This window comes from Fictibacillus sp. S7 (assembly GCF_004127935.1).
Taxonomy (GTDB): Bacteria; Bacillota; Bacilli; order Bacillales; family Fictibacillaceae; genus Fictibacillus_C; species Fictibacillus_C enclensis.
This window is the reverse complement of sequence record NZ_QJKL01000001.1, coordinates 3,907,910-3,965,580: the sequence shown is the minus strand read 5'-3', so window position 1 is coordinate 3,965,580 and position 57,671 is coordinate 3,907,910. Positions and strand designations below refer to the sequence as shown.

Annotated in this window: 52 protein-coding genes and 1 riboswitch (2 of these 53 running past the window's edge); of the genes, 18 read left to right on the top strand and 34 right to left on the bottom strand. The window is 42.4% G+C overall.

The window, feature by feature from the left end:
• Together DMO16_RS20190 and DMO16_RS20185 are read left to right on the top strand one after the other, a co-directional pair.
• A protein-coding gene (locus DMO16_RS20190) for a WecB/TagA/CpsF family glycosyltransferase (RefSeq protein ID WP_061971827.1) crosses the window boundary here: on the top strand, positions 1–689 show its 3' portion. Its footprint begins 70 nt before the window's first position; only the last 689 of its 759 coding nucleotides appear in the window; the start codon falls outside the window, past its left edge; it ends in the stop codon at positions 687–689.
• Between the two features lie 172 nt (positions 690–861).
• Entirely contained in the window at positions 862–1,905 is a 1,044-nt protein-coding gene (locus tag DMO16_RS20185) for a glycosyltransferase family 4 protein (protein ID WP_129479761.1), read from the top strand.
• A 66-nt stretch (positions 1,906–1,971) separates the two neighbouring features.
• Here the strand turns inward: DMO16_RS20185 and DMO16_RS20180 are convergent, their stop codons facing one another.
• From DMO16_RS20180 to DMO16_RS20160, 5 genes are all read right to left on the bottom strand, one after another.
• A complete protein-coding gene (locus DMO16_RS20180) occupies positions 1,972–3,474 on the bottom strand; it encodes a glycosyltransferase (protein WP_129479759.1) in 1,503 nt (500 codons plus the stop codon).
• Between the two features lie 114 nt (positions 3,475–3,588).
• The gene (locus DMO16_RS20175; protein WP_241840612.1) at positions 3,589–5,475 is read right to left on the bottom strand and encodes a CDP-glycerol glycerophosphotransferase family protein; all 1,887 of its coding nucleotides are present in this window, start codon (positions 5,473–5,475) and stop codon (positions 3,589–3,591) included.
• 55 nt (positions 5,476–5,530) lie between these two features.
• Entirely contained in the window at positions 5,531–6,694 is a 1,164-nt protein-coding gene (locus DMO16_RS20170; protein WP_129479757.1) for a CDP-glycerol glycerophosphotransferase family protein, read from the bottom strand.
• A 47-nt stretch (positions 6,695–6,741) separates the two neighbouring features.
• A complete protein-coding gene (locus DMO16_RS20165; RefSeq protein ID WP_129479755.1) occupies positions 6,742–7,767 on the bottom strand; it encodes a ribitol-5-phosphate dehydrogenase in 1,026 nt (341 codons plus the stop codon).
• The gene (locus DMO16_RS20160) at positions 7,764–8,477 is read right to left on the bottom strand and encodes an IspD/TarI family cytidylyltransferase (RefSeq protein ID WP_129479753.1); all 714 of its coding nucleotides are present in this window, start codon (positions 8,475–8,477) and stop codon (positions 7,764–7,766) included. The genes DMO16_RS20165 and DMO16_RS20160 overlap by 4 nt, the downstream gene beginning before the upstream one ends.
• A 406-nt stretch (positions 8,478–8,883) precedes the next feature.
• Here DMO16_RS20160 and DMO16_RS20155 point away from each other — a divergent pair, with 406 nt between their 5' ends.
• The 3 genes from DMO16_RS20155 to wecB all read left to right on the top strand — a co-directional run bounded on the left by DMO16_RS20155 (position 8,884) and on the right by wecB (position 13,774).
• Positions 8,884–9,966 (top strand): acyltransferase family protein, encoded by a 1,083-nt coding sequence (locus DMO16_RS20155; RefSeq protein ID WP_129479751.1) that lies wholly within the window; start codon positions 8,884–8,886, stop codon positions 9,964–9,966.
• Between the two features lie 268 nt (positions 9,967–10,234).
• Entirely contained in the window at positions 10,235–12,607 is a 2,373-nt protein-coding gene (locus tag DMO16_RS20150) for a CDP-glycerol glycerophosphotransferase family protein (RefSeq protein ID WP_129479748.1), read from the top strand.
• Between the two features lie 21 nt (positions 12,608–12,628).
• On the top strand, positions 12,629–13,774 hold the full coding sequence (gene wecB / locus DMO16_RS20145) for a non-hydrolyzing UDP-N-acetylglucosamine 2-epimerase (protein ID WP_129479746.1): 1,146 nt from the start codon (positions 12,629–12,631) through the stop codon (positions 13,772–13,774).
• Positions 13,775–14,172: 398 nt separating this feature from the next.
• On the opposite strand, the gene DMO16_RS20140 is transcribed toward wecB, so the two are convergent.
• The 3 genes from DMO16_RS20140 to DMO16_RS20130 form a co-directional block, all read right to left on the bottom strand.
• Complete coding sequence (locus tag DMO16_RS20140) at positions 14,173–15,621, bottom strand: peptidoglycan-binding protein (RefSeq protein WP_129479744.1); 1,449 nt, start codon at positions 15,619–15,621, stop codon at positions 14,173–14,175.
• A 295-nt stretch (positions 15,622–15,916) separates the two neighbouring features.
• On the bottom strand, positions 15,917–19,429 hold the full coding sequence (locus DMO16_RS20135; protein ID WP_129479742.1) for a S8 family serine peptidase: 3,513 nt from the start codon (positions 19,427–19,429) through the stop codon (positions 15,917–15,919).
• A gap of 211 nt (positions 19,430–19,640) precedes the next feature.
• The gene (locus tag DMO16_RS20130; protein ID WP_129479740.1) at positions 19,641–21,266 is read right to left on the bottom strand and encodes a S8 family peptidase; all 1,626 of its coding nucleotides are present in this window, start codon (positions 21,264–21,266) and stop codon (positions 19,641–19,643) included.
• A 186-nt stretch (positions 21,267–21,452) separates the two neighbouring features.
• On the opposite strand from DMO16_RS20130, the gene DMO16_RS20125 reads away from it, so the two are divergent.
• Positions 21,453–21,749, top strand: coding sequence for a hypothetical protein (locus tag DMO16_RS20125; RefSeq protein WP_129479738.1), 297 nt, complete (start codon positions 21,453–21,455; stop codon positions 21,747–21,749).
• A gap of 58 nt (positions 21,750–21,807) precedes the next feature.
• Here DMO16_RS20125 and DMO16_RS20120 read toward each other — a convergent pair whose 3' ends face one another.
• Together DMO16_RS20120 and DMO16_RS20115 are read right to left on the bottom strand one after the other, a co-directional pair.
• Entirely contained in the window at positions 21,808–22,470 is a 663-nt protein-coding gene (locus DMO16_RS20120) for a DUF975 family protein (protein ID WP_129479736.1), read from the bottom strand.
• A 7-nt stretch (positions 22,471–22,477) separates the two neighbouring features.
• Positions 22,478–23,320 carry an alpha/beta fold hydrolase gene (locus DMO16_RS20115; protein WP_129479734.1) on the bottom strand — a complete coding sequence of 281 codons (843 nt, stop codon included), beginning with the start codon at positions 23,318–23,320 and terminating at the stop codon, positions 22,478–22,480.
• 171 nt (positions 23,321–23,491) lie between these two features.
• Between DMO16_RS20115 and DMO16_RS20110 the strand changes: the two genes are divergently transcribed.
• On the top strand, positions 23,492–24,370 hold the full coding sequence (locus DMO16_RS20110) for an AraC family transcriptional regulator (protein WP_129480444.1): 879 nt from the start codon (positions 23,492–23,494) through the stop codon (positions 24,368–24,370).
• A gap of 161 nt (positions 24,371–24,531) precedes the next feature.
• Entirely contained in the window at positions 24,532–25,563 is a 1,032-nt protein-coding gene (locus tag DMO16_RS20105; protein WP_164988973.1) for an acyltransferase family protein, read from the top strand.
• A gap of 40 nt (positions 25,564–25,603) precedes the next feature.
• On the opposite strand, the gene DMO16_RS20100 is transcribed toward DMO16_RS20105, so the two are convergent.
• From DMO16_RS20100 to DMO16_RS20080, 5 genes are all read right to left on the bottom strand, one after another.
• Entirely contained in the window at positions 25,604–27,616 is a 2,013-nt protein-coding gene (locus DMO16_RS20100) for an LTA synthase family protein (RefSeq protein ID WP_129479730.1), read from the bottom strand.
• Positions 27,617–27,816: 200 nt separating this feature from the next.
• Positions 27,817–29,178: a sensor histidine kinase gene (locus DMO16_RS20095; RefSeq protein WP_129479728.1), complete on the bottom strand. Its 1,362-nt coding sequence runs from the start codon at positions 29,176–29,178 to the stop codon at positions 27,817–27,819.
• Positions 29,168–29,839, bottom strand: coding sequence for a response regulator transcription factor (locus DMO16_RS20090; RefSeq protein WP_061971790.1), 672 nt, complete (start codon positions 29,837–29,839; stop codon positions 29,168–29,170). Before DMO16_RS20090 ends, DMO16_RS20095 begins: the two co-directional genes overlap by 11 nt.
• A gap of 244 nt (positions 29,840–30,083) precedes the next feature.
• Positions 30,084–30,365, bottom strand: coding sequence for a CDP-glycerol glycerophosphotransferase family protein (locus DMO16_RS20085; protein ID WP_241840611.1), 282 nt, complete (start codon positions 30,363–30,365; stop codon positions 30,084–30,086).
• 346 nt (positions 30,366–30,711) lie between these two features.
• Complete coding sequence (locus DMO16_RS20080; protein ID WP_129479726.1) at positions 30,712–31,686, bottom strand: bile acid:sodium symporter family protein; 975 nt, start codon at positions 31,684–31,686, stop codon at positions 30,712–30,714.
• Between the two features lie 210 nt (positions 31,687–31,896).
• Positions 31,897–32,003, top strand: a riboswitch (SAM riboswitch).
• A 126-nt stretch (positions 32,004–32,129) separates the two neighbouring features.
• Between DMO16_RS20080 and DMO16_RS20075 the strand changes: the two genes are divergently transcribed.
• Together DMO16_RS20075 and DMO16_RS20070 are read left to right on the top strand one after the other, a co-directional pair.
• Positions 32,130–32,939 carry an alpha/beta hydrolase family protein gene (locus DMO16_RS20075; protein WP_129479724.1) on the top strand — a complete coding sequence of 270 codons (810 nt, stop codon included), beginning with the start codon at positions 32,130–32,132 and terminating at the stop codon, positions 32,937–32,939.
• Between the two features lie 116 nt (positions 32,940–33,055).
• The gene (locus DMO16_RS20070) at positions 33,056–33,826 is read left to right on the top strand and encodes a thermonuclease family protein (RefSeq protein WP_241840610.1); all 771 of its coding nucleotides are present in this window, start codon (positions 33,056–33,058) and stop codon (positions 33,824–33,826) included.
• Positions 33,827–33,878: 52 nt separating this feature from the next.
• Here the strand turns inward: DMO16_RS20070 and DMO16_RS20065 are convergent, their stop codons facing one another.
• The 3 genes from DMO16_RS20065 to DMO16_RS20055 form a co-directional block, all read right to left on the bottom strand.
• Positions 33,879–34,652, bottom strand: a complete 774-nt coding sequence (locus tag DMO16_RS20065) for a putative protein N(5)-glutamine methyltransferase (protein WP_129479722.1) — start codon at positions 34,650–34,652, stop codon at positions 33,879–33,881.
• Positions 34,653–34,675: 23 nt separating this feature from the next.
• Positions 34,676–36,007: a TIGR00366 family protein gene (locus DMO16_RS20060; protein ID WP_129479720.1), complete on the bottom strand. Its 1,332-nt coding sequence runs from the start codon at positions 36,005–36,007 to the stop codon at positions 34,676–34,678.
• A gap of 162 nt (positions 36,008–36,169) precedes the next feature.
• On the bottom strand, positions 36,170–37,150 hold the full coding sequence (locus DMO16_RS20055) for a quinone oxidoreductase family protein (RefSeq protein ID WP_129479718.1): 981 nt from the start codon (positions 37,148–37,150) through the stop codon (positions 36,170–36,172).
• A 117-nt stretch (positions 37,151–37,267) separates the two neighbouring features.
• On the opposite strand from DMO16_RS20055, the gene DMO16_RS20050 reads away from it, so the two are divergent.
• Positions 37,268–38,233: a D-2-hydroxyacid dehydrogenase gene (locus DMO16_RS20050; protein ID WP_129479716.1), complete on the top strand. Its 966-nt coding sequence runs from the start codon at positions 37,268–37,270 to the stop codon at positions 38,231–38,233.
• 159 nt (positions 38,234–38,392) lie between these two features.
• Here the strand turns inward: DMO16_RS20050 and DMO16_RS20045 are convergent, their stop codons facing one another.
• Positions 38,393–38,737, bottom strand: a complete 345-nt coding sequence (locus DMO16_RS20045) for a YkgJ family cysteine cluster protein (protein ID WP_061971775.1) — start codon at positions 38,735–38,737, stop codon at positions 38,393–38,395.
• Between the two features lie 208 nt (positions 38,738–38,945).
• Here DMO16_RS20045 and DMO16_RS20040 point away from each other — a divergent pair, with 208 nt between their 5' ends.
• Positions 38,946–42,830 (top strand): bifunctional 2',3'-cyclic-nucleotide 2'-phosphodiesterase/3'-nucleotidase, encoded by a 3,885-nt coding sequence (locus tag DMO16_RS20040; RefSeq protein ID WP_129479714.1) that lies wholly within the window; start codon positions 38,946–38,948, stop codon positions 42,828–42,830.
• A 127-nt stretch (positions 42,831–42,957) separates the two neighbouring features.
• Here DMO16_RS20040 and DMO16_RS20035 read toward each other — a convergent pair whose 3' ends face one another.
• Complete coding sequence (locus DMO16_RS20035; protein WP_164988972.1) at positions 42,958–44,577, bottom strand: M14 family metallopeptidase; 1,620 nt, start codon at positions 44,575–44,577, stop codon at positions 42,958–42,960.
• Between the two features lie 280 nt (positions 44,578–44,857).
• Between DMO16_RS20035 and DMO16_RS20030 the strand changes: the two genes are divergently transcribed.
• Complete coding sequence (locus DMO16_RS20030; protein WP_241840609.1) at positions 44,858–45,571, top strand: L,D-transpeptidase family protein; 714 nt, start codon at positions 44,858–44,860, stop codon at positions 45,569–45,571.
• 66 nt (positions 45,572–45,637) lie between these two features.
• The gene (locus DMO16_RS20025; protein WP_129479710.1) at positions 45,638–46,069 is read left to right on the top strand and encodes a hypothetical protein; all 432 of its coding nucleotides are present in this window, start codon (positions 45,638–45,640) and stop codon (positions 46,067–46,069) included.
• Positions 46,070–46,097: 28 nt separating this feature from the next.
• Here the strand turns inward: DMO16_RS20025 and DMO16_RS25015 are convergent, their stop codons facing one another.
• The 3 genes from DMO16_RS25015 to DMO16_RS20015 all read right to left on the bottom strand — a co-directional run bounded on the left by DMO16_RS25015 (position 46,098) and on the right by DMO16_RS20015 (position 47,812).
• Positions 46,098–46,226 (bottom strand): DUF3789 domain-containing protein, encoded by a 129-nt coding sequence (locus DMO16_RS25015; protein ID WP_241840608.1) that lies wholly within the window; start codon positions 46,224–46,226, stop codon positions 46,098–46,100.
• A 233-nt stretch (positions 46,227–46,459) separates the two neighbouring features.
• The gene (locus tag DMO16_RS20020) at positions 46,460–47,257 is read right to left on the bottom strand and encodes an SGNH/GDSL hydrolase family protein (protein ID WP_129479708.1); all 798 of its coding nucleotides are present in this window, start codon (positions 47,255–47,257) and stop codon (positions 46,460–46,462) included.
• A 66-nt stretch (positions 47,258–47,323) separates the two neighbouring features.
• Positions 47,324–47,812, bottom strand: a complete 489-nt coding sequence (locus tag DMO16_RS20015; RefSeq protein ID WP_129479706.1) for a VanZ family protein — start codon at positions 47,810–47,812, stop codon at positions 47,324–47,326.
• A gap of 248 nt (positions 47,813–48,060) precedes the next feature.
• Between DMO16_RS20015 and DMO16_RS20010 the strand changes: the two genes are divergently transcribed.
• Entirely contained in the window at positions 48,061–48,585 is a 525-nt protein-coding gene (locus DMO16_RS20010) for a DUF2179 domain-containing protein (RefSeq protein ID WP_061971763.1), read from the top strand.
• A gap of 42 nt (positions 48,586–48,627) precedes the next feature.
• Here DMO16_RS20010 and DMO16_RS20005 read toward each other — a convergent pair whose 3' ends face one another.
• From DMO16_RS20005 to DMO16_RS24405, 3 genes are all read right to left on the bottom strand, one after another.
• Entirely contained in the window at positions 48,628–49,830 is a 1,203-nt protein-coding gene (locus DMO16_RS20005; RefSeq protein ID WP_074440542.1) for an FtsW/RodA/SpoVE family cell cycle protein, read from the bottom strand.
• 124 nt (positions 49,831–49,954) lie between these two features.
• Positions 49,955–50,140: a peptidoglycan-binding domain-containing protein gene (locus tag DMO16_RS20000; protein ID WP_129479703.1), complete on the bottom strand. Its 186-nt coding sequence runs from the start codon at positions 50,138–50,140 to the stop codon at positions 49,955–49,957.
• Positions 50,131–50,289, bottom strand: coding sequence for a hypothetical protein (locus tag DMO16_RS24405; protein WP_164988971.1), 159 nt, complete (start codon positions 50,287–50,289; stop codon positions 50,131–50,133). The genes DMO16_RS20000 and DMO16_RS24405 overlap by 10 nt, the downstream gene beginning before the upstream one ends.
• 275 nt (positions 50,290–50,564) lie before the next feature.
• Between DMO16_RS24405 and DMO16_RS19995 the strand changes: the two genes are divergently transcribed.
• A complete protein-coding gene (locus DMO16_RS19995; RefSeq protein WP_061971759.1) occupies positions 50,565–50,765 on the top strand; it encodes a hypothetical protein in 201 nt (66 codons plus the stop codon).
• 198 nt (positions 50,766–50,963) lie between these two features.
• Here the strand turns inward: DMO16_RS19995 and DMO16_RS25250 are convergent, their stop codons facing one another.
• The 5 genes from DMO16_RS25250 to DMO16_RS19975 all read right to left on the bottom strand — a co-directional run bounded on the left by DMO16_RS25250 (position 50,964) and on the right by DMO16_RS19975 (position 54,577).
• Positions 50,964–51,092 carry a hypothetical protein gene (locus DMO16_RS25250; protein WP_277873771.1) on the bottom strand — a complete coding sequence of 43 codons (129 nt, stop codon included), beginning with the start codon at positions 51,090–51,092 and terminating at the stop codon, positions 50,964–50,966.
• A 104-nt stretch (positions 51,093–51,196) separates the two neighbouring features.
• Positions 51,197–51,550 (bottom strand): hypothetical protein, encoded by a 354-nt coding sequence (locus DMO16_RS19990; RefSeq protein ID WP_061971757.1) that lies wholly within the window; start codon positions 51,548–51,550, stop codon positions 51,197–51,199.
• A 550-nt stretch (positions 51,551–52,100) separates the two neighbouring features.
• On the bottom strand, positions 52,101–53,471 hold the full coding sequence (locus tag DMO16_RS19985) for a dipeptidase (protein ID WP_129479701.1): 1,371 nt from the start codon (positions 53,469–53,471) through the stop codon (positions 52,101–52,103).
• A gap of 22 nt (positions 53,472–53,493) precedes the next feature.
• A complete protein-coding gene (locus tag DMO16_RS19980; RefSeq protein ID WP_129479699.1) occupies positions 53,494–53,877 on the bottom strand; it encodes an MmcQ/YjbR family DNA-binding protein in 384 nt (127 codons plus the stop codon).
• A 1-nt stretch (position 53,878) separates the two neighbouring features.
• Complete coding sequence (locus tag DMO16_RS19975) at positions 53,879–54,577, bottom strand: ArsR/SmtB family transcription factor (RefSeq protein ID WP_277873770.1); 699 nt, start codon at positions 54,575–54,577, stop codon at positions 53,879–53,881.
• A gap of 93 nt (positions 54,578–54,670) precedes the next feature.
• Between DMO16_RS19975 and DMO16_RS19970 the strand changes: the two genes are divergently transcribed.
• Positions 54,671–55,273, top strand: coding sequence for a flavin reductase family protein (locus tag DMO16_RS19970; RefSeq protein ID WP_129479697.1), 603 nt, complete (start codon positions 54,671–54,673; stop codon positions 55,271–55,273).
• A 1-nt stretch (position 55,274) separates the two neighbouring features.
• Here the strand turns inward: DMO16_RS19970 and DMO16_RS19965 are convergent, their stop codons facing one another.
• The 3 genes from DMO16_RS19965 to DMO16_RS19955 all read right to left on the bottom strand — a co-directional run bounded on the left by DMO16_RS19965 (position 55,275) and on the right by DMO16_RS19955 (position 57,370).
• Positions 55,275–55,625: a DUF3147 family protein gene (locus tag DMO16_RS19965; protein WP_129479695.1), complete on the bottom strand. Its 351-nt coding sequence runs from the start codon at positions 55,623–55,625 to the stop codon at positions 55,275–55,277.
• Positions 55,609–56,025, bottom strand: coding sequence for a MarR family winged helix-turn-helix transcriptional regulator (locus DMO16_RS19960; RefSeq protein WP_129479693.1), 417 nt, complete (start codon positions 56,023–56,025; stop codon positions 55,609–55,611). The genes DMO16_RS19965 and DMO16_RS19960 overlap by 17 nt, the downstream gene beginning before the upstream one ends.
• A gap of 76 nt (positions 56,026–56,101) precedes the next feature.
• The gene (locus DMO16_RS19955; RefSeq protein ID WP_129479691.1) at positions 56,102–57,370 is read right to left on the bottom strand and encodes an MDR family MFS transporter; all 1,269 of its coding nucleotides are present in this window, start codon (positions 57,368–57,370) and stop codon (positions 56,102–56,104) included.
• 114 nt (positions 57,371–57,484) lie between these two features.
• On the opposite strand from DMO16_RS19955, the gene DMO16_RS19950 reads away from it, so the two are divergent.
• Positions 57,485–57,671 carry the 5' end (the start) of an ABC transporter substrate-binding protein gene (locus tag DMO16_RS19950; protein WP_129479689.1) on the top strand. It continues 1,580 nt past the right edge of the window, so 187 of the gene's 1,767 nt are visible here — the first part of the coding sequence; its start codon is at positions 57,485–57,487; its stop codon lies off the right edge, out of view.

Sequence of the window (57,671 nt, the reverse complement as noted above, 5' to 3'; positions counted from 1 at the left end):
TGGGTTCCCACATCGAGAATCGTGAAAAGACATTTGTTGTCACTGCGAACCCCGAAATTGTCATGGATGCCCGCAAAAATGAGACGTTGATGAATATTATTCAGGGAGCAGATTATGTGACAGCCGATGGCATTGGAATTGTAAAATCGGCAGGTCTTCTCGGAGTTCCCCTTCCTGAACGGGTACCGGGATTTGATGTCACCATGAGACTGTTGAAGCTTGCGAATAAAAAGGGGCTCAGCGTCTACTTGCTTGGCGGCAAGGACCGCGTAGTGGAAAAGGCAGCCGACCGAATTAAAAGCGATTTTCCAAATGTGAAGATTGCCGGCTATCATCATGGTTATTTCGACTTGGCTGATGATCAGATCATGAAGACGGTGGAAAGCACAAAGCCCGATATTATACTTGTGGCATTGGGTGCTCCCCGCCAGGAACAATGGATTTCAAAGAGCATGCCATCGTTTGACCATGGGATCTTTATCGGTGTCGGCGGTACATTCGATGTTATTGCCGGTGAGGCAAAACGGGCACCCGAAATCTGGCAGAAGATGAACCTGGAATGGTTTTACCGCCTGGTTAGACAGCCTTCCCGCTGGAAACGCCAAATGGCGCTGCCGCAATTTGCGTTTAAAATTCTACAGCAAAAGCTTCAGAAAAATATTACACCAGCTGATAAGCCCTTCATGTAGGGGGCTTGTTTTTTTGTTGTACGATCTTAACAGCATTTACAAAATTTGTAGTTTTTATACGTTTATTTTTAATGATTATGATATAATCCATAAAGAGATAATCTTCAACAAATAATCAAATGAATCGACAATCCTTTTCGTAATGAATATGGTTTGATATGAGGTGTACCAAATGTTAATTTTGACATTGCTTATATGTTTTCTTGCCTCTTTTAGTCTAACTCCATTAATTAAAAAATTGGCACTTGCGGTGGGAGCCGTTGACCGGCCATCTGAGCGGAAGGTTCATGCGACAGTGATGGCCCGTCTTGGCGGACTGGCCATCTTTATCAGCTTCATTCTCGGCATCCTGATCGCTCACCCACCGAATAAAACCGTTTGGCCCATTGTACTTGGGGCATCAGTGATTATACTGACAGGCTTCCTGGATGATAAATTCGAGCTTTCTCCAAAACTTAAGCTCCTGGGACAAATCGCTGCCGCATTAATCATTGTTTTCATGGGGGATATTCAAGTAAATTTTATTAACCTTCCCTTTAATGGAAGGCTTGAACTGGAATGGCTGAGCGTCCCTGTCACGGTGATTTGGATTTTGGCCATCACGAACTCCATCAACTTGATTGATGGATTGGACGGGCTCGCTGCAGGTGTTTCCTCCATTGTATTGATTACCATCTCGATCATGGCGATGATCATGGGTGATGCATTTGTCCTGATGATTGCGTCTGTAACGTTATTCAGCACGCTCGGCTTTCTCTTTCATAATTTTTATCCGGCGAAGATTTTTATGGGAGACACAGGTGCCCTCTTCCTGGGCTTTATTATCGCCGTCGTTTCCCTTCTCGGATTTAAAAATGTAACCATGTTTTCCTTGGTTGTTCCGGTTATCATTTTGGGGGTTCCCATTTCCGATACGATTTTTGCTATCATTCGCCGGATCGTTCATAAACAGCCCATCTCATTGGCAGATAAATCACATCTTCATCATTGTTTACTTCGATTTGGGTTCTCACACCAAAAAACCGTTCTTATTATTTATGCCATGAGCTCGGTTTTCGGACTGGCTGCCATCATTTTTTCCACCTCCACGCTTTGGGGATCCATGATTATACTGGCGCTTCTGACCATCGGAATCGAACTGGTGGTGGAGAGCATAGGACTGGTCAGCCAAAATTACAAACCCGTTTTAAACGCGATCAAACGACCGCAAAAATAAAAACAAGCTGCATCCCTCTATGCAGCTTGTTCGGCTTTCAGACAACGTTCAGGTCTGAAAGCTTTTTTAATGGCTGATTTTTTCAAACAGTGTTTCCCAGTGCTGGAAATGAAGCTCTTCATTCCATCTTGCTTTTGCCTTTTTATACCCTTCCTCCCCCATTGTCTTGGCTTTCTCCGGGTTCTTTAGCAGCTCAAGCATATAGTGGGCCAATTCATCCTGACTGCGGTTTTGGACGAGATATCCATCAACGCCGTGGTCAATGAGATCAGAAGGGCCATATTTAATGTTGTAACTGATCACGGGAGTGTAGTTCGCCATCGATTCCATAATCACAAGGCTGAGCCCCTCATATTTGGAGGTAAGCACCGTAAAAAGGGATTGTTTGAAGACATGTCCCACTTGATCGCAGTACCCTTTTAACTGGACATGCTGCTGTAAATCCAATTCGGCAATCAGTTCCGCCAGTTCCTCCTCTGCCGGTCCCGACCCATGTATTTCAAGCCGGGTTTCCGGGAATTGGCCAACCACCTGTTTAAAGCTTCTGATCGCCTCATCCAGCCCTTTTTCTTCATGCAGCCTGGACACCATCGAAATCAAGTGAGGGTCCTTTCGGACAGAAGACGTATCCTCCATGGGTGTAACAAAGTGGGGAATAACATAAATGTTCCCCGGATCTCCGTATTGCTCCGCAATGTCCCGCTTCTGTTCTTCAGTTAGCAGCACAAGAGCGTCTGCCTCCTTGAAACGGTCCAACAGTTCTTTGTGATTCTTTTTAATGTCACTGCCCTTCTTATGGGGAAATGAAAAATGATTGGTATGCACTGCAAGAATCCGGTAAGCCCGGTCTTTATCGATATCCAAAACTTTGGCTGCGCTGCCAGGCCCGTCGCAAATGACATAAGGTTTCTCTTCCGACTGTTTGCACATTTCATTCAGCCAGCTGACGTGAAAATCCTCATTGGATGTATACATCTTACAGCTTCGGTCCTGGGCATTAAATAGAAAGAGTTTCTCAAGCTCACCTGTTTCTCCGTTATACCAGCGGCTTAAATAACAAAAACCGTGCTCCGTGCAATAATTTTTCACTGTTGCCTTTTGTGTTGACGGGTGATAATGAGTTGTTCTATACAATTGGCCCCTGTAAAAATCTTCTCTCCTCGACCTTAATCGGTTTTCATTAAAGTAATCAATATACTCAAGCTCTCCATGGTTATCACGTTTTTTATCTTTGATTAATACTCCATTTTTAAAATAGCGTTCATGACGCTTACCACGATGAACCACATAATCTTCTTCAGACTCTGAAATGGCTTCTTCTTTATAGCCTGACGTATTTTTCATTTTGTAAAAATCATGGATGTTCAGGATTTCTACGTCGGGATGCAGCCGCCCCACTCCCTTTAGGGCTGCTTCCACCTCTGGGTAGTTCTTCTTGAAATTCAATGTTAGAAGGGTAACACTGTATCCCCTCTCACACAGAAGCCAGGAGCGGTTCAGCATCACCCTTGTGATTCCTCCCTTATCAATATCAATGTTGCCTATGACCATATATACCTTTTTCTTCATGTCTGACAGACCTTTCTGTACGGATATTTCTTGTCCATTTCCCGTTCGGCTCTTCAATCAATCCTAAATGTAAAAAAAGGATGAAAGAGAGGGATTCTCATTCATCCTTAAAATTTATGATTGAAGTTCTTCTTCGTTCTCTTCCCCTATTCCGAGGAAAATACGGTCAACCACCCGTTCACTCGCCTTCCCGTCAATATCATCAAAGAAGTAGTTTACAAACGGCTGTACCTTTTCCATTTTAAAATCTTCCCTTTTGATGGTAGAAACCAGCTGGTCTGTTGTTTTGACAAGCGGGCCAGGGATGAAAGAATGGTAATCAAAATAGAAATCCCTTTTTTGAATGTATTCCTCTACATCATACGCAAAGAAAATCATCGGTTTGTTTAACAGCGCGTACTCAAAGCAAACGGAAGAATAATCCGTAATCAGAATATCCGTTACAAATAGCAGATCATTGATTTCCCGGTAAGACGAGAAGTCATAGAAAAATTCGCTGTATTGATAAGGAATGCTAAAATCATTTTTAACAAAAGGGTGAACTTTGAATAAGAAGACATACTCGTCTTTCAGTTCTTCATAAATCTTGTCAAGATTTAGCATTTCCATATTATAATGTGCAGATTGCTGACCGTTGCCCCTGAAGGTAGGCGCAAAGGTAATGACCTTTTTGTCCCTTAAGAATGGAAATTCCTCGTATAATCGATCTTTCACTTCTTTTTGGTAAGCTTCATCAAAGAAAACATCAGTTCTCGGTATTCCGGTAGGTACAACATACTCATCTGAAATACCGAAGCCTTCAGCATAATACTTACCAATATTATGGGAGCTGACGATGGCTTTTGTGTAATTTCGGTGGTTTAATGACTTCGGAGACGGTCCACCAGGTCTTCCCAAACGGCTGAATCCAAACGTCTTAAATGCCCCAACCGCATGCCAGAGCTGAACAAGCTCAGCCTTATCCCTGATTTTCAGCGGATAGACGAGCGGATAAAAATCATCCAGGACAATAAATTTGGATGTTGCCATATCAAACGCAAGCCTGATCAGTTCAGTGTAGCTCTTCTTGACCCCTACACCTTTTTTCAGCATGAAATGATAATCAAAATCGAGATCTCGCTTCAGCATTTCTTCATACACAAACTGAAAATTCCCGCTCATATCTTCACGGCTGTCAGAGGCAAACAACACCTTTTTCTCCTTGATCGGGAAGAGGCAGCAAAAGTTATAAATTTGCTTGAACACTTTGGAATAAAAGAATCGGTAAAATGGCGTTCTTCTGATCGCTTCATCCATATCAAGCTCTGCCGGATCAAAATCCTTCAATTTGGACGAAACCAATTTCAGTGTTTTTACTTCCCGGTCATACGTGGCCAAAAGGTTGTATTTCAAGTGCCTTCTTGCAGAGAAGTACTCCATTTTTGCAGAATAAAAACCATTCGGTAAAAAGGACTCGATATTTCCAAGCGGAAACCTTTTCCTTACCAAATCTTGTCCAGGGACATTCATTTCGATTTCGATATAAAACGTATATTCGGAATCAATCAGCGGCTTGTTCCCCAGCTCAATGCGGGAAAAATTAATTTCCCCCTGAAAGCCAGCCCATTTATAATCCTCACCGATCGTTTCATTCATGTGCAATCCGTCAATTTTTATATCCTGCAATGGAATATGGATGTCCGGCAGGTTCTTCTTATTGACCAGAATCAATCTTTTTTTTACATAATCATCTTCTTGAATAGGAATATCGTCCAGGTAATAATAACCTTTGATTTTCATTACCGGGCCCGTAAAGGATAGATGGGTAATCTTCCGTCTGGGCACTAAATTATCTCTGACACCCGCCATTTCCTTTATGAGCGGAAGGGTTGGCTGCAACTGGTCTTTTTTTATGATAACGTGCTTGTCATTAATTATTAAATCCTGGTCAGGAAGTTGCGGCTGCTGGTTATTATTCCTGCCCAGCATCTTTCTCAGTTTTCTTTTAACCCTCGTAATCATTTACTGAACTCCAATCTATTCCTCATTTCTGCTGTATCAAATTGAATGAATGCTTTTATTTCATAATCTCATTTACTAAGCGTTCAGCTGCTCTGCCATCCGCATAGTCAAAGAATCGGTCTCTGAATGCGTTGATTTTCTGATAGTCATACTCACCTTGCTTGACCCAATTCCCCAGCGTCACAGTTTGATTAAAGAACGGACCCGGGATAAAAGACTGGTAATCATAATAAAAGTTTCGTTCAGATTTATATTCTTCCAAATCCGTTGCAAAAAATGCGATAGGACGCCCCAGCAGGCTGTATTCAAAGATAACGGACGAATAATCTGTAATCAGGAGATCTGAAATAATCATTAATTCATTGATGGTAAAGTCCTGTTTGATTTCAAATACAAATTGCTCGACAGAAGGCTCAATCGTCACCGGGGTTTTAATATACGGATGCAAATGCACAAGCAGGGCATACTCGTCTCCCAGTACCTTTTGCATTGCTCCAAAATGGATCGGGCATTCAAATTGATCCTGGTAATGGCTCTTTCCCCGAAAGGTCGGCGCATAAAGGAGCAATTTCTTGTTCTTCAGCTGCGGGTATTTTTCATAAAAACGGTTCTTCACCTTCGCATGCTTATCTTTCATGAAGAAGTAATCCGTTCTCGGCACGCCCCATGGCTTGATTTTCTCTTCTTCCATATCAAACGCTTCCGCATAATATGGAATAACCTCTGATGAACTGACGGCCACCTTTGAATAGTTCGAATGGATCTTCACATGCTCCAAATACTTTCGGCTCGGGCCAAACGAGTTGTCAATCGTACTGTAACCAAACTTTTTAAACGCACCGGCCGCATGCCATAACTGTATGATTTCCGATCCTTTTCTTGGCTTGATGCAATAAACCGGAAAGTAATAGTCATCAATAAAAAAATATTTGGAAGTCGCCAGATGATAGCTGGCCTTAATCATGTGCAACACGTAATCCAGTTTTCCTGCAAATGAGAAATCGAACTTCTTTAATAAGAAAAAAGTATCATATTGCTGCTTCCTGGTTCGTTGAATCTCTTTATAAACGTAAGCAAGATTACCCGTAAGCTTATCGGATCGATAAGACGCAAAGGTAACCTTGTTCATTTTTAATGGAAAGAGGATGGAACAGAGGAAGAAGATCACACGGATAAATTGCTTGACTGCTATGGTGGGCAGCAATTTCAAGAATGACATTTTCCATCCTCCCCTTTCATTTTTTTATGGCAGGGAAAGATATTCAATTAGATTTTCCACTCCATAATTGTTTTTCCCCAAGATGTTGTCAAATCCTTCTCAAACGCATCGATGATATCCTGAATCGTACGTACTTCGTGAACGGAACCAACCAGCAATTCGAGGTACTCCACGACTTCCGGAATCTCTTTCATAAATTCAACGGTGTTGACAAAGTCGGCTTTGCCGCTTCGGCTGCTTCCAATAACCGTCAACCCTTTTTCCAGGATCATACGGGTATTGATTTCTACAGGATATTCGGAAACTCCGAGGATCGCAATGGAACCTTCCGGATGGATGTAGTCAATGATTTGATTAATCGCGTCCTGGCTCCCTTTGCCGCCTGCACATTCAAATGCATGGTCAATACGGACATCATCAGGAATTTCGTCAATATTATACGCTTCATCAATAAAGGAAAAGTGTTCCATCTTATATTTGGTTTTTCCAAACAGATAGACCTTGCTGTTCGGGTAACGCTTTTTGAGAATGAGAGCCGAAATAAATCCAAGGTTGCCGTCTCCCCATACGCCAAACGTTTCCCTTCTGCTGTGTGCCTTCTGTTCAAAACGTACGATCGCGTGCATGGTAATGGTAATCAACTCGATAAAAGCAGCCACATGAGGGCTCATGTCTTCCGGAAGCTGCACCAGCCTGTCTCTTTTAAGAAAAACATAGTCCTGCATAAAACCGTCATAACCGCTGGAACGAAACTTACTGGATCTTAAATAGTTCTCTGCAATAATGTCATCTTCTTCAGTCGGTATATTGGGAACCATAACAACCGGAGTTCCTGTTTTGAATTCCCCTTTTGCATCATACACGACCTTGCCGATCCCTTCGTGAATCAAAGCCATCGGTAATTTTTTGGCCATGGTCTGTTTTCCGCGGGTGCCTGTGTAATACCGCTGATCCGCTGCGCAAATGGATAAGTGTGTAGGGCGAACGACCACATAATCCGTCTGAAGAGACTCATCATTGTATGTCACTTCAAATTGGCGGGGAGAAACTAACCGATATACTTGATTAATCATCGGCCGATGCTCTCCTGGATAATGGCATTTGCGACTTTAAGATCATACGGTGTAGTTACTTTGATGTTGAACACTTCGCCCTTAACCAACTTCACATTCTCCCCTTTGAGCGCGCAAATTTTGCAGGCATCAGTCAGGATGTTTTTTTGTTCATCACTTAGGGAATGATAATGGTCCACAAGCATTTTAATATTAAAGCTTTGCGGTGTTTGTCCTTGATACATTGAGCTTCGGACAGGAATATTGGAGATGATTTCTCCGTCTGTGGATTCAATAATGGTATCAATCGCTTCAATTACTGTATCAACAGCTCTGTATTCCAAAGCGGAATCAATGTTTTCTTCAATAATCCGGTGAGTCAGAAACGGACGAACCGAATCATGTGTAACGATCACATCATCATCATTAAGGCCGAATGTTTTCTCAATATAGTTAATTCCGCTCATAATGGAATCATTTCGGTCCTTTCCGCCTTCAACCACAACAATGCGGTCATCACCAGCTATATATTTTTTGATGATGTCTTTTGTATGAATTATCCACTCTTTAGGTGAAACCACCAAAATTTTATCAAACCGGTCATTTAGAATAAACTTCTCAATGGTATGAATAATGATCGGTTTATTGTTCAATGTTAAAAATTGCTTGGGCATGTTGATATTCCCCATACGGGTTCCTTTTCCGCCCGCAAGAATTTCTGCATAGATCACAAATGTCAGCTCCTTTTTCAGTAATGCACCCTCTGATTTCTTTCTCTATTTAAAGTACCCTTACTTACATATTCGAAATCCAGTATATTTTTTGACGTTATTTATCACATCTTGTTGATTGATGTCAAAATGTCTAAATGTCTAAATTAAAATATAACACCAACCTATGTTCTTGACAATCAATAGACAATTATTGTCAAAAATTTGTAATAGGTCATAATACCTCGACAACAAATGGATCTTTTTGACGAAAAATGTGGAGATAAAGGTTTCAACTGCACAGAAAAAGGTTACTAACAGTGTGGCTGGTAAATTCATGCACGCAGTTGACGCATCTTATCGGCTTTCGTTAGAATAAATAATCGTATAATGCTCGCGTTTTGGTAAACAGGGGAAGGGGGAAATTATGGCCAGCAAACGCATACCATGGTTTGATAACATAAAAGGTCTGTTGATATTCATGGTCGTATTCGGACATTCAATCGAAATATACAGGGACTGGGATGGAAATACCCTTCCTTTGTACTTGTACAATGCTATTTATACATTTCATATGCCTTTATTTATCATCATTAGCGGCTATTTCTACCGGCCGAACAAATTTAAGCGAACCGTCCAGCTTTTTGCCGTCTTTTTAATCTGGCAGTTGATCAACGGGGTGCTCTCAAAATTAATTAATGACCAGGAGATGATTACTCTTCACTCGGACAGCAGGGTCCTCGATTTGCTTCAGCCTTACTGGACCATGTGGTTTTTGTTGGGAATTATCGTCTGGGGCATGATTACTCCTTATGTGACCAAATTACGATTTCCACTGATTACAGCTATCGCACTTGCAATTTGGGTCAGTTACGTAAATGATGTGACCACTTGGTTTTCGTTGAGAAAACTTGTTAATTTCTATCCATATTTCTTGATCGGCTATTTATTGGCTGAAAAAAATGTCTTAAAAGCTTTGGCTGCACACTCCAAAACGTGGAAGATGCCAGGAAAATGGGTTTCAGCCGCTGTCCTTATCGGCTTTCTTGGATTTATGGTCATTTTCACCAACCATAATTGGGATACTGCCATTACGTTCATGAGGGATTCATACAGCCATTTTGAATGGTCATTTGTGAAAGGCGCTCTCATTCAGATTGCCATTTACGGCGGGGTTACCGTTCTATCCATCGCCATTATGCTTTTAACTTCTCAAGATAAGCAGCTTGTTCTGTTCAATAAATTAGGGATCTATTCGATTTTTATTTACTTGATTCATTCATCCATTGTTCGGGTGTATCGAGGCTTGCTTCCTGATCAAGTCGCTGAACATCCTATAGCGCTGATTGCGGTCGCTGCTCTATTTGCCCTCTTCACTTGTTGGCTCATCACCAGAAAATTCATTATTGGTCTATTTAAACCACTGGTTGAGCCGAAAATGGATTGGCTGTTAAGAAATGAACAGAAGCCGCAGCCGTCATCGTTAAAAAATAAAGAATTTGTTTCTTAATCATAAAAATATAGCTGACACTAAAAGCTCGTCAATCGAGTATAGTGTCAGCTTTTTTTGTCCTAGTGACAAAAAAACGTTCCCTTGTATTTTGTTACAGGAAACTCCTTGGGTTCATTGAATATACCGGTGACCAAGTGAGAAAAAGATCGAGCCTTGCATCTATTTTTAAGCCCAGAATAATTTACTTGAAATATAAAATTTACAAATATTTTCAAAAGCAATATAATATGTAAGGATGAGCTTATTAGTTTAAAAGAGGTGCAGAATGTACGTATCATATAGTAATCTGTTTGAGGTTATTGAGTCGAGCGAAGTACTCATACATATTCATGTGGAAAGTATAAACCAATTTTTTAAAATTGAATTATTAGATTTAGATGAAAGTTCACCGATGTTTTTATTTGATTACGAGATAAAGGATCACTTGTTATTTAAGCATGCCATGGATGAGCTTTATATTGTATATATCTATGCTAAAAATAACAGCATTTTTATTTTAAAGGAAATGAAGGAAAATGCAGATTCAAATCTAGAAGATATTTTTAAATTCACAATACATAATTATCATGAAGATTTATTTGTAAAAAAACAGGGCTTAACGAGATTGGAAATACGGGATAAAAATAATCAGGTTTTCCATCAAATTGATAATTTTTTAACAATGAGCATAGAAGAATATAATTTACCCGTTCATTTAGAGACTTTTAAAGACTATAGACGATTTAAAATCGTCTCAATGGTGTCTTATGATAGTTATAATCTTATTATTACCTATGATCAATTTCTTAAAGAAGTAAATATTTCTAAGTTGATTTTTAATGTTCACTTTTGTAACCATAACTTATCGGTATCTCTTTTCACAAGAAATATGTTAAGTGTTGAAAATAAATTAAGTGGCACAGTAAAAAATATCAGATTTGATAAGCTAAGTATAAAAAAGCCATTAAAAATCTTTAACAATTCAAATTTTGAAGATTTTAAGGAAGGTAATATTTTATCTTTAATTGTTATCAATAGAAGAAGATTTTTTATTTACTTACAACGAAACGGAATTTTTCTCGTAAAAAGTAATCCTTATCGTGTTACTAGGCATAAGGCCCATCTTATTCCTTTCTCCTCGAAAAAGCACTTCTATTTTATTGGAAGGTTTGCACATACGGCGTATAATTCAGAACATAAATATGACTATTTATATGTAAAGGATTCAAATTATAACATCGCAAAGTTCAAAAGACCGTTCAAAAAAATAAAGTTATTGAAGCAGCTTGGATATTTCAAGATTCCTATATCAAGTTTGTCAGTAGAAAATCGTATTCATAATAATTTGTTTGTTGGCAATGAGGAAAGAGTGATTCATAATTTAAAGTTTAAGTATTTTGACAAAAAAGTGAAAACGTATTGCATACGGAGGCAAAAAGATAATTTAAATGTCATCAGGACAAATTTAAATGGAAATATTACCTCCACAATCATTCCATATGCTCAGGAATATTCACTGATCAGCAGGTTTAAAATTTGGACATCACAACTTCTTACTAAATGGGTTATAAATAAAAAGAACCATGTTAATTTATATTTTGAAAAGAAAAGTAGTAAGGCAGATGAATCTTCATTTAGAGTGTTTGAAAAAGTTATGGAAAAAAAACCATCTACATCGAAAAATTATTTTGTTCTAAGTGAGCATTCCCGTGACTTCAAGGGAATGAAAGAAAAGTATGGTTTTAATATTATAAAAAAATATAGTTTTCGGCATTTCCTTGCGATTTATATGGCAGATTATTTTATATCTAGTGAACTGCCAAATCACCTGTTAAATGACAGGCTTTACATTGATAGTGTCAGAAAAAAATTAATGTCTGTCCCGTTTATCTTTCTGCAACACGGTATTATGTTTGCTAAACCTGTTGATAACCCAATGGCATATGGTTTCCATAAAGATAAAAACCCTTATAATATTTATAAATCTGTAATTAGCTCACCCCTTGAAGCAGGTGAATTCTACAAGATGAATTATGAAGAAAAGGACTTGATTCTTACTGGATTGGCTACCTTGGACTATGCGAAACTGGAGCAAGGGGCAGATAAGATTGCTTTCATGCCTACATATCGTTTTTGGGAAGAAAGCTTAATATATAATAATAATATTGAAGATACCTCTTATTATAAAACCATTATGAAAGTTATCAAGGCTTTCAAAATTGCAGGATTATTAGAAAGACTGTTAATTGTGCCACATAATAAGTTTTCTCAACATATTTACGATAACATGCCTGAATATAAAGAGAACATATCGGATAATCCTTCTGCAGCACTTAAAAAATCTATTGTATTTATTACGGATTATTCTTCTGCTATTTATGATGCCATTTATAGGGGAGCCTACCCAATATTTTATTGGGAGGAAAAGGAGTATCTGATAAATCAATATAAAGCTATCCCTCCTGTAAACGACATGAACGCTCCAGGTCCAGTTACTTATAGTATCCATGAGTTAATGGACACTGTTATAAAGGCAATAGAAAAAAATTATATTTTAGAAGAGGAGCATGTAGAAAAATATCGTAAAATCAATATGTTTAATGATAATAAGAACACAGATCGAATCGTTGAATTCTTGGTTAAAGAAAAGATTATATAAGTTTCACAGGAGGTTGGAAGTATGACAGAAAAAATAAAGGTAATGACTATATTTGGAACTCGCCCGGAGGCCATTAAAATGGCTCCCTTGGTTTTGGAACTTGAAAAATATGAGGCAAGTATTGAATCGGTCGTAACAGTAACAGCTCAGCACAGAGAAATGCTTGATCAGGTTATGGACATCTTCGGTATTACTCCTGATTATGATTTGAATATTATGAAGGACAGGCAAACCTTAATTGATGTTACTACCCGGGCGTTAGATGGATTGGACCGGACAATGAAGGAAGTTAAGCCTGATATTGTATTAGTCCATGGGGATACAACGACAACATTTGTTGCAAGTCTAGCGGCTTTTTATAACCAAATCGCAATCGGCCACGTTGAGGCGGGACTTCGAACCTGGAATAAGTATTCTCCATACCCTGAAGAAATGAATAGACAATTAACAGGGGTTCTATCGGATCTTCATTTTAGCCCAACAGATAAATCGGCAGAAAACCTAACTAATGAAGGTAAGGCTTTAGAATCGATATTTGTTACGGGTAATACGGCTATTGATGCACTGAAAACAACAGTTCAATCAAATTATAGTCATCCGGTACTTGAGAAAATAGGTTCTGACCGCATGGTTCTTCTAACTGCACACCGCCGTGAAAATCTGGGGGATCCCATGCGAAACATTTTCCGTGCGATAAAAAGGCTGGTCAATGAGTTTGAAGATGTACAAGTGGTATATCCTGTACATTTAAATCCTGCAGTTAGAGAAGTAGCTGATGAAGTATTAGGTGAAGACTCCAGGATTCACCTAATAGAGCCCCTCGGAGTAGTTGATTTTCATAATTTCGCTTCGCTATCATACATGATCTTAACGGATAGCGGTGGAGTTCAAGAAGAAGCTCCTTCACTTGGGGTTCCTGTTCTTGTTTTAAGGGATACAACAGAACGCCCAGAAGGAATTCAAGCAGGTACATTAAAACTTGCTGGTACTGATGAAGAAACCATTTATCACATGGCTAAAGAATTATTAACAAATCAAAATGCTTACCAAACAATGTCACATGCATCGAATCCATATGGAGATGGAAATGCTTCAAAAAGGATTGTAGAAGCTATTTTATACCACTTCAAACGAATAGCCGATCGTCCTGTAGCATTTAAAGCTTAATAAACTTAAAAGACATTAAAGCTATTTTTAAAGGGTGTTTTCCAAACGATCGGAGAACGCCCTTTTTACATTTTTATAGACAAACCAATATTTCATTAATATATCCGTTGGCAGAAAACCTTGCTGCCTGTTATAACGCTCTGGATTACAAGGCATCATGTATTACCTCGCTCATTCACGGCAGTCTATACCTTGATTCATTAGTGTATCATGCTACCTTTATTTTATCTTCCCGTCAATCCTGCTACAAGAATCAGAAAAAATATTTACAATTTCATGTTTAGCTTCATGAAGAGGCGGGTATTTTCTTAATATAAGCCACCACCTAACCCCTAACCCCAAAAAAGAACGTCCATCCTTCGGGATGGACGTTCTTTTTGTTTGCCTGTTCTCATTTTCTAATAGAGCTGCTTAGATCCGAGATAACGGCTGCTCCAGTACGATAGCCCTAAATCACTTACGGTCACACCGGATGATCCGCTGTGTACGAAGCGGTTGTTGCCAATATAAATCCCTGCATGGGAAGGGCCTTTTTTGTACGTTTCAAAAAAGACAATATCCCCTACTTTTGGGCTGCTTACGACTTTCCCCACATTCCATATGGAAGCGACGGTCCGCGGAAGCTGGATATTTTGCTTTTTGAATAGATACACCAAAAATCCGCTGCAATCAAAACCTTCGGAAACCGTATTGCCGCCCCAAGTATAGGGTGTCCCGACAAGCTCTGCTGCGTCTCCCACAAGGTTGATTACATTAAACGCTTTTGCAGGTGTTTGCGGTTTAGCTGGTTCAATCCCCTTCTGTTTCACTTCTGCCTTGATTTTTTCGATGGTCTTGCTGTCTGCGATTCCGGTCGCGGAAAGTGCATTTGCCTTTTGGAATGACTTCACGCTGGCTTCTGTGATCTTTCCGAAGATCGAATCCACTTTATATGTATAAAAGCCAAGTACCTTTAAGTTGGATTGAAGCTGATAAACCTCCTGGCCGGTGGAATGAAGTTTTAAACCCTGTACAACTGGTGTGGTGCCGCCAGGCTTTTCATTCTTTTTTCCGGCTACCTCCTTAAGTTTTTCCATTGTTCTGCTGTCCGCAACTCCTGTAACCGGGAGCTTGTAGGTGCGCTGAAATGATTTTACCCCTGCTTCTGTAATTCTGCCATAAATGCTGTCCAGGTTGTACCTGTAATATCCCAGCGCCTTTAAACTGGACTGAAGTTCATAAACCTTTTGACCTCTGTCATTCTTTTGCAGCCCGTCAGGTACGGCTGGTGCCGGCGTTTTAACAGGTGCAGGCGAAGCGGATGAAAAAATGGCTTTTTGCGTTTTATCATCTGCGATCCCCGTTACGGAAAGGTGGTTTGACCGCTGATACGACTTGACTGCTTCTGCCGTAATTCTTCCGTAATAGCCAGTGATTTTGGAGTAGGTAAAAAACTTAATTTCCCTCAGACGTTTTTGCAGCCGGTCTACCTCATACCCCTGTGAGCCTTGTTTCAGGGTGGTATAGCCTGCCGCCTTTTTGGGAGCCGGAGCTGCTGTTTTTTTAGTGATTGCCTTTACCGTCATCTTCCCTGTCACACCATCAATCACAAGTTGATGTTTTCGTTGAAACTCTTTGACAGCATTGGTGGTAAGTGGTCCATAGTAACCGGTAATGTACTTGGACTTTAAATAACCTTGCTTCATAAGTTCCCGCTGCAGTTCTTTGACATCAGGATTCTTCATTCCGTTTTTCAACACTTGATCTCCTAATGCCGCCTCACCTTTTGATGGAAGCAAAAGAATAGCCCCCGCGCATGCCGAGGAAATGACCAGAGTTTTGACCGCATTTGCGTTACCCTTTTTCAAATGTATATTCCTCCTTATTCGACCATAAGTGCCATATACTTCTAAATATATCGGAATTAAACGTCCGAACACAAGTAAATTTTAAATTTTTTGTATATTTAGGAAGAAAGTTGGGGGTTCCTCAGCTAAATTCCTCTATCATGAATAAAAACGGGACTGGAGTCCTCGCTTTTTATGTATCGGCATAATCATTTGTATCTTTAGTCACTTTTCTTTTTTAATCCAGAGAACATAAAAAAGCAAAGGCCGGATACCTTTTGGGTACCCGGCCTTTACTAATTTTCAGTGCTAACGATTAGCGGATTTCCGCTTTCAGCTTATAAGCATGAACAGAGGCATTGCCATTAAGGTCTTTAACTTTAATGTGGTATGTTCCTTTGCCCAGTGTGGCATAAAGGACTTCAGCGTCTCCGCTGCCGTAATAGTCGCTTTTTGCCACTTGCTTGCCATTCTTGTAAACCGTAATCACACCATCAATGTCCAGTGAGGTATCGAGTGTCAGCTTCACGTTTGATTTTTTGCTGAGCGTCCATTTGTACCAGTCGGCATCTCCCCCACTTTGACTGACCACATTGAAATAACCAGTTCCACTATAGGATTTGCTGTTTATTTTTTTCAGTGACAGCGGTTTGGACGGTTTGTTTCCTTTGATGACTGATTGGGCATCTTCATCCTTCTTCATTGCCGATTGCACTTGCAGGGTATACGGAATGAAGGAAAGCTCCGGTGTGTTATCGAAAAAGCCCATTCCGATCAAGAAATATCCCTTGCCCTTTCTCGTTTGGAACGATCCTCTTGTTTCCGAGCCATAAATCCCTTTATATACCTCGCGGGCAGTATCTGCTTCGAAATCATCCAGTTTGCGGTTGCCGTTTTTATCATCGACCAATAAAACCAACCCATAATAATCCTGCAGCAGCTCACTTGGGTACTTCGCTTTCAACGCTTTTGTTGCTGTTCCCTTCGTCAGGGACACGTTGGAGATTCCTGTCTCTTTTGCCTTGAAGTAGAAAGCATCGATATCTCCAGTCGCCGAGAACATTCCAGTCGCTTTGTTGTTTTTAAGATCTTTGACATGGTTGAGATCATCATTCGGCTCATTCTTATCATTTGGATTGGCTACCAGAAGCTTGGAGCTGAATTGATATGGATCATACAGCATAGAATCTGTTGTGTAATCGTTGCTGACACGGATAAAATATTTTTTCCCTTTCTTAAAGTCAGCAATTACATGGTCCTTCAACTCACCGGTCCACCAGTTCATATTTTCGGCCACATATCCAAGTTCAAGAGTTGAATCACCATTTTCATCCTTTTCCTTGATCAGTTGATACACCTCAAAGCTATACTTTTCCCCAGTTCCTAAGGTGAAACTATAGATGCTGTCCTGCTTTGGCGTGAATGCAAACCAGTCTTCGTCAATTTGCTGCTGAAGACCACCTGTTTTTTTCGTTCCAAGGGAGTATGGCAGCGCATTGTCCATGATATCCTGGACCTCGATCATATCCTCGTCTTCTTCGTCATCCATAATCACTACAACGCTTTGCGCGTGCGATTTTTTACGTTCTTTCTGTTTGAGTGACGCATATTCTTTCACGTTAATTTTCTTGGCTGCCAGTTCTCCTTCAGGTGATTCATCTTCATCGGTATATGGCAGACCGTCCTCATCCGGGCCAATTTCCTTGTTCTCTACTGCAATAGTGTATGGAATAGCAGAAGGTTCAGGAGCATCTGCTTCCAGCATGGATTCATCCATGAAAAAGTCAAACATACCATCCATAATCTCTGCCTGGTTGGTTGTGCTCACCATGTAATTCACGCCAGGTACCGCTTCAAATACAATCGTCTCTCCTTTTCCATAGCCATTGGCATTCTGATAGAACATGGGCTCCATCTGTTGCTCTTCAGATTCCTCATCACTGAGCATTCCTTCTTCCGGATCCTCATCTCTATAAGGATCCTCGGCGTAAACCTTCAGCATGCTGTTCACACCTGGTACACCGCTTGTTTTTACTTTGACAACCTGCGGCTTGTCTACCTTAAAGGTGTAGAAATCCTCATCTTCATTTTCTCCGGTAAACGTCCCGTGGGCACGATACGGAAACTTTGACATGTTAGATGGTTTTTCCATCGTATTCTTGTCCTTCGGAAGGTCTTGGAGCCGCTTGATTTTCAGAGAATAACGAGAGGTGGCTGCTTTGGAATCATCATAGTTTCCATTCACATCACTTACCCCGATGGCCAGTGTTCCGCTGAATGGCGCTTTAAAAAGCTTTCCTTCTGTGCCGTTTTTCTTCAGCTTGTCAACATCCACCATCGTCCTGCTGTCTGTGCCGTACAGATGGATTTTGTACTTCAGATCGTAGTTTTTGGATCCTGTAAGGAACGTTTGAATATATTCACCCTTCTGCACTTCAAACTTTACCCATCTTTCTTCAGAAGCTTTGGTGATCTTGCCTTCTTTTGCATACTCCATGTTGATTTTTGGAGATATGGATGAGGCAGCTTGAAGTACTTCACGCTCGGTTTGCGGCCGTTTTACACTTGCAGGTATTTTCTTTACATTGAATTTCATTGCTGCCAATGGCTGAACAAGTCCGTGTGCATATTTTGAGTCAAATCCTTTTGCACCTAAATCCTTGGTGGTATGTTCCAAAATATACTCTACCTGTGCCGGTTTCAATGTTGGATATATTGAGAGAATGAGGGAAGCCGTTCCCGCCACTACAGGAGTTGCCATACTGGTTCCGCTCATGGTTTCAAAGGTTGATTTCTTTTCATAATCATACAGAGGAGCATAGACATTTTCCCCAGGCGCTACAATGTCCACAGATGGACCATAATTGGAGTACCAGGAAAGCTTGTTTTTGGCATTCGTGGAGCCGACGCTGATAACTCCTTCATATGCTGCAGGGTAGGAAAGTTCATCTGTTTCCTCATTACCGGCTGCCGCTACGATTGTTACGTTTGCCTTTACTGCCGTTTTTACCGCTTCTTCAATCAGCGGAGAAGACGCATAGCCGCCAAGGCTCATGTTGATCACTTTGGCTCCATCCTTCACAGCGCGCAGGATGGCATCTGCAATTGAATAATCGTAGGCTCCGCCCCCACGGTCAAACACGTCGTAGGACAAAATTTTCGCGCTTGGATTGACACCATATCCGCCAATCCCATTTCCTTTTTTCGCTGCGATAATTCCACTGACATGTGTGCCATGAAAATCAGGCAGCGCCTGGTTCATTGGGTCATCCACATTTACGCTTTTGACGACCTGCCCTTTAAGTTCGGGGTGGTTTCGGTCTACACCCTGGTCAATGACAGCCACTTTCACCGCGTTTTTGCCGGCAAGCTTTTGCGCCTTTTCAATTTGCAGAAGGGATAGGCTGTATTGCTTAATTACCTTGGGATCCGGGGTGGAAAGTGTTTTGGACAGCACACTTGGAGAAACACCGGTGACTTTCCCCATTTTTTGATAAGCTTGCATAGCTTGATCAAATTTATTTTTATTGATCACTTTTACAACTGTCATATTGTACTGGCTGTATGAGCGGATTACCCTTCCTCCGGCTTTTTTATGATCGTTTGCCGTCAGTGGCTTGGTGTACTTGATGACCAGTGTATCATCACTGAACAGCGGCTTATGATTATCCTTTTTGTTTGCTTTTTTAACATTTTCAAGTGCAGCCGGTACACTTGATGTTTTCCCCGCGGATGGTGCTTTGACTTCCGCGTGCACAGCAGAATAGCCTGTCACCAGCAAACTGGCAGACAAACCTACCGCAGTCATTTGTTTTTTCCAATTTTTCATCTGTGCTCCTCCAAAATTCAGTATAAATTCTTACTTTTTCACTGTCCTTCCAAATGGTTCTCTTTTCCTTCCACCCCGCTTTTCAAAAGCATTCTTTTTTATTTGACAAAAATTAGTAAATACCTCTTTTTTTTACAAAAAATACGAAACTATTTTTAAACAAACAAAAAAGACTCTCCTTTTAAGGAAAGTCTCTTCGTGTGTCATCCACTTATTTAAGCTTCATAGTATATGATTTTGTGGACCAATGATTGTTTGCTTCGTATACCGTTATATAGCTGGTGCCTGATTTAAGCTTGGCAGACCACACTTCTCCTTTGCCAATCCCATTCTTATCCTGGATTTTTTCATAGGTAAGGCGTCCGTTCTTATCCATGCGGTTTACAGCAATGACTGGATCCATTCCTTTAACGGCAGATACTTCAATTCTCACATTTCGGTCTTTAGCTAACTTGAATTTGAACATGTCCCCGTCGAACGGTAGATTAAAACCATCGGTATAAGATTTTCCAAGACTGACTACCTTTGCCTTTGATGGCCTATCGGCCGCATCACCTGCTGTTGACGGCATTTTAACCTGCAAAGCGTTCGCAGCCTCCACTCGTCCATAGCCATACAGATCAGAAAGACCACCCGCATTTTTATAACGGTCTGGCGTAAACGCCGATTTCTCAAGCATATACTCGATTTGCTGAGGCTTCAAAGAAGGATTCTTGCTTAATAAAAGTGAAGCTACACCTGATACCATAGGTGCTGAAAACGAGGTCCCCGACACATCCTTGCTGCCATACTTGCCGTCCTTCTTTGTTGTCATTATTTCCATCCCTGGTGCTGTCAGATCAAGCTGCGGTCCGCGGCTTGAAAATGGGGCAATCACATCGTTATACCGTGTAGCACCGACGCTGATCACCTGTGGATACGCCGCAGGATAATTGACACCATACACCGGATGTTCGTTCCCTGAAGCCGCAACCAGCGTAATCCCTTTGCTCACAGCCTCCAGAATGGCATCGTACTGGGCCTGGCTTGGCTCTCCTCCTCCAAAGCTCATGTTAATCACTTTTGCACCGTGGTCTATTGCGTAATGAAGGCCTGCCACAATGCTTGAGCTCGGGAAGCTGACCTTGCCGCCCACACGGACAGGGAGAATCATGACATTGTTATTGATGCCGCTGATGCCTCTCTTGTTGTCAACCGCAGCTGCAATAATGCCGGACACTTCGGTTCCATGCCCCACTGTATCGTCAGCTGTTTTAAAATGGTTCACAAAGTCCTTGCCTTTTAATACCTTGCCTTTTAGGTCCGGATGATCCGCATCTACTCCGGTATCCAAAACTGCCACGATGACCGGTTTTTGTCCGGCAGTCGGGTTGCCCAGATTTTTTGTCCAGTGAATCTTTTTCAGCGCCCACTGCTGGCTGTACAGCCGATCGTTAGGTTCCCCTGAAACGGCTGTTTTTTGAGCAAGATAGTTGGGTTCTGCATAATCAACAGCAGTGTCTTTCTGCACCTTGGCAAGTATGGTTTCATAATCCCGTTGAGCCGGGACAGCAAAGACCTGTATACCTTCTTCCTTTAAGATGTCAGGTTCGGTGACAGATACCAGCCCATAGGAAGCAGGGTTGAATTTTTCTGATTTTATTATTTTTACAATCAGTTCTCTCTTGTTTATCCTGGCTAAATCGATAGCTGCTTTGGGCGGATTAATCGTTTGTGTACTAAAATATGTATTCCGTTGCGAAAGTCCGTTATCCTTTGCATAAACAGAGGTGCCAAACAGGCCAGCACCCATGATTCCTGCCGTTAAAACCACAAGCGAACGTTTTAATGTATTCATGCTTTTTCTCCCATTTCTGTCTGGTTTTATTGGATTATTATATCACTTTTCTTTTCTAGTAAAATGAAATTTTTAAAAAATATTGGAAGTAATCTATGAGACATTATGTTACAAATAGACACAAATCGGGTATTGATTGGAAAGTTATTTTCATTATTTAAATAACAGCTGGGAGGGGAAAGAAAAATGTTGAAGGTAGTTGGTGTTTACAAAACCGAGCAGGAAGCGGTTGAGCAGCGAAATGATATTAAAGACGAACACGAAAACGGAACCTTTATCGTGGTTGGCCCCTATGAAACGATTGAAGAAAAACAAGATAATGAACAAATCATCCAGCATTTTTTGGACCAATCAGACAACTCCTCTTTTTCACAGAATCTTTCCGGAAAAGAACGGCTGGTTTTTCTCGGAGTTTCCCATGAAGAAGCAGAACATTACGGATCCCATTTGGAAACTGGAGAATTTTTATTATTGGAGGAATAAGTAAGGATTTTATTCATTTAAAAAGGCATTCTGCAGATTGCAGAATGCCCTTTATATGTTATTGATTCAATCCGTCATCCGCTTTGGCCTGGCGGATTTCATTATAGAACTCGGCAGAAGATGCCGTCATGTATGGTGTCAGCCAGAGGAATCCAAGTCCCAAAGTAAGGATCGCCAATATGATCCAGCCAATAAAGCTGAGCTGAAGAAGGAAGAAGTTCCATTTATAGCCGTCCATCAGCCGGCGGCTTTCCGTAATCGCATGTAAAATTGGCAGATCCGGATTGTCCTTTAGCACATAATACGTCTGTGAATAGGCAAGCCCTTTAATGATGCCAGGCACGATTAAAAGCACGGTCCACAGTGCGGTAAACAGCCAAATAAGAATTGTCGTTCCGATCAGTTTTAAATAGGTTCCGATGACTGCAAAAGGACGGAACATGCTTTTAACGCCTTGCGGTTCTCTCCGGATGAGACTGAGAAACACCCAGTTATAGCCGATCACCGCAGGATAAAGAATGAGTCCCACAATGAGGGAGGTAATATCACCTTCATAGGTATCACCTAAATAATAATTGGACAATCCGCCACTTGCATACGCACTGAACAAGTCTGGAATAATGAATGTGAAAATCCCCAAAAGAATCGTTAGCAGGACCGCAAGCCCCCATTTATTTTTCAGCGCAATCCATGCTTCCTTTTTTATCTCTCTAATTCTCATGCATCATTCACCTTTCTGTTTTTCTATGACTATCATTTACTGCTTCATCTGCCCTGCTTAGCCAGTCGTCGACGAGTGCGTTAAACACGGCGGGCTGTTCAATCTGCAGGTTGTGCCCCGCTCTGTCCAATACGGCAAACGAGGCTCTGGGAAATTGGTCGAGAATCTCCCAATGATCTTTATACCCTACAACTGCATCCTGTCGCCCGGTTAAGAATAGTGCAGGCTTTACGAAGGGCTCTGTAAGATCAATGGGAAAAGAAAAAGCATAATTTTGCTGAATTTTTTCCAAAAACGCAGAATCAGCCATCTTAATTCCAGGAGTAATCTCCTTTCTCATCCGCTCTAACGCATATTGATCCTGCACAACCGCGATAGAAGTAAACTCCACCGCTTCTTCCTCTGAAAGAGATGCGATCAGTTCGTCATCTCTTTTCAAAGCCGTATGCTCAGGCAGAATCCTTTGCTCGTGCTCCGCATAAATGGGTGAGCATATGGTCAACAGGCCATCCACCCTTTCACCGATTCTGGCCACTATTCCCCTTGCGAGGTAGCCACCATACGATTCTCCAGCAAGCAAAAACGACTGTTCCGGAAGTATGGCATCAATAAAGCGCAGCACTGCATCAAGCATACCATCGGTCCCTTTGATCCATTCTACGCCTTTTGTACGGCCCATTCCCGGCAAATCCAGATAAATCCGTTCATAGCCTTCTCTGCCTGCAAATACCGGTTCCATGCAGCCTTCCATCAAACGGTAGTCAGGAGTAAAACCGTGAATCATAACGACCGGCTTCCCTTTACCGTATCTTTCATAATGAACTTGAATATCTCCCAGGTGACAAAACATACAACCTCGCCTGCCTTTTCTAACGTTCATTTTCACTCAACACTCTTATATTACCATTAAGCTGGAAGAAAAGGCGTTTAATCTTTCAATCGCGAATAACGAAACAATAGCAAAAAACGTTAAGAATTGTTCGTTAGCATCTTTTAAGATAGAGATGAGGGGGCAGTCATGATGGATTATGGCAAATGTATACAGGACACGATTGATTATATTGAAGAGCATTTGGAGAAACCATTGACCTTGCCAGTCCTGGCAAACATCGCATGCTTTTCGCCTTTTCACTACCATCGGGTTTTTTTGATGCTTGTTGGGCACCCGGTAATGGAATACATCCGGAAAAGAAGACTGGCCCAAGGTGTAGAACTGCTTGTTCATTCCCGGCAAAAAATTGTAGACATTGCATTTTCGTGCGGGTTTTCCTCGCATGAATCCTTCAACCGGGCATTTAAAAAGCAGTTCAGCGTAACACCGACACAGTTTCGCAGAGCGAGGCCACATACCTTCACACTGCCTCAAAAAGCAGCCCTTACCAACCAACCCATAATAGGAGGACCATTCATGCAGCCGAAAATCATGGTAAAACCAGCATTCAGCATACTTGGCTACGAGCTGAAAACAACCAGCGAGGACGGGAGAAACTTAAAAGACATCCCTGTATTCTGGCAGGATTATCTCAGGGATCCGCAAATGAGAAAAGCAATTCCCAACAAAAGACACCCATCCGTGGAGCTTGGCATTTGCACAAATTTCAACCCGGATAACGGAACCTTCAGTTACTTCATTTGTTCAGAAGTAACGACAGCAGAAAATGCTCCTTCCGGTTTGGTTCTAAAGCATATTCCCGAAACCAAGTTTGCGGTGTTCACCACCCCGAGTGTTCCGGAAGATGAGTTTTCCAACAGCATCCAGGCGACCTGGCGGTTTGTCTTTAAAGAATGGTTTCCGTCTTCGGGCTACGAACATGCCGGAGGCCTGGAAATTGAATGGTATGATGAACGAAGCGCAAACCCGGATTCCATGCAGATGGATATTCTCATTCCCATTAAATAACAGGAAAAAACGGCATGTCCATAACGGACTGCCGTCTTTTCTGTAAAGGTTTTATTAACATTCTTTAAAGCATTGTTAAGATTGGCAGAATCCGTTGCTCCCTCATCCTCTTCATTGGTATGGTGATGATGACCTGTTTTAGTGAAAAGGGGGAGAAACCCGTGATTAAAGAATGGAACCTTTTACGAACCATCGCCTGTCTGAGCATCGTTTTCCTGCACAGCACCTCCCAAACTGCGGTCTCGGTTGGAGGTTATCCGGCGTCAGGAGCATACAGCGTTCTTCGTGTGGCGTTATGCTATGCCACCCCTACCTTTGTCATCTTATCCGAGATTATTCTGGCGAACCGGTACCCGGATGAGCTTCCAAAAAATTTCTGGAAAAAACGGCTGAAATGGATACTCGCTCCGTTTCTAACATTTGCAGTGATCGACGCCCTTGCGAGCTATCACCTGAATCCAGCTGTTGATATCGGATTGATGATTCAAAAAAACCTTCTCGGAAATTACGAAGGATATTTTGTGCTCATTATTTTTCAGTTTTACGCCCTGCATTATTTGGTGACGAAGTATAAGATTCCGGTCTCCTGGCTGCTGCCTGTCAGTTTGATTGTGATGAGCCTCCACTTCCAATTCATGGAAGGATCACATCGTAGCATCAAAGAAAATCTGTCGTATTTAAAGGTGCCTTTTACCGCCTGGTTTGCTTATTTTGCCGTGGCCTACGCCATTGGCAAGCATTATAAAACAGTGGCAGTAAAGCTCCAACAATACCGGTACCTGACTATTGCCGGTGTAGGGTTAAGCCTGGCTCTTGTTTATATTTTTTTCAAAGCGGGATATACAGGAGTAGGCTCCAAACGCCTTGACTTGTTTCCGTTAACGGTGGCTGTCAGCCTGTTTATTCTCGCCTGGGGACAGCGTTTGCCAGGAAGCCGAATCATTAATCTTATAAGCAACTATTCCTTTGGCATTTACCTGGTTCATTGGCAAGTGCAGCGGTACCTCGCTTCCTATACGGCTCAACTATTCGAACAAACCTATCTTCAGGTATTTTCACTCTTTTTCATTACTCTTATTCTTTCCATGGGCCTTATTAAACTGGTTTCATTGCTTCCAGGAGGGGCCTATCTTGTCGGCAATATCCGGCGAAAAAGAAAAGTCGTGTCCGCACCGCTTCCCAAAACCGCATAAAACAAAAAAAGCATTGCCACAAAGGCAATGCTTTTTCCAGTTATTGCTGTTCTTGTTTTTGTTCCGCTGCAGATGTATCTTCCTGCTTTGGCTGATCTTCTGATTTCGCTTTGCTGCTGTTCTGGTCACGGTTATTGTAGTCATACTTCGAACGATCTACTGGCTTAAAGTCACGCGGTGTGTAGAATCGAAGCAAGTCACCATACACCACTTTGTCAGACAGCGAAAGCGCATTTTCAGTAAATTCCTGTTCTTTTTGAATTTCTTTATCTTTTTTCACGGGTTCTCCCGTTTTACTGTCAAAGTATTTGCCGTTAATGGCCGTAACCTTCGGACTCACAAAGCTTCCGTTACGGAAAGGAACAACCTGCTGATGCTGTTTGGACATTAAGTCGGTACCAAACTGAACATACTCTTTTGTATCGATTCCGAGAAGGTGGAGCAATGTTGGAAGAAGGTCAATTTGTCCGCCATATTGATGCTGCACCCCGCCCTTCATGCCTGGGACATGAATCATTAACGGCACACGCTGCAGCTGGGCATTGTCATATGGCGTCATTTCTTCTTTGTTTAATACTTTCGCCATAGCTTCGTTATGGTTTTCAGAAATACCATAATGGTCACCATACATGACAATCACAGAGTTATCATAAAGACCGGAAGCTTTTAGCTGGTCAATAAAGCTCTTTACACCCTCATCCAGATAACGCGCGGTCTGGAAGTAGCGGTCAACAGAACCGTCTCCTGTATTATCAGGTCCAATGGATGCTTCTTTTTCATCGATTGGATACGGGAAGTGGTTGGACAATGTAATGAACTTGGTATAAAACGGCTGCTTCAATGTTTTTAGCAATGGAATCGATTCATTAAAGAATGGTTTATCCTTAAGTCCATAGTTGACTACATCTTCATCATTCATATCATAATGGCTGGCATCAAAAAACTTATCATAGCCAAATGATTTATATGTCTCGTCCCGGTTCCAGAATGTTTTGTAATTCCCGTGGAATACCGCAGATGTATATCCTTTTTGTCCTAAAATCGCAGGCGCAGCCTGGAATGTGTTATTTCCATTTGTCGTAAATACAGAGCCTTGCGGAAGTCCATAAATGGAGTTTTCAAGCATAAATTCTGCATCTGATGTTTTACCTTGTCCGGTTTGGTGGAAAAAGTTATCAAAGTACAATGTATTCTTATCTTTTGTAAATGAATTTAAATACGGTGTAACTTCCTGGCCGTTTAATTTATAGTTGATCAGGAAATTCTGGAATGACTCCAGATGGATATAAATCACGTTCATGCCTTTTGCTTTCGCAAAGTATTTCGGATTTGGCTTAGCATAGTTCGCATCTTTATAATTCAGTACGTCTCCCATATCACTGGAATCCGCAGATGCTTTCTGAGCTGAAATACGCATGCTCTGGATTGCATCATAAAGGACATAATTGTATGTTCCCAAATATTTAACCAGGTAGTTGCGGTCAAACGTTCTTGTCAGCAGCTGAGGACGATCTGTTTCTGCAAGTCCGATATTAATGACTAGCAATGCAATCGCCGATACCAGGACCACTTGAACCTTGCGGCGGGCCATGCGTACAGGTTCCGGTTTGATAAACTTTGCGAACAGCAGTACAGCCAAAATGATCGTGTCAATAAAATAAAGCGGATCATACGGCTTAAGCAGTTCCCAGATGCTGCCGCCAAGGTCCCCAAAGTTTTTCGTTTGGGTAAGCGTAGGCATCGTAATAAAATCATTAAAGAAACGGTAATACACAATATTTGCATACAAAACAAAGGATAGGAAGAAATTAAGTACAATGGTCCATATATACGCTCTCCTGCCCTTTGCAAACAGCGCTAATCCGAAAAAGAAAATGGCTGAACTGATCGGATTGATCAGCAGCAAAAATTTCTGCATTTTATTTTCTATACCAAGATTGAATTCAACGAGATAGCCTGTATACGTTTTTAGCCAAAAAAGAATAACAGCTAAAAGGAAAAAACCAATATGCTTTTGAACAACATTTTGGCCAGCTTTTAAAATACCCTTCAATTCTTTCACCTCTTCTAGTACCTCTATAAACAGTAGGTCTTCTTAGATCGTTTGTTGCAGCTGTGAATAATCGCACCTGTAAATTTTAGTCTATTTTATTATAAATAGCAAAAGTGAAAATATGATGAAAAGCGAAGATTTAATTTTATTTTTGTTTATTTTTTCTTAAAATAGGCTCGTTTACCCGTCCTTTTCGCTTATTATTGCGGAATTTTAATTGTAAAAACGCTTCCTTTGCCTTGCTTGCTCCTAACATGGATCCATCCGCCGTGAGAATCGACAATCCATTTGGCGATCGCAAGCCCCAGCCCGTGTCCCCCGAATTGTTTTGAGCGGGATTTTTCTGTTCTGTAAAACCGTTCGAAAATATGAGCGCGTTCTTCCGGCTGTATCCCTATTCCCTCATCTTCAACCGAAATAACAAGAAATTTTAATTTTTCTTTACGTTCCATTTTCGAATCCAGTTGGACTTCCGCTCCCTCCGGAGAATACTTTATGGCGTTTTCAAGCAGGATATAAAGCAGCTGATCCAGCCGTTCCCTGTTTCCGTACACAAACAGCCGGTTCTGCACATTCATCTTTAATGTTATACGCTTTTCGGCGGCAAGGGTTTCAATGGATTTTATGACCTTTTCCGACAGCTCTTGAAAATCAAATACCTCTTTTACCAATTCGGTATTTTCCGCATCCGAGCGGGCAAGCGTAAGCAAATCCCCGACAAGCTTAATCATGCGCTTTACTTCATATTTCATATTGGAAAGAACAGAATGTGAAAATTCATCTTCGTTTAATTTCTTTTCCATTTCCAGTGCATTGATGGAAGAAAGCAACACACTCAAAGGCGTTCTGAGCTCGTGAGAGGCATCTGCGGCAAACTGGCGCTGTTTCGTATAGGAGCGAGAAATGGGAGACATCGCTCTTCGGGACATAAAATAGCTGGTAAAAAAGGCAACAAAAGCAAAAACAACAAGTAGGACCGCAAAAATATTTAAAAGACGGTCAAACAATTCCACCCGGTTGGAAATACTTTTACCTACATATAAAATACCTATAAACTCATTGCCCTTGTAAATTTTTCTTCCAGCCATCATCAAGTCGATGTGCCGGTTGTTCGGGCTTTCTTCCCAAGGCACATAATAAGTGACATTCAATTTCTCGTATTTAATCTCATTCGGATCCGGGTTCCATCCTTCAAGCTTTCGGTAAAGCTTCGGACGGAGCTTGTGATAGAGCTCATCCCCCGTCAAAAGCTTCCCTTTCGCATCGACCACATAATAGAAAAACTGTTCATCCGACAGCATGACAAAATTCTGAATGGAGGGTTTTTTCCCCTTTATCAGTTTTTCCTTGATGACCGTAACTTCCTGATCCACAAGTTTCTTCAACTGGGTCTCCTGGTTGTTGACGATTACACCGTACATCAAAAAATATACAATCACCATAAACAAGATCAAAAACAGCATAAGAATTCCCGTATAAATCATGGTCAGCCGCCATTGTGTCCGGCTGATTAAATTCAAATTTCTTAAGGGGTTCCAGCGGGCGATGAAATTAATTTTCAAGACGATATCCCACCCCGCGGACACTTTCAATGACTTCCTTTTTCGTCAGCTTTACCAACTTTTTACGAAGCAATTTTACTGTAGCATCCACCGTTTTAGCAGAAACATCGGCATCAATTCCCCATACCCTGTCCAAAATGGTTTCCCGTGGAAGAACTTGCCCTTTATTGCGGACAAGCAGATCAAACAACTGAAATTCTCTTGGTGTCAGTTGAATTTCCCGCTTGGAGGAGTTCACTTTATAACTGGTCCGATTCAAAACAATATCAAAGATCACAACCTTTTCTTCAACAATGGGAGCAAAGTTTCTTCTGGAAAGTGCACGAAGCCTGGCCAAAAGTTCATCAATTTCGAACGGCTTGACCAAATAATCATCAGCACCTGCATCCAGGCCATTGATCCGATCCTGTACCGCATCTTTTGCGGTAAGCATTAAAATCGCCTGGGAGCAGCCCCCGTTTCTCAATCGCCGGCACACGTCCAGGCCGTTTTGTCCCGGCATCATCCAGTCGAGAATCAGAATATCAAACTCACGGGCAAGAGCTGCCTCATAGGCATCCTCACCATTGGTCACCCACTCCACATGATAGTCATTTTTTTTGAGCATATGGACAATTAACTTTCCAAGATGGATATCGTCTTCAGCAACAAGAATGTTCATGAAAAGCAGGCTCCTCTTCTTTTATCATTTCAACAATTGATGATAGCATATTTACTGCCCGGAAGAACGAAAATCCTGACGAATTCACATATTTCCGTGTTTTATCGTTCTTCAATTTTCAACAGTTTTAAAAAAAAATGGTAGACAAAAACCACGTTAGGTGACATAATCAAAATATCAAACGAACATATGTTCCTGTAAACTCCATCAAAAAAAGCCGGTGATCATCACCGGCATCAATCATCTACGATTTAAACACGTGCTCTACAACCTGTTTGGTTGCATTTCCTTTTTCCCATCCGCAAAATTTTTCATAAAAACATTCATAGTTGCCTTTATACTGTTCCATCACTTCATCAATATTTTCAATCGTGCGAATCACATCTTCACTGTCCCTTAAAAGCGGACCTGGAACTTCCTCTTCCAAATTAATATAAAACCCTCTGAGTGTATCCCGATACTTTTCCAGATCGTAGAAAAAAATAAAATATCTTGGGATTAAATAGGCATAAAAATCCTTTATCACTTTTTTCTTTAAAAAGGTTTCAACCTCCTCAAATCCGGAAATATAAACAAGCAACAATGGTAATATAATCACAAAAATTCAAATTTCGTACATATATCGAATAAGACATATTACCCCTTCTTTCGACAGCAGGCAGGGATTGACTAAAAAAAACAAGAAAACCACAGTAAAACAAAGAAGAAAGGAGAATGGTGATGAGCAATGAAGTGCTAAAAAAACACATTCACCAGCATTTCAACAGAAAAAAGATCAAGGATGAGCAGCTTGAAACACTGCTGGTACGTTTCATCCTATCCGTTAAAAAGGAAAAATAATGACAAAAAAGGAGCCTTAGGGACTCCTTTTTTTATGCCGATGTGCTTTCATTGTTATGATGCTGGATCTGTCTTCCAAAATGTTTAGACAAAACAAAACCATAGACCGATGCAAGGATCTGCTGAAACAGCATCCCGATCACGACAGGTACGGCTGTCAAAGGGGAAAAATAAGTGAGGGCAATAACTGAACCCGCACTGATGTTTCTCATTCCACCGCAGAAAACCATGGAAACCATTGTTTCTTTATCATATTTCAGCAAAATACTGACTAAAAAAGACACTAAATATCCGCTGGCTGCAATGAAAAAGACAATGATTCCAATCCACACCAGTTTTTTATCCGCATGCTTCAGATAAGGAGCTGCCACCGATGCATTAATCGCGACTACAACTGCCATACAAATTTTCGATATAGGGGCTATCCGTTTTCCTAACGTCAATTTGATGTTTCCCTTCGTCTTGTGATTTAGAATCATACCCACAATGGAAGGAATGACAATCATAATCAGCAGGTCCTTGACCATTGGCCATACCTTGATGGCTACAGACTCTCCGACAAAGAGAGAAAGACTGTATGGAACCACAAGAGGCGATAACAATGTATCAATTAATATGATGGATAAAGCAAGGGTGCTGTTTCCTTTATAAATAGAAACCCACATGCTGCTCGTGATTCCGCATGGAATGACCATAGCAAGCACCAGTCCAGTAATGGTGTAAGGATCCGTGGGAAACGCTATGTGTCCCACTGCCCAGGCCCACAAGGGCATAAAAACGTGCAGAATGGCCAACCCAATAAAAATGGGGACAGGACGAGACAACGTATTGCGCAAATGGGTAAAATTTGAGCCAAGGCTGCCCGAAAATGTCATAAACGCAAAAATCCACGGAACGAGAAACAGAAAGTTTTTTAGCTCATGTGTCAAAAGCATGCCCAAGAGTACACTGACCGGGGTAATGAGTGGCATGAATCGCTCTAGCTGATGATTGATCTTTTCTAACACGCTTAACCTTCTTCCTAATCATTCTAATAATTTACTATGTTATTATTTTACAATATATAAGATTTAATGCCAACATACTCAGAAGAAAAGGCAGGGACAAATGCATTATTTTTGATACCTTTTTTGAATTGGTTCATATTCTATAATCAACTTATCTTATACAATTGACAAACTATTAAAAATATCATACATTAAATTAAAATGATATACTTCTTATCCAGAGAGGCGGAGGGAATTGACCCTGTGAAGCCTCGGCAACAGACTCCCCTATGAGCACTGTGCCAACTTCAACAAGCTGCTGGCTTGAAAGATAAGAAATGTGTTGACGTGATTCGTTCATTCAACTCCTTCTTATGTTTCTATAAGAAGGGGTTTTTATTTAACTTTAATTCCTACTAAAAAGATAAGATTAGTTAATTATAAAGAATTGAGGAGTTGTTCATATGGAAAAGCAAGGTTGGTTTCTATGGAAGGATTGCAAGTTAACCGCCACCGTTCATTATCCCCGGCACACTTTAGGAATTCTCCAGGCCAAATTGCCGATTGTCATCATCTGCCATGGTTTTACAAGCAACCGAATCGGTGTGGACCGCCTCTTTGTTAAAACGGCCCAGCAGCTTTCCGCGAGCGAGTTTGTCGTTTTGCGTTTTGACTATGCCGGCTGTGGAGAAAGCGAAGGCAGCTATGGAGAAAATACATTTCAAGATTTAATCAGTCAGACACAGGCTGCTATTGATTATGCCTCAAAGCTGCCCTGCGTCGATTCCAGGGAGATCATTCTCCTTGGCCATAGTTTGGGAGGAGCCGTGGCGGTTCAGACTGCGGCAGTCGATCCGAGGGTAAAAGACCTGATTCTCTGGGCTTCGGTAGGAAATCCCTACGATGATATCGTGAATATTATTGGAAAGGATGAATGCCAAAGTTTAACGACAAAAGGGTATGTTGATCATCTGGGATATTCATTAAAAGCTGATTTTCTCCATTCCCTTCAATCCTACCATCCCATGAAGGAGCTGGCACAGTTTACAGGTGACATTTTACTTCTCCATGGAACAGAGGATAAAGACATTCCAAGCGTATACTGCACCCAGTTCTATGACAGCTGCTCCCATAGAATTCATGGAACTAGTGAATTGAAGCTCATTAAAGGAGCGAATCATACCTTTTCTTCTATCCATCATTTTAATGAACTTCTTGCCCAAACATTGAACTGGCTTAACCGCCAGTCAGCCACAGACCGCATCACGATCTAATCGATCATGATGCTTTTTTTATTGAAAAACACTCTGTGAGTAAATAACGTAGTATAATAACTTTTGTGATTTTACAAATCATCGGCAATACATAGATAGAGGAGAGAAAGAAGATCGTGGAAAAAAATCCCCTTAAAAAGCTGCTCAGTATAGCAATGGTATGTTTACTAGCTGTGTTGGCTGCCGCATGCTCACCGGTTCAGGAGAGCAGCAGTCCCGATGGGCAGAGCGCTTCGATTAAAGGCACACCAGCAACTGTCACATATGTAGTAGATGGAGATACACTCGATGTTAAATTCAAGAATGGAAAAACAGAACGTGTCCGTATGCTGCTAGTGGATACTCCCGAAACGAAACACCCAAGGCTTGGTGTTCAGCCATTCGGTCCGGAGAGCTCAAAATTTACAAAAACACAGTTAACCGGTAAAAAAGTAGGCGTTGAGCTGGATATTTCCGAACGTGACAAGTATGGGAGACTGCTTGCTTACATATGGATTGGCAAACAAAACTTTAACCAGCTGCTTTTGGAAAAAGGACTGGCCCGGGTCGCTTATGTGTATCCGCCCAATACAAAATATGTAGACCAGTTCCGCGCCACACAGGAAAAAGCCCAGCAAAAAGGGGTTGGCATCTGGTCCATCGAGAACTATGCCCAGAAGGACGGTTTTCATGAAAATTCCAAGAGCCCATCTTCTAATGAAAACAAACAGCCTGCCAATCCCCCTTCAAATGAGAAACCCAAAGGAAAATGCAACATTAAAGGAAATAAGCAGTCGATGATCTACCATGTTCCCGGCGGCCAATCTTATGATGTAACAAAAGCCGAGGTCATGTTTTGCTCAGAGGCAGAAGCCCAAAAAGCCGGTTACCGAAAAGCAAAAAGATAAGACGCCAGACGGGAAAAGCCGGGATCAGCTAAAACGCGCTGATCCGGCTTTTTTACTTGGTGCCAATAACCACCGTTGCTTGGAGCTCTGAGGAACAGACCACTGTTGAACTCAGGCCCTGCTCCTGAAAAATCCGCCATGTTTCTGCTGATTGGCGGGAGCTTGTTTCCATGAGCAGACTTCCTCCAGGTGCGAGCCAGGATCCTGCTTCAATCGTTGCCCTCCGCTGGATATCATGTCCGTCCAAGCCGCCATCCAGCGCTATCCGGTCTTCATACATACGCGCTTCTGCCGGAAGAGATGACACTGCATTCGTAGGAACGTAAGGGGCGTTTACCACAAGAACATTCACGCTTCCAAGCAAGACTTTTGGCAGCGGCTCATATAAGTCCCCTTCAAAAACCTTTCCGTCCGCCTTGCTAACATTCCGGCGCGCGCATATTACAGCTGCAGGATCAATGTCAGTTGCGTAAAGCCTGATCCCAGGCTTAAGCTCGGCAAGTACGGCCCCTACCGCTCCTGAGCCGCAGCAAAGATCCACCACAGCATCTCCCGCCCTTATTATCTCTGCAGCCTGATGTACGAGAAACTCGGTACGCCGGCGGGGAACAAATACATGAGAATCTAACTCAATCCGAAATCCGCAAAAATCCGCATGACCCATTACATGCTCAAGAGGCACTCCCTCTGCTCGCTTTTCTGTCATTCTGTCCAGTTCTTCGGGAGACACTGCAGCAGAGAGCAACAGCCGTGCTTCTTCTTCCGCGTAAACACAGCCGGCAGCCCTCAGCCGAGCAGCAATCCCGTCAAAAGCAGTAACTTCCATCAGCAGTCCCCCTTTGCAAATGACTAAAAAAACGACAAACCTACCGTAAAGATAACACCAGAAACCAGGAGCGTGGTCACACAATAGCCCATAATGTCCCTCGCCCCGAGCCCTGCGATCGCCAGTGCGGGCAGCGCCCAAAACGGCTGAGCCATGTTCATCCAGGCTTCACCGTAGGCAATCGCCATGGCAGCAACGCCAGAGTCAACGCCAAGCTCCTTGGCCGCAGGCATGATGAATGGACCTTGTACCACCCAATGTCCGCCGCCTGACGGAACGAAAAAGTTTACAAATCCTGAGCTTAGAAAAGCAAAGAACGGAAAGGTTGAAGGATTGGAAATAGAAATAAACGCATTGGTAATCATTCCGCCCAGTCCAGAAAGCTCCATCATCCCTTGAATACCCGCATAAAACGGAAATTGAATCAAAATGCCTGCGGTACCTTTTGCCGCATTGGAAACAGCATTCATGTAGGAAAGCGGTGTACCATGCAGCAGGAGACCGGTCGTGAAAAACAGTAAATTAACAGTATTTATATCGATTTTAAATCCGTTTTGAACTATGTAATAAACAATATAAGAATATCCGAGAACCGAGATGACCAAGCTCAGCAGCCGACTGTTTTCCATGGAAACCGCAAATGTTTTTTTCGTATCAACAGGAGCAGTGGCGATAGCCGCAGAAACCTCATCTTCTGTTAACAACTTCGGATCAATCCCGATCACATCTTTTCCTGTTGGCATCATCATCTTGGCCATAATCGGCAGAACGATAAGCAGCGCAAGAGTAATAAACAAATTATAGCTCGTAAAAATGGTATGAGTGAGCGGAATCAGTCCTGCCGTTTTTTCCATTGGATTTCCCGGCGTCGCAGCCACAAGGGGAACAGACCCCGATAATCCTCCATGCCAGGTAAGAAACCCGATATAGGCACAAGCAATCAGAAACCGGTAGTCGGATCCCGGTATACGCTTGGCCACTTCCTTTGCAAACAACGCCCCTACAATCAATCCAAAACCCCAGTTGATGAAACAGGCGATTCCGGAGCCTACAACAACAAGAATCACACCCTGTACCGGAGTTTTCGCTACTCCAGCAAGTTTGACCATCCACTTTTTAATAAGCGGGGAGCTCGCAAGTGCATGTCCGGTAACAAGGACAAGGCTCATTTGCATGGCAAAGGCAAGGAGGTTCCAGAATCCAGATCCCCAGAACTCCACCATATCAATAGGGCTATGATGGGTGAAAATTACTCCTGAGAGAAAAAGAACGATTGTAAGGATTAATGCAAACACAAAAGGATCCGGTAAGAACCGTTGAACGAGAGCGGTAAAAAAGTTAGAGAGCGCTTTCATAATTTCGCACGTCCTTTCTGCCTGAACAGGCTGTTTAAGTCTGTGAATAGATGCACTCGTTAACTATTCCGTTTACAAACCTGAAAATCCTGTCTGTTTAACGTAAATCTTGTAAAAAATTATCGAGTCTCACAAACAGAAGGTCTTACAGAACATGTTGATTTATTCATTTACCATTAGCAGAACTTTACCAGTGCTTTTCCTGCTTTCCACCCAGTCATGGGCTGCCGCTGCCTCATCTAGACGAAATTTCTTTCCGATGTTGATTTTCAGCTGGCCCGCTTCCAGTAATTGAAACACATGAGGAGCCATTTTCTGCAGTACTTCAGGCCGCTCTTTTCTTGTGGTTCCAAGGCTGAAGCCCAAAACCGAACGGCAGCTCGAATGCAGCTTGCCGGCTGGAATGGTGCCGTACTCTCCGCACGAATTTCCAAATACCACAAGCTTTCCGTACTTGGCCAGGCAGTCAAAGCTCTGATCCGTTAATTTTTCTCCTACTGAATCAAGAACAATATCGGCCCCTTTTCCATTTGTGAGCTCGTTTACAAGCTGAGAGATATTTTCTTTTTCATAATTAACAACATAATGAGCACCGGCGTCCTTTGCAATTTGCATTTTCTGTTCATTTCCTACCGTCCCAATCACCATTCCTGCTCCAAGGGCAAGGGCTGTCTGTATGGCCGTAGTGCCTACACCTCCGGCTGCAGAATGAATGAGAACCGTTTCCCCTTTTATCATTTTTGCAAGATTAGCCAGAAGGTGATACGAAAGAAAGGAAACAATTCCGCAGGAGCCTGCCGTCTCAAATGTCATATTGTCCGGGATGGGAAATGTCAATTGAGCGTCTGCTCTCATATATTCCGCGTAGGAACCATCATGGGGAAAGGCAAGCACCCTCTGGCCTTCATGGATGTTCAGCACATCAGGACCAACCTTCTCCACAATCCCTGCTGCCTCCAGTCCTGGAATAAATGGAAGATTCCCCTTCCCTTTTGTCCCTACCCTTGCTTTAATATCGGCATAATTGACAGAAGTAGTTTTTACTTTGATTAATACCTGATCGGAACCAATCTGAGGGACAGCTGTTTCCGACCATGTCATGTTTTCTGAACTTCCAAAGTTTTTTACTATAATCGCCTTCAAGTGACTTCCTCCTTTTTTCTTATCGTAACAGAACACTTTAGCCCAAGAGCATGTTTACACAAAAATTTCTCACCTTCTGGTAAACTGGACAAAAACACACAGACAGGATGGGATAAGATGACAGCACGTAAATTGCTCATTGCTCAAAATATTGACGATTCTTATGTGGAAAAGGTACAGAAAATCATTCCCGATTGGACCATTGTGACAGGCAAGGACAAGGAGATTTGGCAAAAGGAAGCTCCTGATGCAGAGATCATTGCCGGCTGGAAAAAAGGAATGGAAGAATACACGCTAGATCGTGAAAATGCGCCCTTAAAATGGGTACAAACCTGGAGTGCCGGGGTTAACAATCTTCCGCTCGACCGCCTTTCCTCCGAGAATATTCAACTGACCAGCGCCAACGGCGTCCATGCTTTCCCTATTTCCGAAACCATTTTTGGGCTCATGCTCGGCCTCACGAGAAAAATACATACATACGTGCGCAACCAGCAATCCAAAACATGGGACCATTCCAACCTGAAGCTTGAAATCCATGGCAAAACCCTGGGCATTCTCGGAACAGGTGCCATCGGACGTGAAACAGCCAAAATTGCCAAAGCCTTTGGAATGAAGGTGCTTGGTATGCGCCATTCGGGAAAACCTGAGCAATATATTGACAGAATGTATACATCTGAAGAGCTGCACGATCTGCTTCCTGAATGTGACTATTTGGTTGTGACCCTTCCATTAACCAAGGAAACGAACCGCATGCTGGGCAAAAAAGAATTTCAGCACATGAAAAACACGGCTTTCTTCATCAATATCGGACGCGGTGACATTGTAGTGGAAGAGGATTTGATCCAGGCACTGAATACCGGAGAAATCGCCGGAGCGGGTCTTGATGTGTTTGAAAAAGAACCGCTTGACAACAACAGTCCTCTTTGGAATATGGAGAATGTCATTATCACTCCCCACACAGCAGGGTCCACCGAGTATTACGACCAGCGCGTCATCGAGGATATTTTTATTCCCAATCTGAAAGACTATCTCGACGATAAATCCCTTTCCATTAATGCCGTGGATTATAATAAAGGATATTAATAGCCCTTACAAAAAGACTGTTGCTTGGGAGCAATTTTCCTGCACCTTCATTGATAAGTTGTTGTAGTGAAAGGTGCGAGATCCTCGAAAATGAAAAAAGCAGCAGCCTGGAAGGGAAAACACCTACTTTTAAGAGCAACAAAAATTACGCAAGAAGCTTTACTTAAAATCGTTCCATGTATAATCCACCGACAAAACCCCGATCGTTTTGTGTTCAAGAGGCTGGCCATCAACTGCCAGTCCCGGGTTTTTGAAGCAGACCAACTCTTTATGGTAGCCAAATTTTTGACAGACCTCCGGCCGGGCTGAATATATTCCGCACCGGTCTTTTTCCATGTCATAAAAGATGCACGTTCCGAAAAAGCGCGTCTGTTGCTCAAGTTCATTCCGTAGTTTACGAGGCATGCTTTTTACTTTCTTTCTGATTTTTTTCAACTCTGTTTCAGTTACCGCTACTGGACCGCAGCATAATCCCTTGCAGCCTTGGCATGGAAGGACGCTCATCCTTTTATTCCTCCTTCTATATAGAACAGCTGAAACATCGATCAGCCGCCAGCAAAAGAAATTTCTACATAGAGCGCCATAATCCTTCCTCCATCTGCCTCCATCCTTTTGTCCCAGCGCCTAAAATAATTCAAAAAACTCTACAAACTTCTGGGACTTTCGTGATATATTATTTGAGCAGTGCAAAATAAGGAAAGGCTGTGAATCTATGTCATTTACTGGAACTTTCAAGAAGTTACTGGCCTCATCTCTCGCCATTGGACTAGTTTCCTCTCAATTGGCTAACCCAACGGTTGCGGCAGCAAAACCTGCCAAGAAATCTGCGCCAAAAGAACCATTTAAAATATCCGCTCCATATGTGGATTTCTCCAAGGGCACAAATGCTTCTGTCACCGTTACTCCTCAAAAAGGGAACCCTGGCAAAGAAGCAGTTGTTTTCCAGCTGATGAAGGGTAAAAAAACCGTATCACAAAGAGCGGTTAAAACCGACATCAAGAAAAGCTCCGAGTTTTCAGCACACTTCAATTCCAAAAATCCATCCTACTGGGTCCAGGTTTCTGTCGTAAAGAATTACAACGGCGATACCAGCAATTTTGGCAAGAACCTCGCAACACCAGTTTCCACATCACCTACCAATCTTCGTATCATGGAAACTACCGATATTCATACAAATCTTGTAGCCTATGATTATTATAAAGCTGCACCTTCCGATGTTCTTGGAATTTCCAAGACAGCCACACTTGTAAAGCAAGCACGCAAAGAAGTAAAAAACAGTGTCCTCGTAGACAATGGGGACTTGATTCAGGGAACACCGCTTGGAACATATAAAGCCAAAATCGATCCTCTTAAAAAAGGCGAGATCCACCCCGTCTATAAAGCGATGAATCAGATGGGCTATGACATGGCTACATTCGGAAACCACGAATTCAACTATGGATTGGACTACTTGCAGAATGCGATTAAAGGCGCCAACTTCCCTTACATTAACGCCAACGTCTTTAAACTTGACAAAGATGACAACCCTTACAACAATAAGAACAAATTCACGCCCTATAAAATTGTAAAGAAAAAAGTAGTTGACCAGAACGGCAAGAAAAGCACGCTAAAAATCGGTTACCTCGGTCTTGTAACACCGCAAATCATGGATTGGGACAAAAACAATCTTGAAGGAAAAGTAATGACACGGGGAATCATTGAAACTGCAAAACGCTTTGTTCCACAAATGAAAAGAGAGGGTGCCGATATCATTATCGCCATGACGCACTCAGGGTTCAATGGAGATACCAAGAACCAGGAAGATGTCATCTACTCACTGAGCAAAGTGAAGGAAATTGACGCTATTACCTTCTCACATACACATAAAGTGTTCCCTGCAGCGGACGAAAAGTCGCTCGATCCATTGTTTAAAGACGCACAAGGAAACGTTCTTCCTGGTGTCGACAATGCAAAAGGAACCATCAATGGTGTACCGGCTGTTCAAGCTGGTTACGGCGGAAGCAACCTGGGGATCATTGACCTCAACCTTCAAAAAGTAAAAAACAAGTGGAAGGTTTACAACACGCAATCCTCCACAAAGGCCATCTACGATAAAGCGACCGGCTTCAAAGCACCAGAAGATGCTAAAATCGTGAACGCGGTCAAAAAAGACGTTGATGCAACCATTAAGTATGTGAATACACCGATCGGCAAAACAACCGACGATATTTACAGCTACTTTGCGCTGGTGAAGGATGACCCATCCGTTCAAGTCGTCACCAATGCCCAAAAATGGTACGTAGAAAACTATATCAAAACCAACAAACCGCAATACAAAGATTTACCGGTTCTATCTGTTGGCGCTCCATTTAAAGCAGGACGTAATGGCGTCGACGAATACACAGAAATCAAAAAAGGTGACCTGACCATCCGAAGTGCAGCAGATCTGTATTTGTATGACAACACGTTAAAAGCCATAAAGATCAAAGGATCAGATGTAAAAGAATGGCTTGAGATGTCCGCTGGGAAATTCAATACCATTGATCCGATGAAATCAGGGGAACAAAAGCTGTTAAATGACAACTTCCCTGTATACAACTTTGATGTTATTGATGGTGTAACCTATCAAATCGATGTAACAAAGCCTGCCCGCTATGATGTCAAAGGCGCAAAGGTTTCGGATTCCAACCGTATTAATAACCTTGAATACAACGGACAGCCGATTGATCCGGATCAGGACTTTATCGTTGTCACCAATAATTACCGTGCCTCTGGCGGCGGAAACTTCCCGGGCATCAAAGGTGCCGAATATGTCGTGGATTCCGCAGATGAAAACCGTCAGATCCTGATGGACTATATCACGGAACAGAAGGAAATCACTCCAACAGCCGATAACAACTGGTCCATCGCACCCATCCAGGGAGATGCTGAGGTCACCTTCACTTCTTCACCAAATGGTGCACAATACTTAACACCTGAAAGCAAAATCTCCTACACAGGAAAAACAGATGATAAAGGCTTCGGAATCTACAAGTATGACCTGAAAGGCAGCGCGCCAGAAGACTTTACCTTATCCCTCATGCATACAAACGATACACACGCTCATCTTGATAATGTGGCAAAACGCATTACAGCTATCAAAAATGTGCGTGCCCAAAAGCCAAGCTCTTTGCTGATTGATGCGGGAGACGTGTTTTCCGGGACCCTTTACTTTAACGAATTCAAGGGACTAGCAGACCTTGATTTTATGAATCTCGCAAAATATGATGTGATGACATTCGGCAACCATGAATTTGATCTGGGCGCAAGTCCGGATGGCCACAAAGCATTATCCGACTTTATCCAAAAGGCCAACTTCCCGTTCGTCAGTGCAAATGTTGATTTTTCAAAAGACAGCCTGTTTGACGGACTGCAATCCAATGAGATTTCCTCTTCTCCAAAGAACGGAAATATCTACACCGGCATTGTAAAAGAAGTGGATGGAGAAAAAGTGGGGATATTCGGATTAACGACTGAAGAAACAAAGGATATCTCCAGCCCTGAAGCGGTAGTATTCAAAAACTATAAAGATGAAGCAGAAAAAGCGGTAAAATCATTCGAAGACCGCGGCATTAACAAAATCGTTGCTGTAACCCACATCGGGTATGACGATAATCCTGCGTATGATAATGACCTGGAGCTTGCCAAACAGGTCGATGGCATTGATGTTATTGTTGGCGGACACAGCCATACCGAGCTTGATCAGCCTGTAGTGGTATCTGCAGACGAAAACGGAAAAGACAAAGATCCAACCGTTATCGTTCAAGCCTACCAATACAGCGACTTCCTAGGAACACTTGACGTTGATTTCGACGAGAACGGAAAAGTAGTAAAGGAAGATGGCAAACTGATTAAAGTGGCTGACCAGCAGGAAGACCCTGCAGCGGCAGATCTTCTGAAAAAGTATTCTTCAAAAATTGATGATCTAAAGAATACATCAACGGGTGCAACGGCGGTTAAAGCATTGGAAAATCCTCGTTCATCAACTGGCGGCCCAAGCGTCCGCAGCAACGAGACACCGCTTGGCAACCTGATTACAGACGCAATGCTTGATAAAGCTAAGCAGTTTAATTCAAAAACCGTCATTGCCCTCCAAAATGGAGGCGGAATCCGCTCTGAAATCAATGCAGGTGACATTACCCTTGGCGAAGTGCTGACCACTCTTCCTTTCGGCAACACACTGGCCACGATAAATCTGACCGGAGCAGAAATCCTGCAGGCGCTTGAGCACAGTGTAGACCAGGTACCAAATGAAAGTGGTGCGTTCCTGCACATGTCTGGTATGAAAGTTAAGTTTGACAGCTCAAAGCCAGCCGGAGAGCGTATCATATCTGCCGAAGTAGAAGAAACGCCTGGTCAATTTACTGCTCTTGATCCATCAAAGGACTATGTTGTAGCAACCAATGCTTTTACAGCCAAAGGCGGCGACAACTATCAGGTGTTCAAAAAGGCGTATGAAGATGGCCGTGTAACCGATCTTGGTTTTTCTGACTGGGAAAACCTTCGAGACTATGTCGCAAAACTAAAAACGGTAGATCCAAAAGATGAAGACCGCATTGTTGATGTAGCAAAACCATAAGCAATAAAAGAAAGTCCACAATTCCCGTGGACTTTTTTTAGTGTTTTCCTTAGTGGCCAGGGGTATGTTTTCAGATGCTTTTTGAATTGAAAAAGACTGCCAAACGGCAGCCTTTTTTTGTTATTTCTTATTGTTTGATCCAGCCTTTCACAGCCTTCTTGTCTTTGTCTTTGCCTTCGACATAGAACCAGTTGTTCCACTTTTTCGTTGCGGTTACGGTCTGAGGTGTAAGGTTCGTATCGGTTTTCTTGGAATCAAGCGGCAACAAATACAGCGGTGTGGCGTCCGGTTTCAGAACAATTTTCTGATTGACCGCTGCCGGATTAAATTCAGTAATTTTGCTGTCCTTTTTAATCCATAAATCATAACTAAATTTCGTCTTTACCGCGTAGTAGCTGCCGTATGACTTGATGGCTTTTACTTCACCCGGATAAAGGTTGCTGGTGGATTTCTTGGTTGATATCGGCGAATAGTAGAGCGGTGTACTCTCCTTTACCAGGAAGTTCTTTGGCTTTGTATGGAAATCGTTCACGGTTCCTGATACATAATTGTCCTTTAGGATCCACTTTTTGCCGTAATCCTTCGTATTAATTCTGAAATAGTTCCCTTTCGTTCCGATGACGGTTAGCTTTTGTGCTTTAAGCTTTGTACTCGTTTTGTAAGCTGAACCCGGGCGATCGTAAAGATTAAACGGCGCAAAAGTTGTTATAACTTTGCTTGTTTTTGTAAACTTCTTTTCCCACAGCTTTTTCCCTTCATTAGCCACAAACAATGCGGCTTTACGGTTGCGCTTCCATTCTTCATTAATGACCGAAACCGGAGGATTGGTTGCGCCGACATGATAGCTCAGCTCAGGGGTAAAGGCCGGTCGCCCATATTGGGTAATGAACCAATCCTTATAGCCCCCTCCCTTCTTGCTGTCATTCGGTTTTACCAAAGGATAGCCTGTCATGGACGAAAAGGTTTTCGCCATCGCATAATCGCGGTTATAATTTTCCTTTTTATTCAGGTAGTGCCAATACAGAATACGCCCTGATGTATGATAAGAAATGGTGACTTCAGGATCCACATAGGAGGTGAAATTATAGAGCAGCTTCACTTCCGGTGCTTCGAGCGGTTTTGTTCCTTTGTACATTTGATAAGAAGGACTAGGTGCTTCGCTTCGTGGAATCTCATTCCAGCCTGCTGGATATTGGCGGTTCAGGTCAATGCCTTGCGCATTGGCTTTCCATCTTTTGAAATTGGTGCTGCCCTTGTTCATTTTAATCAACCCGCTGTGGGCTGATTTTGGAAACTCTTTAAGACCTGACTGCTGAAGAGTGACTCCGTCAGGATTCACCATCGGTACGATCCAGATCGACACATCATTTAATAGACTGCGAACATTATAGCCCTGATAGGTGGTGTTTTTCTTATACGCATCCGCGTAGGCATCTACCATTTCCATCGCAATGTTGGTTGTAATCCATTCCCTGGCATGATGAGAAGCATTATAAAAGACGGTGGCATCCCCTTTTCCGAGTTTAATTGCCCAGACCGTCCTTCCATATTTGGTTGTGCCAAGCGCACGATACTGGACCAGATCCGGATACGCTTTTGCCAATTGCTTCATATCGGTAGTCATCTCCGAGTATGTATACGTCTGAATAGGGTCAACATAACTGGCTGCCGATGCAGACGGTGTGAAGCTGAATGCAGACAAACTGACAACAACAGCCAGTACTAAAGACCATATCGTTTTTTTCATGCTTTTCCCCCTAAGATTCGTCATTTCTCCCTAACTCTCTAATTATACGTGTATAACCTTCTTTCAGAACATAAGAATATTTGCGTATCTTTTTGTTAAATAAAGGTCACGGGTTTGATTAAATGACGCATGCCCCCTGTTTCACTCTACTCTTCCGCCTAGTAAAAAATACACATTTTCTGTAAGATTACTAGGTTCTTTTGCTTAAAAACAGAGCACGAGCTTTCCTGATATAGAAGAAATTGTATAATAAAAGAAAAACAGTTTAAGAAAGGAATGAATGATGAAAAAAGTTCTCAGTTTTCTCGTTTTAGGTATCTTGTTGTTTAGTGTGTTTACACCCGCTTATGCCAGTTCCATACCCTCTCACCAAAAGAAACTGCTCAATAAGGTTTATAAAGAAAAGAAAGCCAAACAAATCGTTTTTGTTACAGCAGATAAAGCAGATGAATTTACAGGCAAAATTACAGCGTATGAATATGTGAAGAAAAAATGGGTCAAGAAATATTCCATGCCGGCCGTAATCGGCAAAAATGGAATCAGCCCTGCCAAAAAAGAAGGCGATGGCAAATCTCCTGCCGGTATCTATGATATTGGGCGAAGCTTTGGAACCGTCAAAAAGCCTTCAGGAATCACCCTCAAGTACACGAAAACCGATCAGTACGACTATTGGGTGGACGATGTAACGTCCAGGGATTATAACAAATGGATCGTTTACAAAGGAGACCCTAACAAACGATGGAAGTCATTTGAGAGAATGCAGCTGGAGCCTCTGTACCATTATGGTGCCGTTATTGAATACAATATGGATCCTATCGTCAAAGGTGACGGAAGCGCCATTTTCTTTCATGTATGGAGAGCCTCCGACAAACCAACAGCAGGCTGTACGGCTACTTCCAAAGAAAACGTGCTACAGCTGCTTCGATGGATGGATCCCTCAAAAAAACCGGTATTTATCCAGGGGACTGAAAAGCAGATGAAGGAAATGTACTGATAAACCGTCAGGAAGCTATAAAAAACCTGGTATCTATATAAGACAAAAAGCCTGGGGGCAATTTCTATGATGAAGTGGGTACTTGTGTTTGTTCTGTTAATTGGCGGCATTGGATACTTCGGCTATAAAGCTCTTGTGACCTACGGAGCCAACAAGCTGGTGAATGAAGTTTCAACACAAATCGTGGACAACAAGGATATCGACAAATTGATGGATGATCCCGCCATTGAACAATACGTGGAAGATGGCAAAGATCTTGATTCGCTTGCAGAGGAAAAGGACCTCCCGTTTCACACCAAGGAGAAAGCGATGAAAACGGTGATTAACAAGGTAGGTCTGGATCAGTTAAAAGAGATGAAAAATAAAGCACTGGATGGCGTCTCCCAAGATGAAAGACGTGAAATGGAAGCAACATTAGAGGAGAAGCTGTCCGCCAAAGAAATGAAAGCCCTGAAATTGGTCGCTCTAAAAGAGATTAAGAAAAGGCAGTCCCAATAGTGATAATAAAAAGGTGCAGTACACCCTTTTATTTTTCTTCTTTGTTCCTGTGCTGTCTATCGCTCATTTCATCTGAACGTTTGGATACAAACAACAGACTCATGATAAAGACAGTCAGGATGGATCCGACAAAGCATCCAGCGATAAACATGAGCATCATTGACCCTCCAATACCATCTTTTCTAAAGTTTTCGTCCTCAAAAGGAAACTTTAGGGTTGATTGGCCAAGCTATACCCTTTTATCATAGAACATCTCCCATTAATAAGCTGTCGAAGCCTATGGGACCGTTCACTGAAAATCACGACAAGAAAAAGCAAATCCCGCAAAAAAACTCCCGGCCTTATAGTGAACTGTCAGCAACAGTAAACCGTTCATTCCCGGGAGTTTTTTTACTTTCCTGTAAACAGGTCGGCCAAATCGTCAGCCCACAACTGCTCACCCTTTTTTGTTGGCTGATGATTCTCTGTATTCACATACATCTTCAGCTCTTCTGATTCCTGATCCGGCCAGGCAGACCAGTGATCGATATATGCCATTCCCTTTTCATTTGCATATCGCTTTAGCTGGTTCACCTGATCAAGATAAAAGCGGGGCTTATAAATCGGATTGGGCGGCTGAAGTAAAACAACGGTTTCAGGATTTGCTCTTTTTACATCAGCCAGCAGGATATCCAGACTTGCCAGGGTATCCCTTATGTTAATTTTTCCGTTGTCATTGAGCAAGAAAGGCTCAATCAACAGCACATCCAGACGTTGGTCCAGCAACGGCTGATACTTTTTATCTTTAATGACCGTAATGGACCATTCATTTTTAAACCCTTTTGATAAAAACTCTATGTGTTCTTTGCCATACGCCGCTTGCAGTTTCTGCTGAAAAAGTGTACCCCAGCTATCTTCCCCCGAGGTGGTTTCTGAGCCGATCGCTCCCACCTTCACGGTTTCTGCAGCCTTCCATCTTTCCGCAATGACCTCTTGAGCATTTTCCGGAAGATTCTTGGTCAGTGCACTGACACCAGGCACTGTGCTACTCTCTTTCCTTTCCTTACTGGCTGCGCGTTGATCCTCCAGATCCTTTTTCGCAGCCTCTGCTTTATCTTCCAGCTTCAGTTTGTATTGGATATTTCCGTACCCGAGACTTCCCAGGCAAATAATAAAAATCAAAACATATAATACTTTTTTCTTTTTCATAACAAGCCACCGCCTTCTTTTTCTCACTGATAGTATCGGCTGATGGCGGCTGATCATGAACCCTTATTATGGGTTACTTCTGAAATACCGTCTGTATAACAGGAAAGCAATAAGAATGCCCACCGTTCCCCCGCCAGCATCAATCATCACATCTTCCACGTGTGGAGAACGCCCAGAAGTGAAATGCTGATGAATTTCATCAGACGCGGCATAGGCGACAGTTAGAACAAAGGAAAACAATGCCGTTTTTCCTTTTGAGAAATAAAAACGGAGAACCCTGAATATCAGAAATCCAAGCAAGAAATACACAGAGAAATGAGCACATTTGCGGATAAAAAACTCTACAAATCCAGCAGCTCCCAACGCTTCTACACTTACTTCGCTGCCCGCATACTGAAAAGATACCGAAGAAAAAATACTGGCTATCTTTTCATGATTCAAAAATTGAGAGAGGGTCGGCCTCATATCCTGTTGTTTATAAGGAGTGGCTGACGAATAAAAGATTCCGCCAGCGACAAGCAGGACTGGCAGCCAATACCATATGAACCGTTTCATCCAAACACCAGACTTTCTATAGAATTCTTTTTCAATTCTACTATTAACGCAAGGTACTTTGTATTATTTTTATGTTGGAATCGCTTTCATTTTGATATAGCGTTTTGCTGCTCATCATTAAGGTTAAATATAAACACAAATGCGTGGCAAATAGACGAGAAATTAAAAACACAGACTCCCGATTAGGAATATATACGAAGCTGTGTTACACTGTCACGATAAATCAACGATAGAAGGAGGATCCCCATATGTGGCAGCCGTTAATTATCTTTCTGATGCAGTTATCCCTTCTCCCCATCGTGACTCTCCGGACCATACTTCTTGTTAAAGGAGAAACGCGAAAGGCCAGTGTAATTGGAGTAGTAGAAGCAGCGATCAATGTACTCTCACTCGGTATCGTGTTTCAAGATATGTCGAACATTTGGAACATTATCGCTTATGCGATCGGCTTTGGAGCTGGCCTTATGCTTGGCGGTGTGCTGGAAAATAAATTAGCCATCGGTTATGTAACCCATCAAATAAATTTGCTGGATCGTTCTGAGAAACTGGTAAACCGGCTTCGTGCAGAAGGGTTTGGTGTAACGGTATATCAAGGCGAAGGGCGAGAAGACAATGCCCGGTTCCGGATTGACGTACTTTCGAAGCGCAGCAGGGAGAAGGAACTTCTGCAAATTGTCAATGAACTGGCGCCAAAAGCCTTTCTTGTCTCCTTTGAGATTCGAAGCTTTAAAGGCGGATATTTAACAAAAAGCATGAAAAAGAAGCAAAGATAAAAAAGAGACACAGCCTGCCAATGGGACAGGTGGTGTCTCTTTTTAGTGAGCCGGTTTCTTTTTTTGAAAGGAAACAACTGTGCTTGCAGAGGAATAGTTGACCGGCTTGGCATCAGGAACAGGCTGTTCGTCTGCTGACTTACTTTTCATGTTCACAAAACCAGATACATTGGTCAGAACGCCCATCGAAAACATCAAAACAAGAAGCGAAGATCCTCCATAACTCAAGAAAGGCAGCGGAACACCGGTTACCGGCAAAAGTCCTGTAGCCGCTCCTAAATTTATGAAGGATTGTACACCAATCATGCTTGAAATCCCAAAGGCAAGAAGGCGGCCGAACGTATCCTTGCTTCTTAAGCCAATAATAAACCCTCTGATCACAAGATAAAATAAACCGGTGAGGGCAACCAGTACACCTGCAAACCCAAACTCTTCGGAGACATTTGCGATAATAAAATCCGTTTGCCCCTCTGGCAAATACCCATATTTCGTTATCCCATTGCCAAGGCCAACGCCATCCATCCCACCCGCAGAAATGGCGACATACGAATTGATCAGCTGATATCCTTCTTTCTGATGCTCAAAAGGCGCATATGCTCCTTTAAAACGGGAGATTTGTTCATCACTCGCAACAAACATAAAGAATACCGTCATTAAGAGGATGGAAGATAAGGAAAGAAACAGCAGATGCCGAAAACGCAATTTTGCACAAATCAGGATGCATGCGGCGATTGAAACCAGAATCAGCATGGACCCAAAATCTGGCTGCATGAGAATAAGGCATGCAATGAAAGCGACTACAACCAACGGTGGCGCAACTGCCCGGTTAAAGTCGGAGATATACGACTGTTTTTTTGCAAGAGCAGAAGACAGATAAATAATAATGGCCAATTTGGCCACTTCAGCCGGCTGCAGGTTGAAACCGCCAAGGCTGATCCAAGACTGAGCATTATTTACCACTTTTCCTAGTAAGAACACCAGAACCAGCAAAGAGGTGGTTACCAGAATCAGCGGTTTGGTCAGCTTCATATAGGCTTTATAAGGAAAAATTAATGCAAAGCAAAATACGAGCATACCCGCGAGTATAAAAATCAACTGACGTTTAAAAAAATAGTCCGCTTCAAGATCATAATGAAAAGCTATCCAATAACTGCTGCTGTAGATCATGACTAGGCCGAATACACCAAGTCCAATCGTGGCAATAACCAAACTGTAATCTACATTTCTTAATAGTTTTTTTAGCATAATCTATCACCCGATTATATTCTACTATATATTGGAACCACAAGGGTGTAAAAGTTTGCGACAAAATCTTTTGTATGAAACAAAAAAAGACAGCGTTCGGCGCTGTCTTTTTACCTTACTATCTTTAAATATTATCTGCATAATTAAAGAGGATATTCCATGTTTCAGGTCCTACAACGCCATCCATCTGCAGACCAAACTTCTTTTGGAACTTTTCCACTGCCATTTTTGTTTTTGAACCAAACATGCCGTCAATCGAAACATCTATGTTTGCATCGCTCAGTCGGGCCTGGATTCGTTTCACATCCACACCTTTATCTCCTTATTTGATGAGATGGCCCGGATACGGAAAGAGATCCACATCACGGTCCATGTTTTCTTGCCAACGATGCCATCAATGGTAAGTGCGGAACGGGCGAACAACTTCTTATTTGTGCAAGCTTTCAGCATGCGCGCCAAGGGGCACCACTCCCTGCATCGCCAAAGTTCCAGCTGCCGTTAAACAAACAAAGGTTTTCTTCAAATTCAATTCATCGACCTCCCATTTTTTATCTTAAAATAGTGTTTCACCTACCAGTTACCTAACAGCAGGACAGCGAAATCTATTAATAACAAAACAGTAAAAAAATACCCACTAATTCCTTTTTAAATAGAAACTTTACTTTTTCGTAACATGCAGGAGTCTGTAAAGAGTTGAAGAATGTTATAACCATAACATTATGGGGGTGCGATTGTTGAACAAAGATACCTTTGAACTCTTTCTGGTAGAGGCTGCAACCGAGAACAAACGTCAACGGGCAGTATACACTGTCTCCTCTGTGCAGGAAGCGTATGACAAGTTTATGACCGAACTGAAGGCCAATCCGGAAGCCAACCAAAAATTAAAATCACTCACAATTAAAAGCGGTACTGTGTCGTACGATATCTTCAGATAAAAACGAAGAGAAGGCCTTAGAAGGCTTTCTCTTCGTTTTCTTGAAGTATTGTTTATAAAGAACCGCCATTTCTTTTATTTTCGATTTATTTGTATGTTTGAAATGTGACACAGCTTTCTTGTCCCAACTTTTTTCACCCTGGGGAAAATGCCTGCACAGAACAGACACCATTTATCTCGGGAAAGAGAAAGACGAGATTCATTTACCTGAAGGCTGCAGCCCTTTGCATTGGGAAAAAGCAGCGTTGGCTTGTTTTCCGTTTGAGCAACCGGAAAACAACAGAAGCACCACGATTATGAACAAAAGTCGAATTGTCTTCTTCTCCATCTGCTCCCTCCTTGATATATGTACAATGCCTCGTATAAAGATACTATGCATTCCCAGTTGGTTTCGACAAACAAAAGAAAACGGTGCAAAAGCACCGTGGGACCTTAAACACTTGTTTTCAGTTTTCTTGCGGTTTGGGAATAACATAGCATACTTTCCATGGTCCAGCCATTCATTCCCTGCCAGCTTCCTGATAATTTCAAGGAGCCATCTGAAAGACGTTCAGGAAACAGTCTGCCTTCACCGCTCCGCAGTTCATTTTTAGTATTCACGTGATGGTACGTAAAATGCAGTTCTCCGTGCTGGTTTACCATACCAACAAACCTGCCGCATTGGATTTCCTCCCCTGTATAAGTGGCACGTACAATCAACCCTTCCTGAATGCAGGTGAAAAAAATAGGTGAATCCGCATTGTGTACCGGCACAGACACAAACTTTTTATTGTGATAGGTAGCCATTGGTTTACACGCCTCTCCTTTTATTCACAGGCTTGTAGTACTTATCTTTATGCAACTATACGGAATTATGGCTAAAAAAAATAGAAATCCGTTACATTTTCTAACCGTAAATTTTATTGATAAACCTCTTATGCTTAGATTATGACACTTCTAGAAAAATCCTTGTCAGATTATCGTGCAGTTATTGTCTACTTCTATTTTCTTATCGCCTGTACTTATGTGTATCCGCCATTCCATAGAAATAAACGACATAAGCCAGCATATTTCCCGGAAAATAATCGACATCATGTTTTTGTGGCACTTTTACAAGAACTGCACCGGCTTGTTGGATCTTGAGCAGCCATTGCAGCTTCCTTTCTGTTGTCCAAATTTGATTTTGTTAATGGGCTTACGATTATCTTGAGGCTTACGCCCTGAACAATTACATCCCTTTTTCATCACAACTGTCACCTCCTGCTACTAATCTATTCAGTTTTCACTCCCCTGCTTGTACATGAACAGCACAAAAAACCCTTGCTGTCTAAACAACAAGGGCAATCGGAATTTATTATTACATTTTGGCTAGATCGTTCCAATAATGGCACAGCACACGCAGACCCTTATCAAAGTTCTCTAAATGAAAATGCTCATTTGGTGCATGGAAATTTTCACTCGGCAGGCCGAACCCCATTAAGACAACCGGCAAATTAAACAGTTGTGTAAAAGTCGCTACAATTGGAATGGAACCTCCACTTCTGATATAGGTTGTTTTGACATCATACACTTGTTCATAAGCAGCTCCGGCGGCTTGGACATAAGGATGATCAATCGGTGTTAAAAAAGGATAGCCCTGGTCAAATGGTGTTAATTCCACGTCCACACCGGCAGGAAGGTGTTGAATGATATGCTGCTTGAGCAGCTCCACTATTTTTGAAGGATCCTGATTGGGCACCAGGCGGCACGAGATCTTTGCATGTGCAGAGGAGGGCAATACGGTTTTCAGACCGCCGCCTTGATATCCGCCATAGATGCCATTCACTTCAAGAGTCGGCCGTGTCCAGGTCTGCTCAAGGTAGGAATATCCTTTCTCTCCAGCCAGTTCATTGACCCCAAGTTCCTGTTTTACCCCCTCCTCATTAAACGCCAGTGAGGCAAATTCCTCTTTCTCCTGTTCGGTAGCTGCTAAAACATCGTCATAAAAGCCATTCACAAGAATGTGACCGTCCTCGCTGCGGAAGGAATCCACAATTTGCACAAGGGCATGTATTGGATTTTGTACTCCCCCGCCATAAAGTCCGGAATGGATGTCGCCTTTCGGTCCCCTGACATCGATTTGAAGTCCGCATAAGCCCCTTAGCCCGTAAGTGATCGATGGTTTTCCTTTTTCAATCATTCCTGTATCGGAGACAACCACAAGGTCGGCCTCCAACAGATCTTTATGTGCTTCTGCAAACGCAGGAAGATTCGGGCTTCCCATTTCTTCTTCTCCTTCAATACAGAACTTGAAGTTAAGCGGCAATGTGCCTGTCGTTTTAAGAATAGCCTCCAGTGCTTTCAAATGCATAAAGGTCTGTCCTTTGTCGTCACTCGCTCCACGGGCATAAATCTTTTCATCACGAATTTCCGCAGAAAAAGGGGGGCTGTTCCAGAGTTCCACAGGATCTACCGGCTGTACATCATAATGGCCATAAATCAGCACAGTTGGCTTGCCTTCCGCTTTCATCCAATCTCCATAGACGACCGGGTGCCCTTTCGTTTCATAGATTTTAACGTTATCCATTCCCAATCTCTTTAAGGACTCGGCCATCCATTCTGCCGCTTTTTCAATGTCAGCTTTATGTTCGGGCAGGGTGGAAATACTCGGGATCGCCAAAAAATCTTTTAATTGGCTCAAATGGGTATCTCTGTTGTTCACCAGGTAATCTTCTATTTTTTGATTCATGTTATGTACTTCCTTTCCTTTATTAATGGTCTTCCTGTATCATTTTGATCAGCCGTTTGGGTGCTGTTCGGCAATAAGCTTCATAGATAAGACCTCTAATTTCTTCCCAATTTATTTTTTCCGAGTTGTAAATCGAGGTCCAGCCATGATGACCAATATAGGCCGGCCTGAAGAACCGCTCCTCCTGCAAAAGGATTTCCTGTGTTTCAGGCAGTGTCTTTATCGCCAGGGAGGTTCCGTGTTCGTTCTCTCCCATAATGATAAAAGGTTTTTCCCTCACCCTGAACGAAGTATGACCAAAGCCATCGATGTGCTCCACTGTTTCTGGAAATAGAGTACAGATTTCACGAACGTTTTCGAGCATTCTCAGTCCTGATTCTGATTGGACCTTTTTATGGACAGACATTTTATTTTTCCTCCAATGAAAGATCTATTCCAAATGTTGTCTTCAATCCTGTTATCCCAGCTTCCGTAATTTTCACCGCTCGACTCTGTGGAACCCGCTGCATCCACCCGAGCTCCAAAAACCGTTCCAACAGAGCATTTCCTAATGATCCAGCCAGATGATGGCGCCGTTCACTCCAATCCAGGCACCGGTAAGAGAAGGATCGGCGCTTCTTTCTTATCCTTTCGAGCTCAATACCCATTTCACCAAAAAAACGAACACCTTCTTCCGGTACCATGAAATTCTCTTTTTCTTCTTCAAGAAATCCAGCTTTAAGCAACGCATCTGTCAGCTGAACGCCAACATTTCCAGCAAGGTGGTCATAGCACGTTCTCGCATAGCGAATTACCTTATCCTGAGAGGACTGTTTTAACGATTTTATTTTTACAGGCGGCGCTATAAAAAGCAGTGATTCCATCACCTTTGCGACCTCTTCATTAAGGATACCGTAATAACGGTGCCGCCCTTGCTTTTCTAGTGCAATCACACCAGCCTCTTGCATTTTAGACAGGTGAAAGCTGGCGGTTTGTGGTTTTATACCTGCCCTATGCGCTAGTTCACTGGCTGTATGAAACCTTCCATCCATCAAGACGGTCAGCATGGCAGCACGCGACGATTCACTTACGATCGATGCGATTTCCGCCACATTGGATTGTGCCAATTGATCATCTCCTCCTTTTGCATCCATACTTCGATGAACATCGAAAAATTCCTGCACTACAATAAATACAAATAAAGAAAAGGGGCAGAACCTATGAAAAATATCCAAACAATTACACCAAAAATCCTCTACTACGGTACACCGGTCATCCTCCTTACCACCTTAAATGAAGACCACACCACCAATATCAGCCCGATCTCATCGTCATGGGCGCTTGGAAATAGTATTGTTATAGGAATTGGACTTGGCGGAAAAGCCTTTGAAAATCTGAAACGCACTCCTGAATGTGTGTTAAACATTCCTGATGCTTCGCTCTGGAAGCAAGTGGAGATGCTAGCTCCTTATACGGGAACTGATCCAGTCCCAGTCTTTAAACAGAACTTAGGGTTTACCTACAAAAAAGACAAATTTGCGGTTGCTGGCTTCTCATCGTTTTCATCCATCGGCGTTAAACCTGATCGAATTCCGGAATGTCCCTTGCAGATTGAAGCTAAAGTAATGCATATTCGTATCCCGGAATATTCACCATTCTTTGCTGTCGTAGAGACGGAATCCGTTCATGTTCATGCCCATTCAAACATAGTAAAAGGAGAAAACCATGTCGATCCTGCCAAATGGAATCCATTAATCTATAATTTCCGGCACTACTATGGCCTTGCAGAAGAGCTTGGCAAAACGTATCGTTCAGAAACATAACCTAGCGGAAGTTTAACAGAACACCCGATAGAAGGAATTTTTGCAGGAGCAGGCACAATCCCCAGCCACCGACACCAAGTACAACTGATAATAAAAACGGGAGCGATTGCTTTAAAGAAAGGGCTACAATAAAAATTAAAACAATAGTGCTCGGCAGTCCATAAAGCACGCCATATAAAAACTGGCTTAAGTGGTCACCCCGCTCGCCCTGTGTGTAGAGCCAAAAAAGACTGAGCAGGCTGACAAGCGGCAAGGCGGCAAGGATTCCTCCAAAACGGGGTGAATGTTTGGCTAATGCCGTAATGACACCAATGACGAGAGCGGAAACGGTAATTTTAACGATCGTATACATTCCTGGCCTCCTCTCTCAGTTTCTGAAAAACAGCCATTACACTCTGCTGTTCCTCCTTGCTTAAGCGATCCAGTACTTTTTTCAGTTTTTGTTCATCTAATTCAGAGTTTCGTTTGAGTACTTCTTCCCCCGCTTCTGTCAGTTTTACATATACCGTTCTTTTATCTTCGGGTGATCGTTCCTTTTGGAGATATCCTTTTTCCATCAGCCGCTTTACATGCTCAGAGGCGGAGTGGTGTGTAACCCCAAGCACTTCTGCAAGATCGGCGACGGAAGCTTTTGTCTTCTTTTTAACCGCCTGCATGCAGCGCACGTTCTGGTGGGTCAATTTTTCCTCGTGTCTGTAATGGAGAAAATAATACAAATCCGTCCAGCATTTATTTATAAACTCAACATTCATTTTGTTCACCTCATTTTGTATCGTACAATACGATATAAAATCTTGCAAGAAATAGGCGCTTTATTGCCCCTGTTTTTTAGATAGCAGCTGCTTTTTTGGCTGCTTTTTTTATTCCCTTGTTCAATGGTCCTGTGACTTTAGTAAAGCAGTAGATTCCGAGCATGCCAGATACAAGATAGGCAAGCGCCATTCCCCATGAGGGAACAAAAGAACCGATCGTGATTCCGGCTGCACCAAGAATTTTCGCCACCTGGAAGGTTAGTCCCTGTACCGCCATATACGAGCTCCGCGCATCATCATTCACGATATCAGCCATAATCGATTGTTTAACCGGCACATACATGAGTTCACCGATGGTTGCGATGAAAATGCAAACCACCAGCAGGATGGCAGAGTTGCTGTATCCAAGTACCGCATAGCCTGCGGTGTACATCCAAAATCCTGTATAGATCACTTTATGGTCAGAATACTTTCGCATCCATCTGGTAACTAATATGGTACCTGAAACGACGAGCACGGTATTGAATGTCCGAAGCCAGCTGATCATTCGTAACCCGTCAAGGTGATACGTGAACATATCGCCCAGCGATACACTGTGTGATACAAACTCTTCTTCCAGCCGGACAGAGATATAATTACTCATTTGGAACTCAATACCTACGATCAGGGTTGAAGCGATACAGAACCATAAAAACAATCGATCCTTCATGACTGTTTGATAATTTGCTGCCATGTCCTTAAATACATTGATTTTTTCAGTGACAGTAACTGTCTGGGTGAAAGACTCCTTCATTACATAAGCAACAAGATATAGTGTGATGATGCTTACCGCCGTGATAGCGATAAACAGTTCGAAACGGTGGGACTTGAACAGAACACCGCCGACAATGGAACCGAGCGCGATCGACAGGTTCACTGCCCAATAATTGATGCTGTACATCAATTTTCGATTTTCCTTTGTACTTACGTCAATCAGCATCGCTTCAGCTGCCGGGTTCATCAACCCGGAGCTGATACTTTGGATGAGCATCATAAACGAGGTAACCCAAGCGGAATCAAACCATGGTGAATTGGCCGCTGTCATAAACAAAAAGGCTATGACAGTGAACAGCTGTCCAATCACCATCACCTTTTTCCGTCCTGCCCGGTCCGACACATATCCGCCGTAAAACCCTACCAGGATCGAGACGAACACATTGATCAGCAGGATAATTCCTGCAAGCGCCTGGCCAAGCTTATCCGAGAGGTAGATCGCCATGAACGGAAAGATCATCGTCCCTACCACTCGGGCCATAAACGAAGTAATGATTCTGATTTTAATATTCGGATGCAAATTCTTAAACATGCATTTCCCTCCTTTTACCAATCCCTTTATCTGCTGTTTATTTTCCTCTAGTAAAAGGCGCAGAAAAAGTGTAAAATTCAAAAAAGAATTTCACCTTTTAGGGAGGGAGCCAGCATGGAAATCCTCGATTACTACATTACCCTTCATCTTCAGCACCCCGAGCATAAAGATGATCAACCCGCAGAAGTCACTGTCAGCCAGCTGGAATCCTTGTTTTATTGCACAAAACGAAACGTGAATCTGCTGTTAAAACGGATGGGCGAAGAAAGATGGCTCACTTGGGTTCCAGGTAAAGGACGGG

Coding starts and splice junctions, on each gene's coding strand:
- DMO16_RS20005 (WP_074440542.1), bottom strand. CDS start 49,830: ATGCTAAAAAAACTATTAAGAAATGTAGATTACAGTTTGGTTATTGCC.
- DMO16_RS20180 (WP_129479759.1), bottom strand. CDS start 3,474: ATGAAGAAAAAGGTATATATGGTCATAGGCAACATTGATATTGATAAG.
- DMO16_RS20065 (WP_129479722.1), bottom strand. CDS start 34,652: ATGGAAGTTACTGCTTTTGACGGGATTGCTGCTCGGCTGAGGGCTGCC.
- DMO16_RS20015 (WP_129479706.1), bottom strand. CDS start 47,812: ATGAAACGGTTCATATGGTATTGGCTGCCAGTCCTGCTTGTCGCTGGC.
- DMO16_RS20175 (WP_241840612.1), bottom strand. CDS start 5,475: ATGATTACGAGGGTTAAAAGAAAACTGAGAAAGATGCTGGGCAGGAAT.
- DMO16_RS20115 (WP_129479734.1), bottom strand. CDS start 23,320: ATGTTTTGTCACCTGGGAGATATTCAAGTTCATTATGAAAGATACGGT.
- DMO16_RS20135 (WP_129479742.1), bottom strand. CDS start 19,429: ATGAAAAATTGGAAAAAACAAATGACTGCGGTAGGTTTGTCTGCCAGT.
- DMO16_RS19965 (WP_129479695.1), bottom strand. CDS start 55,625: ATGTATACGATCGTTAAAATTACCGTTTCCGCTCTCGTCATTGGTGTC.
- DMO16_RS20165 (WP_129479755.1), bottom strand. CDS start 7,767: ATGATTAATCAAGTATATCGGTTAGTTTCTCCCCGCCAATTTGAAGTG.
- DMO16_RS19990 (WP_061971757.1), bottom strand. CDS start 51,550: ATGGCTACCTATCACAATAAAAAGTTTGTGTCTGTGCCGGTACACAAT.
- DMO16_RS20090 (WP_061971790.1), bottom strand. CDS start 29,839: ATGAACATTCTTGTTGCTGAAGACGATATCCATCTTGGAAAGTTAATT.
- DMO16_RS20040 (WP_129479714.1), top strand. CDS start 38,946: ATGTCATTTACTGGAACTTTCAAGAAGTTACTGGCCTCATCTCTCGCC.
- DMO16_RS20010 (WP_061971763.1), top strand. CDS start 48,061: ATGTGGCAGCCGTTAATTATCTTTCTGATGCAGTTATCCCTTCTCCCC.
- DMO16_RS19970 (WP_129479697.1), top strand. CDS start 54,671: ATGAAAAATATCCAAACAATTACACCAAAAATCCTCTACTACGGTACA.
- DMO16_RS20110 (WP_129480444.1), top strand. CDS start 23,492: ATGGATTATGGCAAATGTATACAGGACACGATTGATTATATTGAAGAG.
- DMO16_RS19955 (WP_129479691.1), bottom strand. CDS start 57,370: ATGTTTAAGAATTTGCATCCGAATATTAAAATCAGAATCATTACTTCG.
- DMO16_RS20050 (WP_129479716.1), top strand. CDS start 37,268: ATGACAGCACGTAAATTGCTCATTGCTCAAAATATTGACGATTCTTAT.
- DMO16_RS19980 (WP_129479699.1), bottom strand. CDS start 53,877: ATGTCTGTCCATAAAAAGGTCCAATCAGAATCAGGACTGAGAATGCTC.
- DMO16_RS20045 (WP_061971775.1), bottom strand. CDS start 38,737: ATGAGCGTCCTTCCATGCCAAGGCTGCAAGGGATTATGCTGCGGTCCA.
- DMO16_RS20025 (WP_129479710.1), top strand. CDS start 45,638: ATGATGAAGTGGGTACTTGTGTTTGTTCTGTTAATTGGCGGCATTGGA.
- DMO16_RS25250 (WP_277873771.1), bottom strand. CDS start 51,092: ATGGAGAAGAAGACAATTCGACTTTTGTTCATAATCGTGGTGCTTCTG.
- DMO16_RS20060 (WP_129479720.1), bottom strand. CDS start 36,007: ATGAAAGCGCTCTCTAACTTTTTTACCGCTCTCGTTCAACGGTTCTTA.
- DMO16_RS20170 (WP_129479757.1), bottom strand. CDS start 6,694: ATGTCATTCTTGAAATTGCTGCCCACCATAGCAGTCAAGCAATTTATC.
- DMO16_RS20185 (WP_129479761.1), top strand. CDS start 862: ATGTTAATTTTGACATTGCTTATATGTTTTCTTGCCTCTTTTAGTCTA.
- DMO16_RS20075 (WP_129479724.1), top strand. CDS start 32,130: ATGGAAAAGCAAGGTTGGTTTCTATGGAAGGATTGCAAGTTAACCGCC.
- DMO16_RS25015 (WP_241840608.1), bottom strand. CDS start 46,226: ATGCTCATGTTTATCGCTGGATGCTTTGTCGGATCCATCCTGACTGTC.
- wecB (WP_129479746.1), top strand. CDS start 12,629: ATGACAGAAAAAATAAAGGTAATGACTATATTTGGAACTCGCCCGGAG.
- DMO16_RS19985 (WP_129479701.1), bottom strand. CDS start 53,471: ATGAATCAAAAAATAGAAGATTACCTGGTGAACAACAGAGATACCCAT.
- DMO16_RS20020 (WP_129479708.1), bottom strand. CDS start 47,257: ATGAAAAAGAAAAAAGTATTATATGTTTTGATTTTTATTATTTGCCTG.
- DMO16_RS20120 (WP_129479736.1), bottom strand. CDS start 22,470: ATGAGAATTAGAGAGATAAAAAAGGAAGCATGGATTGCGCTGAAAAAT.
- DMO16_RS20125 (WP_129479738.1), top strand. CDS start 21,453: ATGTTGAAGGTAGTTGGTGTTTACAAAACCGAGCAGGAAGCGGTTGAG.
- DMO16_RS20030 (WP_241840609.1), top strand. CDS start 44,858: ATGATGAAAAAAGTTCTCAGTTTTCTCGTTTTAGGTATCTTGTTGTTT.
- DMO16_RS19960 (WP_129479693.1), bottom strand. CDS start 56,025: ATGAATGTTGAGTTTATAAATAAATGCTGGACGGATTTGTATTATTTT.
- DMO16_RS20150 (WP_129479748.1), top strand. CDS start 10,235: ATGTACGTATCATATAGTAATCTGTTTGAGGTTATTGAGTCGAGCGAA.
- DMO16_RS20035 (WP_164988972.1), bottom strand. CDS start 44,577: ATGAAAAAAACGATATGGTCTTTAGTACTGGCTGTTGTTGTCAGTTTG.
- DMO16_RS20155 (WP_129479751.1), top strand. CDS start 8,884: ATGGCCAGCAAACGCATACCATGGTTTGATAACATAAAAGGTCTGTTG.
- DMO16_RS20130 (WP_129479740.1), bottom strand. CDS start 21,266: ATGAATACATTAAAACGTTCGCTTGTGGTTTTAACGGCAGGAATCATG.